48 protein-coding genes and 3 tRNA genes (2 of these 51 only partly in view) are annotated in these 57,671 nt (G+C 58.0%); 23 read left to right on the top strand and 28 right to left on the bottom strand.

Translation table 11 applies throughout. The features are described from left to right. The 6 genes from PVT68_RS17095 to PVT68_RS17070 all read right to left on the bottom strand — a co-directional run. Positions 1–1,164, bottom strand: partial view of a YhdP family protein gene (locus PVT68_RS17095; protein WP_280320222.1) — the 5' portion only. It extends 3,126 nt beyond the left edge of the window; only the first 1,164 of its 4,290 coding nucleotides appear in the window; it begins with the start codon at positions 1,162–1,164; the stop codon falls past the left edge of the window. A gap of 63 nt (positions 1,165–1,227) precedes the next feature. After that, a complete protein-coding gene (gene rng, locus PVT68_RS17090; RefSeq protein WP_280320220.1) occupies positions 1,228–2,715 on the bottom strand; it encodes a ribonuclease G in 1,488 nt (495 codons plus the stop codon). A 6-nt stretch (positions 2,716–2,721) separates the two neighbouring features. Next, on the bottom strand, positions 2,722–3,360 hold the full coding sequence (locus PVT68_RS17085) for a Maf family protein (protein WP_280320218.1): 639 nt from the start codon (positions 3,358–3,360) through the stop codon (positions 2,722–2,724). 148 nt (positions 3,361–3,508) lie between these two features. Next, positions 3,509–3,988 carry a rod shape-determining protein MreD gene (mreD, locus tag PVT68_RS17080; protein WP_280320217.1) on the bottom strand — a complete coding sequence of 160 codons (480 nt, stop codon included), beginning with the start codon at positions 3,986–3,988 and terminating at the stop codon, positions 3,509–3,511. Between the two features lie 4 nt (positions 3,989–3,992). Continuing rightward, on the bottom strand, positions 3,993–4,772 hold the full coding sequence (gene mreC / locus PVT68_RS17075; RefSeq protein WP_280320215.1) for a rod shape-determining protein MreC: 780 nt from the start codon (positions 4,770–4,772) through the stop codon (positions 3,993–3,995). Positions 4,773–4,937: 165 nt separating this feature from the next. Beyond that, the gene (locus PVT68_RS17070; RefSeq protein ID WP_043318714.1) at positions 4,938–5,972 is read right to left on the bottom strand and encodes a rod shape-determining protein; all 1,035 of its coding nucleotides are present in this window, start codon (positions 5,970–5,972) and stop codon (positions 4,938–4,940) included. Positions 5,973–6,473: 501 nt separating this feature from the next. On the opposite strand from PVT68_RS17070, the gene gatC reads away from it, so the two are divergent. From gatC to PVT68_RS17040, 6 genes are all read left to right on the top strand, one after another. After that, on the top strand, positions 6,474–6,761 hold the full coding sequence (gene gatC / locus PVT68_RS17065) for an Asp-tRNA(Asn)/Glu-tRNA(Gln) amidotransferase subunit GatC (RefSeq protein WP_280320210.1): 288 nt from the start codon (positions 6,474–6,476) through the stop codon (positions 6,759–6,761). Positions 6,762–6,827: 66 nt separating this feature from the next. Further along, complete coding sequence (gatA, locus tag PVT68_RS17060; RefSeq protein WP_280320208.1) at positions 6,828–8,294, top strand: Asp-tRNA(Asn)/Glu-tRNA(Gln) amidotransferase subunit GatA; 1,467 nt, start codon at positions 6,828–6,830, stop codon at positions 8,292–8,294. A gap of 11 nt (positions 8,295–8,305) precedes the next feature. Further along, the gene (gene gatB, locus PVT68_RS17055) at positions 8,306–9,769 is read left to right on the top strand and encodes an Asp-tRNA(Asn)/Glu-tRNA(Gln) amidotransferase subunit GatB (protein WP_280320206.1); all 1,464 of its coding nucleotides are present in this window, start codon (positions 8,306–8,308) and stop codon (positions 9,767–9,769) included. A 416-nt stretch (positions 9,770–10,185) separates the two neighbouring features. Further along, on the top strand, positions 10,186–10,482 hold the full coding sequence (locus tag PVT68_RS17050; protein WP_280320204.1) for a PA4642 family protein: 297 nt from the start codon (positions 10,186–10,188) through the stop codon (positions 10,480–10,482). A 4-nt stretch (positions 10,483–10,486) separates the two neighbouring features. Next, on the top strand, positions 10,487–11,413 hold the full coding sequence (gene cysZ / locus PVT68_RS17045; RefSeq protein WP_280320202.1) for a sulfate transporter CysZ: 927 nt from the start codon (positions 10,487–10,489) through the stop codon (positions 11,411–11,413). Between the two features lie 92 nt (positions 11,414–11,505). Further along, the gene (locus PVT68_RS17040; RefSeq protein ID WP_280320199.1) at positions 11,506–12,384 is read left to right on the top strand and encodes a PPK2 family polyphosphate kinase; all 879 of its coding nucleotides are present in this window, start codon (positions 11,506–11,508) and stop codon (positions 12,382–12,384) included. Between the two features lie 62 nt (positions 12,385–12,446). Here the strand turns inward: PVT68_RS17040 and rhlB are convergent, their stop codons facing one another. Both rhlB and PVT68_RS17030 read right to left on the bottom strand, forming a co-directional pair. Further along, a complete protein-coding gene (gene rhlB, locus PVT68_RS17035) occupies positions 12,447–13,961 on the bottom strand; it encodes an ATP-dependent RNA helicase RhlB (protein WP_280320198.1) in 1,515 nt (504 codons plus the stop codon). Between the two features lie 195 nt (positions 13,962–14,156). Beyond that, positions 14,157–14,783 carry an HvfX family Cu-binding RiPP maturation protein gene (locus PVT68_RS17030; RefSeq protein WP_280320196.1) on the bottom strand — a complete coding sequence of 209 codons (627 nt, stop codon included), beginning with the start codon at positions 14,781–14,783 and terminating at the stop codon, positions 14,157–14,159. 110 nt (positions 14,784–14,893) lie between these two features. Between PVT68_RS17030 and PVT68_RS17025 the strand changes: the two genes are divergently transcribed. Further along, positions 14,894–16,246, top strand: coding sequence for an MATE family efflux transporter (locus PVT68_RS17025; RefSeq protein ID WP_280320195.1), 1,353 nt, complete (start codon positions 14,894–14,896; stop codon positions 16,244–16,246). Between the two features lie 118 nt (positions 16,247–16,364). Then, positions 16,365–17,873, top strand: a complete 1,509-nt coding sequence (locus PVT68_RS17020; RefSeq protein ID WP_280320193.1) for a succinylglutamate desuccinylase/aspartoacylase domain-containing protein — start codon at positions 16,365–16,367, stop codon at positions 17,871–17,873. A 117-nt stretch (positions 17,874–17,990) separates the two neighbouring features. Here the strand turns inward: PVT68_RS17020 and PVT68_RS17015 are convergent, their stop codons facing one another. From PVT68_RS17015 to hemA, 4 genes are read right to left on the bottom strand one after another with little or no spacing between them, the layout of a single operon-like run. Next, positions 17,991–18,899: a cation diffusion facilitator family transporter gene (locus tag PVT68_RS17015; RefSeq protein WP_280320191.1), complete on the bottom strand. Its 909-nt coding sequence runs from the start codon at positions 18,897–18,899 to the stop codon at positions 17,991–17,993. 41 nt (positions 18,900–18,940) lie between these two features. Continuing rightward, on the bottom strand, positions 18,941–19,783 hold the full coding sequence (gene prmC, locus PVT68_RS17010; protein ID WP_280320189.1) for a peptide chain release factor N(5)-glutamine methyltransferase: 843 nt from the start codon (positions 19,781–19,783) through the stop codon (positions 18,941–18,943). A gap of 5 nt (positions 19,784–19,788) precedes the next feature. After that, complete coding sequence (gene prfA / locus PVT68_RS17005; RefSeq protein ID WP_280320187.1) at positions 19,789–20,874, bottom strand: peptide chain release factor 1; 1,086 nt, start codon at positions 20,872–20,874, stop codon at positions 19,789–19,791. After that, positions 20,874–22,178: a glutamyl-tRNA reductase gene (gene hemA, locus PVT68_RS17000; RefSeq protein ID WP_280320185.1), complete on the bottom strand. Its 1,305-nt coding sequence runs from the start codon at positions 22,176–22,178 to the stop codon at positions 20,874–20,876. Before hemA ends, prfA begins: the two co-directional genes overlap by 1 nt. A gap of 410 nt (positions 22,179–22,588) precedes the next feature. On the opposite strand from hemA, the gene PVT68_RS16995 reads away from it, so the two are divergent. From PVT68_RS16995 to PVT68_RS16945, 11 genes are all read left to right on the top strand, one after another. Further along, the gene (locus tag PVT68_RS16995; protein WP_280320183.1) at positions 22,589–24,487 is read left to right on the top strand and encodes a tetratricopeptide repeat protein; all 1,899 of its coding nucleotides are present in this window, start codon (positions 22,589–22,591) and stop codon (positions 24,485–24,487) included. After that, complete coding sequence (gene lolB / locus PVT68_RS16990) at positions 24,471–25,151, top strand: lipoprotein insertase outer membrane protein LolB (RefSeq protein ID WP_280320181.1); 681 nt, start codon at positions 24,471–24,473, stop codon at positions 25,149–25,151. Before PVT68_RS16995 ends, lolB begins: the two co-directional genes overlap by 17 nt. Before the next feature lie 93 nt (positions 25,152–25,244). Then, positions 25,245–26,135, top strand: a complete 891-nt coding sequence (gene ispE / locus PVT68_RS16985; RefSeq protein WP_280320179.1) for a 4-(cytidine 5'-diphospho)-2-C-methyl-D-erythritol kinase — start codon at positions 25,245–25,247, stop codon at positions 26,133–26,135. A 20-nt stretch (positions 26,136–26,155) separates the two neighbouring features. Continuing rightward, a tRNA-Gln gene (locus PVT68_RS16980) sits at positions 26,156–26,230 on the top strand. 220 nt (positions 26,231–26,450) lie between these two features. After that, a complete protein-coding gene (locus PVT68_RS16975) occupies positions 26,451–27,380 on the top strand; it encodes a ribose-phosphate pyrophosphokinase (RefSeq protein WP_280322550.1) in 930 nt (309 codons plus the stop codon). 241 nt (positions 27,381–27,621) lie between these two features. Next, positions 27,622–28,248 (top strand): 50S ribosomal protein L25/general stress protein Ctc, encoded by a 627-nt coding sequence (locus PVT68_RS16970; protein ID WP_280320177.1) that lies wholly within the window; start codon positions 27,622–27,624, stop codon positions 28,246–28,248. A gap of 42 nt (positions 28,249–28,290) precedes the next feature. Then, entirely contained in the window at positions 28,291–28,902 is a 612-nt protein-coding gene (pth, locus tag PVT68_RS16965) for an aminoacyl-tRNA hydrolase (RefSeq protein ID WP_280320174.1), read from the top strand. A gap of 47 nt (positions 28,903–28,949) precedes the next feature. Continuing rightward, a complete protein-coding gene (gene ychF / locus PVT68_RS16960) occupies positions 28,950–30,041 on the top strand; it encodes a redox-regulated ATPase YchF (protein ID WP_280320172.1) in 1,092 nt (363 codons plus the stop codon). A 122-nt stretch (positions 30,042–30,163) separates the two neighbouring features. After that, on the top strand, positions 30,164–31,078 hold the full coding sequence (locus tag PVT68_RS16955; RefSeq protein WP_280320170.1) for a DMT family transporter: 915 nt from the start codon (positions 30,164–30,166) through the stop codon (positions 31,076–31,078). Between the two features lie 117 nt (positions 31,079–31,195). Next, a tRNA-Met gene (locus PVT68_RS16950) sits at positions 31,196–31,272 on the top strand. A 37-nt stretch (positions 31,273–31,309) separates the two neighbouring features. Next, positions 31,310–31,384, top strand: a tRNA-Gln gene (locus tag PVT68_RS16945). A 193-nt stretch (positions 31,385–31,577) separates the two neighbouring features. On the opposite strand, the gene PVT68_RS16940 is transcribed toward PVT68_RS16945, so the two are convergent. The 10 genes from PVT68_RS16940 to edd all read right to left on the bottom strand — a co-directional run bounded on the left by PVT68_RS16940 (position 31,578) and on the right by edd (position 45,278). After that, the gene (locus PVT68_RS16940) at positions 31,578–32,498 is read right to left on the bottom strand and encodes a sulfite exporter TauE/SafE family protein (RefSeq protein ID WP_280320168.1); all 921 of its coding nucleotides are present in this window, start codon (positions 32,496–32,498) and stop codon (positions 31,578–31,580) included. Between the two features lie 204 nt (positions 32,499–32,702). Further along, complete coding sequence (locus PVT68_RS16935; protein WP_280320166.1) at positions 32,703–33,419, bottom strand: SapC family protein; 717 nt, start codon at positions 33,417–33,419, stop codon at positions 32,703–32,705. Between the two features lie 181 nt (positions 33,420–33,600). Continuing rightward, on the bottom strand, positions 33,601–34,614 hold the full coding sequence (locus tag PVT68_RS16930) for a cupin-like domain-containing protein (RefSeq protein ID WP_280320164.1): 1,014 nt from the start codon (positions 34,612–34,614) through the stop codon (positions 33,601–33,603). Between the two features lie 127 nt (positions 34,615–34,741). Further along, positions 34,742–37,342, bottom strand: a complete 2,601-nt coding sequence (locus tag PVT68_RS16925) for a TonB-dependent receptor (RefSeq protein WP_280320162.1) — start codon at positions 37,340–37,342, stop codon at positions 34,742–34,744. A gap of 406 nt (positions 37,343–37,748) precedes the next feature. Then, positions 37,749–39,185: a pyruvate kinase gene (gene pyk / locus PVT68_RS16920; protein WP_280320160.1), complete on the bottom strand. Its 1,437-nt coding sequence runs from the start codon at positions 39,183–39,185 to the stop codon at positions 37,749–37,751. Between the two features lie 158 nt (positions 39,186–39,343). After that, positions 39,344–40,357 carry a type I glyceraldehyde-3-phosphate dehydrogenase gene (gene gap, locus PVT68_RS16915; RefSeq protein WP_280320158.1) on the bottom strand — a complete coding sequence of 338 codons (1,014 nt, stop codon included), beginning with the start codon at positions 40,355–40,357 and terminating at the stop codon, positions 39,344–39,346. Positions 40,358–40,465: 108 nt separating this feature from the next. Next, entirely contained in the window at positions 40,466–41,095 is a 630-nt protein-coding gene (locus PVT68_RS16910) for a bifunctional 4-hydroxy-2-oxoglutarate aldolase/2-dehydro-3-deoxy-phosphogluconate aldolase (RefSeq protein ID WP_280320156.1), read from the bottom strand. A gap of 59 nt (positions 41,096–41,154) precedes the next feature. Further along, positions 41,155–41,865: a 6-phosphogluconolactonase gene (pgl, locus tag PVT68_RS16905; protein WP_280320154.1), complete on the bottom strand. Its 711-nt coding sequence runs from the start codon at positions 41,863–41,865 to the stop codon at positions 41,155–41,157. A 60-nt stretch (positions 41,866–41,925) separates the two neighbouring features. Then, positions 41,926–43,383 carry a glucose-6-phosphate dehydrogenase gene (gene zwf, locus PVT68_RS16900; protein WP_280320152.1) on the bottom strand — a complete coding sequence of 486 codons (1,458 nt, stop codon included), beginning with the start codon at positions 43,381–43,383 and terminating at the stop codon, positions 41,926–41,928. A 62-nt stretch (positions 43,384–43,445) separates the two neighbouring features. Next, positions 43,446–45,278 carry a phosphogluconate dehydratase gene (gene edd / locus PVT68_RS16895; RefSeq protein ID WP_280320150.1) on the bottom strand — a complete coding sequence of 611 codons (1,833 nt, stop codon included), beginning with the start codon at positions 45,276–45,278 and terminating at the stop codon, positions 43,446–43,448. Between the two features lie 862 nt (positions 45,279–46,140). Between edd and PVT68_RS16890 the strand changes: the two genes are divergently transcribed. Next, positions 46,141–47,187 carry a LacI family DNA-binding transcriptional regulator gene (locus PVT68_RS16890; RefSeq protein WP_280320148.1) on the top strand — a complete coding sequence of 349 codons (1,047 nt, stop codon included), beginning with the start codon at positions 46,141–46,143 and terminating at the stop codon, positions 47,185–47,187. A gap of 184 nt (positions 47,188–47,371) precedes the next feature. Here the strand turns inward: PVT68_RS16890 and PVT68_RS16885 are convergent, their stop codons facing one another. The 4 genes from PVT68_RS16885 to nagK form a co-directional block, all read right to left on the bottom strand. Then, positions 47,372–48,703 (bottom strand): sugar MFS transporter, encoded by a 1,332-nt coding sequence (locus PVT68_RS16885; protein ID WP_280320146.1) that lies wholly within the window; start codon positions 48,701–48,703, stop codon positions 47,372–47,374. A gap of 137 nt (positions 48,704–48,840) precedes the next feature. Further along, complete coding sequence (nagA, locus tag PVT68_RS16880; protein WP_280320144.1) at positions 48,841–49,971, bottom strand: N-acetylglucosamine-6-phosphate deacetylase; 1,131 nt, start codon at positions 49,969–49,971, stop codon at positions 48,841–48,843. A gap of 29 nt (positions 49,972–50,000) precedes the next feature. Continuing rightward, positions 50,001–51,044: a glucosamine-6-phosphate deaminase NagB-II gene (nagB-II, locus tag PVT68_RS16875; RefSeq protein ID WP_280320142.1), complete on the bottom strand. Its 1,044-nt coding sequence runs from the start codon at positions 51,042–51,044 to the stop codon at positions 50,001–50,003. A gap of 44 nt (positions 51,045–51,088) precedes the next feature. Beyond that, a complete protein-coding gene (gene nagK / locus PVT68_RS16870) occupies positions 51,089–52,039 on the bottom strand; it encodes an N-acetylglucosamine kinase (protein WP_280320140.1) in 951 nt (316 codons plus the stop codon). A gap of 478 nt (positions 52,040–52,517) precedes the next feature. Between nagK and PVT68_RS16865 the strand changes: the two genes are divergently transcribed. The 3 genes from PVT68_RS16865 to PVT68_RS16855 all read left to right on the top strand — a co-directional run bounded on the left by PVT68_RS16865 (position 52,518) and on the right by PVT68_RS16855 (position 56,246). Continuing rightward, positions 52,518–53,870: a phosphate ABC transporter substrate-binding protein gene (locus tag PVT68_RS16865; protein ID WP_280320138.1), complete on the top strand. Its 1,353-nt coding sequence runs from the start codon at positions 52,518–52,520 to the stop codon at positions 53,868–53,870. Positions 53,871–53,907: 37 nt separating this feature from the next. Then, positions 53,908–54,765, top strand: a complete 858-nt coding sequence (locus PVT68_RS16860; RefSeq protein WP_280320137.1) for a DUF6279 family lipoprotein — start codon at positions 53,908–53,910, stop codon at positions 54,763–54,765. A 206-nt stretch (positions 54,766–54,971) separates the two neighbouring features. Further along, entirely contained in the window at positions 54,972–56,246 is a 1,275-nt protein-coding gene (locus PVT68_RS16855; RefSeq protein ID WP_280320134.1) for an aminotransferase class I/II-fold pyridoxal phosphate-dependent enzyme, read from the top strand. A 160-nt stretch (positions 56,247–56,406) separates the two neighbouring features. Here PVT68_RS16855 and PVT68_RS16850 read toward each other — a convergent pair whose 3' ends face one another. Both PVT68_RS16850 and sbcB read right to left on the bottom strand, forming a co-directional pair. After that, positions 56,407–57,423, bottom strand: a complete 1,017-nt coding sequence (locus PVT68_RS16850; RefSeq protein ID WP_280320133.1) for an aspartate carbamoyltransferase — start codon at positions 57,421–57,423, stop codon at positions 56,407–56,409. Between the two features lie 173 nt (positions 57,424–57,596). Beyond that, positions 57,597–57,671, bottom strand: partial view of an exodeoxyribonuclease I gene (gene sbcB / locus PVT68_RS16845; RefSeq protein WP_280320131.1) — the end only. It continues 1,362 nt past the right edge of the window; only the last 75 of its 1,437 coding nucleotides appear in the window; its start codon lies beyond the right edge, outside the window; the stop codon is at positions 57,597–57,599.

Raw genomic sequence — 57,671 nt, 5'->3', positions numbered from 1 at the left:
CAACTCCAATACCCGCAGTACCCGGTGCCAGGCCTGCAGTTCAATCTGGTCCACTGCCAGGTGCAGGTTGCCAGCCTGGTCGCCGCTGGCCTGCACATTGATATCCGGCACTTCCAGCTGCTGCCAGTTAAGCCCCAATTCCTGCAGCACCAGCTCCCAGGATTCACCGGGACGCCAGTGCCCGGAAATATTGCTCGACAGGGCATCGAGGGTTTCCAGGGCACCATGGGTCTGGTGTGGCTCACCCTGTTGCGAATCCTGTGACTCAGTCGCCGCCCTCTGCGACAGATTCAACTGGCCCTGGAGGCTGTAGCCGGTGCGGGCATCCGAGGTGAGCCAGAGACGCCCACCCGCCAGCTTTCTCCCTGGCCAGTAGAGTTTTTCCGGCAGCGGTGACAACTGGTACAACAGAGACACGAGATCCTTGTCGATCAGCAGTTCGTTCAGCTGTACGTAGCCACGCAGGGAGAATTCATCCTTGTTGCGAGGGTCGCCATGCCCCTCCAACACCAGGCGCAGGCTTTCTTCTCCACTGTGCAAACTTTCCATGGCACCGGTGACAAATGCCCGCGCCACCAGACGGTGGAAATCACCGCCATTTTCCAGCAGGATTTCCGGTAGCTCCAGGGTGCCGGATTGGCCGTCGGTCAGAGTCAGGCCGATACGCGCATCGCGCACGATGACTTTGGGCCCCAGCTGGAAAATCCGCGCCGGGTCTACGAGACGCACTCCGCTGGTCGCCGTTTTGTCAGTGCCGGTAGCAGCGAGGGGGAATCCCCGCACCTGCCATCCCCCCGCCGCACGCTGTTCCAGCTGTGCGGAAAAACCATCGACTTCCAGGTTTTTCCAGATCAGTTCTCGATTCCAGAGACTGTTGAGCAGGTCGATGTGGAACAGGCCCCGCTGCAGCCTGAGCTGCCCGCCGGCGCCAATATTGAGGCCGTCAATCTGCAACGCTACCTCGAGCGCCTGCCAGCGCAGAGAGATATTCTCAAGGGTGACCGGCGCGCCCAGGCGCTCCGAAAGCAGGTCGCTGATCTGCGGACTGTACTTGCCCACCTGGGGTGACAGGATGCGCCCGGTCTGCACCAGGATCGCCAGTGAAATCACCACCACGACCACCAGCAACCAGAACTTGCGCGCACACCAGCGCAACCACGACATCAGGATGGCCTCCCGTTGACGGTATCGCGCAGACTCGGACGGCAGCGGAGTCTGTTGATGGGGTCACACCAGTACAATGTCGTACTGCTCCTGGTTGTAGATGGGCTCCACCTGAAACTGGATGGGGCGACCGATAAATTCTTCCAGGTCCGCCACATTGGCAGACTCTTCGTCCAGCAGCAGGTCTATTACCACCTGGCTGGCCAGTACCATGATTTTGTCGCTGTCGTAGGAGCGCGCCTCGCGGATGATCTCACGGAAAATTTCGTAGCACACGGTTTCCGGAGTTTTCAGGGTGCCGCGTCCGGCACACACCGGGCAGGGTTCACACAGCATCTGACCGAGAGACTCGCGCGTCCGCTTGCGGGTCATTTCCACCAGCCCCAGCTCAGAAACACCGGTAATACTGTTTTTGGCGTGATCGCGCTCCAGGGATTTTTCCAGGGTGCGCAGCACCTGGCGCTGGTGCTCAGGATCCAGCATATCGATAAAGTCGATGATGATGATGCCGCCGAGATTGCGCAGGCGCAGCTGGCGGGCAATAGCAGTGGCGGCTTCCAGATTGGTTTTGAAGATGGTCTCTTCCAGATTGCGATGGCCCACAAACGCACCGGTATTGACGTCGATGGTACTCATGGCTTCGGTCTGCTCGACAATCAGGTAGCCGCCGGACTTCAGGGTCACCTTGTTCTGCAGGGCCTTGCGAATCTCTTCCTCGACCCCGTACAGGTCGAACAGCGGGCGCTCACCCGGGTAGTGTTCGATACGCGGGGCGATCTCCGGGGCATACTTGCCCGCAAAATTGGCCGCGCGGGCATGGGCCTCGCGGGAATCGATACGGATCTTTTCCGTGTGCGGGCGCGCCAGATCCCGCAGGGCGCGCATGAACAGCGGCAGGTCTTCGTAGATGATGGCCGGCTCTTTCTCCGACTTGATGCGCTGCTCCAGCTCGCTCCACAATTTGTACAGGAACGGGATATCCCGCAGCAGTTCCTCTTCGCTCACGCCCTCTGCCACGGTGCGCAGAATGAAGCCGCCATCGCCACTGTGCCCCTCTTCCGCCAGCTTCGCCGACGCCAGGTCCACCAGTGACCGCAGTCGCTCGCGCTCACCTTCGTCCTCGATGCGGTTGGAGATGCCAATATGCCGGGTCTGGGGCATATACACCAGATAGCGCGCGGAAACCGACAGGTGTGTGGTCAGGCGCGCCCCTTTACTGGAAATGGGGTCTTTCACGACCTGTACCACCAGTGACTGGCCCTCGCGTACCAGGGCGCGAATATCCGCCACTTCCCCCTCGCGGGATTCCATGCCGTCTTCGTCCAGTGGCGCGATATCCGAGGCGTGAATAAACCCGGCTCGCTCGAGGCCGATATCCACGAATGCCGCTTGCATCCCGGGCAGTACCCGCACCACCTTACCCTTGTAGATATTGCCAACAATACCCCGACGCGCACTGCGCTCCAGGTAGACTTCCTGCAGTACACCGTTTTCCACCAGCGCGACGCGGGTCTCCATGGGCGCCACATTGATGAGTAATTCTTCGCTCACGGACTGCTAACTCCTGATTCTTCCCTGGGCCTTGGGGTTGCCGGACTGCCAATATTCAATGCCCGCCCGCTCGAAAAAACCCGCGAGGGTTTCCAGCGGCAGGCCCACTACGTTGCTGTAGCTGCCATGTATGGACTCTACCAGCATTGCCCCCATCCCCTGAATACCATATCCGCCGGCCTTGTCCGCGGGCTCCCCGGTCTCCCAGTATCCTTCGATCAGGCGCCGGTCCAACTCGCGGAAGCGGACCCGGGTTTCCACCACATCCGAGAACGCCGCTCCCTTACCGGTTAGACAGAGAGCACTCAATACCGAGTGTTCGCGACCGGACATCAGACGCATCATGCGTACAAAATCGGTGAAGTCGCGGGGCTTTTCGAGGATTTCGCCATCCACAACGCCCAGGGTATCGGCCCCAAGCGACCAGATATTATCGCCAGTGGCGCCCCCGGCGACAGCGAGTGCCAGGCCGGCGCGAGATTTCTCCTGCGCCAGGCGCAAGACGTAATCCCCGGGAGGTTCATCAACCCGGCGAATTTCTTCAACATCGGTGGCGGCAGTAGAAAAGGACACGCCAATCTGCCGAAGCAGCTCTGCCCGCCGCGGTGAGGCGGAGGCCAGAATAAGGCGTTGTTGCGGGCTCACTTGAGCTTCGGAGTGTGGCACAGGCACTGCTTATGATTATGTATCAGTTGTAGGTGGTCGACTGAAGGGCTGATTATAGCCGCATAGATCGAAAAATAACCGCACCCCTTGTGCGCTTAACACTCTTTTGCATTCACTCTGCCAGGCGCTAACGCACCCGCAAGCGGGAAGCGGTGTGATTCATCCAGGGGGTGACCAGTGGCCACAACAGAGCCGTCGTCAGCGCGGGCCACAGGAAAGTGAGCCCAGACACCGGTTTGCCGGCGAGACCGTGCACCCAATTCCCCAACAGCTGATTGATTCCCACCAGTACAAACACCCACATCAGTTGCTGGGCAGGATTGAAAGCCCGGGTGCGCTGGTAAGTCAGCAGGCTGAAATAGGCCAGCACCGCCAGCGCCAGTGCATGGGCACCGAGGGCAGCTCCAGTCACCAGGTCTGCCGCGAATCCCACCATCCAGGCGAACCCCACACCCAGCTCCTGGGGCATACGGGTGGTCCAGAAGATGACCACCAGGGCGCAGAATGCAGGGCGGAACCACATCCAGTTGGTAGGCAGGGGCATCACCGACAGCAGCAGCGCCACTACGACTGTCAGTAGAATAAACCAGCGATTGTGGGCATCCATGGTATCAATCCTGCGCTGGGGCTTCCTGATCGCCAATCGCCGCCAGCACAAACCGACTGCGGTTCATCAGCCCCCGAGGCTGAACATCCACATCGGCGAAAGCGCGTCCAGGATCCCGTTTGACGGCGATCACCTCCCCCACCGGATAACCCGCGGGAAAGCGGCCACCCAGTCCTGAACTGAGCAACAGGTCGCCCTCGCGAATATCACTGGTATTCGCGAGATGGCGAAGCTTGAGGCGATACAAGTCACCAGTGCCCTCCGCCACCGCTCGCAGGCTGTTGCGCAATACCTGCACCGGCAGCGCGTGGTTGGCATCGGTAATCAGCAGTACCCGGCTGGAAATATCCCCGGCTTCAATCACCTGCCCCAACAAACCGCTGGCATCCATGATCGCGGCGCCCTGGCGGATGCCATCGCGGCGCCCTTTATCGATAATCAGCACTTGCTCCAGGGGATCTGGAGACACGCCGATCACCTGGGCAACCAGCACCCGCTGGTCCACGTTTTCGGCGGAGTTCATCAGTTCCTTGAGCTGGGTGTTTTCCGCTCGCACCGCTGCCAGCAACTGGGTCTGCTGTTCCAGCAACATCACCTGATGCTTCAGGCGGCTGTTCTCTTCTACCAGTTCCTCCCGGGTGCGCAGCTGATCTCCCGCCCAATCCCCCACACGGGATGGCGTACCGGTAATCCAGTAGAAAGGCGCGGCGAGACTGGACAGGCGCTCACGCACCGGGTCCAACCAGTCGGTATAGAGATTCACGACAATCAAGATCGCAGCCACCAGCCCCAGCACAACAATGCGGGATTCCGGCGATGGACCTCGGGTAAATAGCGGTTTAATGGGCAGGCCCCCATTAACAGGTCAAAGACGATGTTTTTATTGGTGGTACACGCAGTCCTTGCGCAACGGAGATGGCGGCACCGACCCTGGCGCCACCGGATGGTATCAGTTGGAAACCAGATAAAGACGGCTCTTGTCCATCATATCCAGTGCCTGGCCGCCGCCACGGGCAACACAGGTAAGCGGATCATCGGCCACGATCACCGGCAGGCCGGATTCCTCCATCAACAGACGGTCGAGATCCCGCAGCAGCGCGCCACCGCCGGTCAGTACCATACCGCGCTCGGCGATATCCGAGGCCAATTCAGGGGGAGACTGCTCCAGTGCACTCTTCACCGCCTGCACGATGCCGGTGAGCGGCTCCTGCAGCGCTTCCAGGATTTCGTCGCTGTTCAGGGTAAAGCTGCGCGGCACCCCTTCCGCCAGGTTGCGGCCGCGCACATCGATCTCGCGCACTTCGCTGCCGGCGTAGGCACAGCCGATCTCTTCCTTGATTCGCTCCGCGGTCGCGTCGCCAATTACGCTGCCGTAGTTGCGGCGCACATAATTGACAATGGCCTCGTCGAAGCGGTCACCGCCGATGCGAACGGAATCGGAATACACCACGCCATTCAGGGAGATGATGGCGATTTCGGTGGTCCCACCGCCGATATCCACCACCATGGAACCGCTGGCTTCCTCCACCTTCAGGCCGGCGCCGATAGCCGCGGCCATGGGTTCTTCGATCAGCCAGACCTCGCGGGCGCCGGCGCCCAGGGCAGATTCGCGGATTGCGCGGCGTTCCACCTCGGTCGACTGGCAGGGTACACACACCAGAACCCGTGGGCTCGGGCGCATCCAGCTGTTCTCATGCACTTTCTTGATAAAGTGCTGCAGCATCTTTTCGGTCACCTGGAAATCGGCGATCACGCCGTCTTTCAGCGGGCGGATGGCAGTGATGTTACCGGGGGTACGACCGAGCATACGCTTGGCTTCCACACCCACGGCTTCCACAATCTTGGTGCCGTTATAGTGGCGGATGGCGACCACGGAGGGCTCATCCAGGACTACACCGCGGTCGCGGACGTAGATCAGCGTGTTGGCGGTACCCAGGTCGATGGAGAGATCACTGGAGAACATGCCCCGCAAACGTTTAAACATGGAATTCAGTTACCTTAATCTGAAATACAACACCTGAAGCGATATCAGGTTCAGGTGCCGCGTAGCGCAAACACCACTCCCTGCAGCGCTTCCGGCGGGGAAAGCGTTACAGGGTAGTTAGTCCGCGCAAATAATTCTGTGTTCCGGGCGGCGTTTTCGCCCGTCATTCAATAAATCAGCCAACTTTTCACGAGGGATGGCCAGAATCGGCAAACTCTAACAATGGCGCGGGTTCAGAGCAAGGCTGAATCAGGCCCAATCCGATATTGCCAGATTCGGCACACCCAGCATTCCGCGCTGCGCCGCCGGGTAAGCCCAGAGCAATGGGCCGAAAATACTTCCGAGCTTGGGAGATTCCCCGGCAAATATGCTAAATTTGCGCTCCTTTAATTTTGGTGGGCCGCCAGTTTCGGTGGAGTTGCCACTGAAATTCCCACAGGCACCCCGGGTATCCGGACGTGACCGCAAATTAGCCTACGAGAAGCTGGAGTCTCTACCCCCATGGCCGTGGACGCGCAAACCGTAGAAAAGCTGGCCGAACTGGCCCGCATTGCCATTTCAGAAGAAACCATCGACGAAGTCAGCCGCAGCCTGGGCGACGTGCTGCAGCTGGTAGACCAGCTGCAGGCGGTCAATACCGAAGGGGTCGAGCCCATGGCACACCCCCTGGACGAAGTTCAGGTGCTGCGCAAAGACGAAGTGACCGAGCCCAATCAACGCGAAGCGTTTCTCGCCCTGGCTCCCCAGTCCGAGGCTGGACTTTACCTGGTACCAAAAGTCATCGATTAACGGGTCATCGACTGAACCGCAATCGTCGAATGCGACTTTAAAAATAGAGAAGAAACCGGATTTCCCATGCATCAGTTGACCATCGCCGAGATCATTCGCGGCCTGCGCGACAGGCAGTTCTCCAGCGTCGAGATCACCAGCCACCTGCTGGAGCGGATCCAACAGCTGGATAGCCACTACAACAGTTTTATTACCGTTACCGGTGAGCAGGCCCTGCAACAGGCGGCCGCCGCCGATGCCCGACTGGCCCAGGGCGACGCCCCGGCCCTGTGCGGCGTACCCATCGCGCACAAGGACATTTTCTGTACCACCGGTGTGCGCACCAGCTGCGGCTCGAAAATGCTCGACAATTTCGTGCCGCCCTACGACGCCACCGTGGTGGACAACTTCCTGCACGCGGGCGCTGTGAGCCTTGGCAAAACCAATATGGACGAGTTCGCCATGGGCTCTTCCAATGAATCCAGTTTTTACGGCGCAGTGAAAAACCCCTGGGATCCTGAGCGGATTCCCGGTGGCTCTTCCGGCGGCTCAGCGGCCGCCGTGGCCGCACAGCTGGTGCCCGGTACCACCGCCTCCGACACCGGCGGCTCCATCCGCCAGCCCGCCGCCATGACTGGCACCACCGGCCTCAAACCCACCTACGGCCGCGTGTCACGCTGGGGCATGATCGCGTTCGCGTCCAGTCTCGACCAGGGCGGCCCCATCGCTCGCAGCGCGGAAGACGCGGCGCTGATGCTGTCGGTGATGGCGGGCCCAGACAAGAAGGACTCCACCTGCCTGGACCGTCCAACCCAGGATTACAGCGCGCACCTGAACGACTCCATCGCCGGCCTCAAGATTGGTGTTCCCGCCGAGTACTTCGGTAAAGGTCTCGATCCAGAGGTGGGCGCGCGGGTACAGGAGGCCCTGAAAGCCTACCAAAAACTCGGAGCCGAACTGGTTGAAATCAGCCTGCCCCACAGCAAACTGGCAGTACCCGCCTACTACGTAATCGCCCCCGCGGAGGCCTCCGCCAACCTGTCCCGCTTTGACGGTGTGCGCTATGGCTACCGCTGCGAAAACCCGGCGGATCTACGCGACCTCTATATGCGCTCCCGCGGTGAAGGCTTCGGCGAGGAAGTGAAACGCCGTATTCTGGTGGGCAGCTACGCCCTGTCTGCCGGTTACTACGATGCCTATTACAACAAGGCGCAACAGGTACGCCGCCTGATCAAGCAGGATTTTGTCGACGCCTTCCAGAAAGTCGATGTGATCATGGGGCCCACCGCACCGAATCCGGCGTTCAAACTTGGCGAGAAAAATGCCGATCCGGTGGCTATGTATCTGGAAGATATCTATACCATCGCCACCAACCTGGCCGGCCTGCCCGGCATGTCCCTGCCCTGCGGTTTCGCGCACGGGCTGCCGGTGGGCCTGCAGATTATTGGTAACTACCTGGATGAAGCGCGCATGCTGAACGTCGCCCACCAGTACCAGCTGGCTACCGACTGGCACCAGCAAACGGCCCCAGTAACAACCCCGGCAGCACAATAAGGAGACGCGACGTGGAATGGGAAGTAGTCATCGGGCTGGAAGTACACGTACAACTCTCCACCCAATCAAAAATTTTCTCCGGCGCGAGCACCGCCTTTGGCGCCGAACCCAATACTCAGGCCTGCGCAATCGACCTGGCCATGCCAGGCACCTTGCCGGTCCCCAATGAAGAGGCCTTCCGCTATGCGGTCATGTTCGGTCTCGCCATGAATGCGGAAATCGGCAAGCGCTCGGTGTTTGAACGCAAAAACTATTTCTACCCGGACCTGCCCAAAGGTTACCAGACCACGCAGCTGGAAAAGCCCATTGTAGGCGCTGGTGAAATCGAGATTCACCTGGAAGATGGCAGCAGCAAGACCGTGCGCCTGCACCACGCACACCTGGAAGAAGACGCAGGCAAGTCCCTGCATGAAGCTATTTTTGAATCTGGCCACGGGATGTCCGGCATCGACCTGAACCGCGCTGGCACCCCGCTGATTGAAATCGTCTCCGAACCGGATATGCGCAGTGCTGCAGAAGCGGTGGCTTACCTGAAGAAGATCCACGGTATCGTTACCTGCCTGGGTATTTCCGACGGCGACATGTCCCAGGGCTCCCTGCGGTGTGATGCCAACGTCTCCGTGCGCCTCAAGGGAGAGGAAACACTGGGCACCCGTACAGAGATCAAGAACCTCAACTCCTTCCGCTTTATCGAAAAAGCGATCAAGGTAGAGGCCCAACGCCAGATCGACCTGATTGAAGACGGCGGCAAGGTGGTACAGGAAACCCGCCTGTACGATTCCGATAAAAACGAAACACGCTCCATGCGCAGCAAGGAAGTGGCGAATGATTACCGCTACTTCCCCTGCCCCGATCTGCTGCCGGTGGTTATTTCCGATGAATATATCGAGCAGATCCGAAGCGAGTTACCGGAGCTGCCGGACGCCAAGTGTGCCCGCTTCGAAAAGGACTATGGCCTATCTGCCTACGACGCAGACCAGCTGTCTCAGGATCGCGGCACTGCGGAATACTTTGAACAGGTAGCGGCCAAATCCGGCGAGGCCAAGCTGGCCGCCAACTGGATGATGGGTGAGCTGGCGGCGCTGCTGAACCGCGATGACAAGTCCATTGGCAATTCGCCGGTGTCTGCGGAGCAACTGGCAGGCCTGATCGAACGCATTAAAGACAACACCATTTCCAGCAAAATCGCCAAGCAGGTATTTGAGGCGATGGCCAATGGTGAAGGCGATGCGGATACCGTGATTGAAGCCAAGGGCCTGAAGCAGGTTTCCGACACCGGTGCCATCGAGAAGCTGGTGGACGAGGTAATCGCTGCTGCCGGGGCCCAAGTGGAAAATTACCGCAATGCGGATCCTGACAAACGCCCCAAAATGATGGGATTCTTTGTTGGTCAGATCATGAAGGCTTCCAAAGGGCAGGCGAATCCGCAGATGATCAATCAGATTCTGAAGCAGAAATTGGACGCGCTTTTGTAAGTGCTTCAGCGCTTCAAGCTACCGGGCCCACTTCAAGCAGGCCCGGTGGCGGCCAAGTACCGGGTGAGGCTTTTCGAAACCGAACTAGGCGTCCCCTTGGGAATACATCCCTGTTTGCGACGCTTTCGAAAAGCTTCACCCGGCACCCGGCCTTCACTTCACGTAACGCACTTCGCACAAGTACGTAAAACAAACACGCTGAACCCTGGAGCGAAGGCGCTGTTGCCGGGATTTGTTTGCGAAACCTTCACCGCCATGGATGGCGGTGCAGAGCCCCCAGGGATGGGTTGAGGGGGGGCGCCTAGCTCGTGTCTCGCAAACAAATACCGGCAGCAGCGCCGCCACCAAATACACCAAGCTCGGTCGGACGTGGCACCGGCACCAAAGCAAGAACAGACTACAGAAGGAATAAACAAGTGAGCCTGAAAAAAGACAAACAAAAAGTCCTCGGCGAAGTATTTGACGACGCACGTATCGCTGAATTCCTGGTAGGTGAGGCGCCGGAAGGATTCAATCGCGATTTCTACCTGCTGGAGCGGGCGTACCGCGGTATGAAAGCAGAAAATTTTGCAACCTTCGTGCGTCTGTTCAAGGAACAGGGACTGGACCTGAACAGCCAGAGCCCGGAGGGCCAGACATTACTGGCGCGCATCGGGGAACATACACAGGGTACCGAGTACGCAGATATCCTGCGCGCAGCAGGAGCGGAATAACACCATGACCTCCAACCCGGCACACGGCGTACACGCACTGATCCGGGGGGCGCAGCTGCTTACCCGGAAAGAGCTGCGCCCATTCATCATTTTCCCCCTGCTCATCAACCTGGTGCTGTTTGTCGCACTGGGCATAATGATGGTCAGCCAATTCGACGATCTCGGCCGCTATATCGGCAGCCTCCTTTCCGACACCCCGGTCGACACCTCCAACATGTCCTGGTGGCGGGCGATCCTCGCCAAGGGGGCAGACTGGGCGGCAAGCATGTTCCAGTGGCTTGCCTGGCTTATCGCCATCGCCGTAGTCGTGCTTTTTTTTATGGTGTACGGCTACCTGTTCGGCATCATCACCAACATCATCGCCGCGCCGTTCAATGGGTTGCTCGCCGAGAAAGTCGAAGAGCTGCTTACCGGCCACCCACCGCCCCCGGAAGCCCTGCACAGTATGGTATTTCGGACCCTCGGGCGCGAACTGCGCAAATTGTTGTACTTTATTGGCTGGGGCATCGTAATTTTTATCATCGCCCTGCTCACCAGCTGGACCGTATTCATCCCCGCCATACTCACCGCCCTGTGGGGTGCCTGGTGCATGGCGGTGCAGTATGTGGATTATCCGCTCGATAACCACCAGCGCTCCTTCAGTGAACTGAAACGCGTACTGATGCGCAAGAAATTCACCACTCTCGGATTCGGTGGCAGCGTGATGCTGGCAAAGATGGTGCCCGTCCTGAATATCTTCGTCATGCCAGCAGCGGTGGCCGGCGGAACCGCATTGTGGGTTGAGAGAATCTGGGCGGAAGGCGATCCGGGGAAAGGGCCGAATAGCGGACAATCGAGCGAACTCGATGGCGCACCACCTGCACCCGAGAGCCTGCCAAGCCCCCCCGCAAAAAAATGGCCGAAAGGGATCAGCGGCCCCGACAAAAAATAACGTGGTATTCCATTGTTACCACAACCTCAAGGTCTCGCCGTGATTGTCTAGTCTTAACCACAGACGAGTCTTCCGGCGAGGCAGTGAGGTATATGAAAATTGACTGGAGTGAAATCCGATTCGAGGGCAATAAGACCTATCGCAAGGGAGTGTATCCCACACGGATTGCTCCCCTGTATTCGGACAAAAAGGACTACAACAACAAAATCCGCAAACTGCGCCACGCTATCGATAAGCGACAGCGGATGATGTATGCCTACGACCGCTACAGCCTACTTACCATTTTTCAGGCACTGGATGCCGCAGGCAAAGACGGCACCATTCGCGCCGTCTTCAACGGCGTCAATCCTCACGGTGTCGAAATTACCTCCTTCAAGCATCCCAGCGAGACCGAGCTGGAGCACAATTTCCTCTGGCGCACCGCCGTCGCCATGCCCCGCCGCGGCAATATCGGGGTATTTAATCGCTCGTACTACGAAGAAGTCCTGGTGTGCCGGGTGCACCCTGAGCTGGTGACGGAATACCAGAAAATTCCCGGCGAACAGACCCGCGACCTGGACGCCTTATTCGCCGGGCGCTTCGAGGCTATCCGAGCCGCCGAACGCTATACGGTGGACAACGGCACACTGCTGCTGAAGTTTTTTCTGAATCTGTCCCGCGACGAGCAACGCAAACGCTTTCTTGCACGTATTGATGAAACGGACAAGAACTGGAAGTTTTCAGAAGCGGACGTGAAAGAGCGGACGTTCTGGGATGACTATCAGCGCGTGTTTGAAGACATGATCAACGAGACCGCAGCGCCCCATGCACCCTGGCTCGTGGTACCGGCTGACGACAAGAAGAATATGCGCCTGATCGTCGCCTGTGCGGTGCTGGAGGCGCTGGAAGGGATGGATATGTGCTACCCGAAAGTCTCAAAAGCGCGACACAAGGAACTGCTCAAGTACCGCAAATTGCTCCTGAATGACTAGCGCAAGTTGCGCAGGTCGCAGAAAGAAAAACGGCCCCCGGAGTCTCCGGAGGCCGTAAGAAGTTACCGGCGCGGGCGACCACCGCCTCGACGACCACCACCGCGATTTCCACCGCGATCACGATCCCCTCGATCACCGCTGCTGTACTTCACTTCCACTTTTGGCGGCGCTACCAGCAGCGTTTCAGGCGGTACTTCACACTTCAGTTTGTTGCCCAGCAAGGCCTCAATGGGCTCCAGACGCATCGCGTCATCTTCACAGGCAAAACTGATGGAGGTACCGCTCTTGCCCGCTCGGCCGGTACGGCCAATGCGGTGCACGTAATCTTCCGGCTCTTCCGGCAGGGTGTAATTCACCACATGGCTGATGCCGTCGATATGAATACCGCGACCCGCCACATCGGTGGCAACCAACACTTTCGATTTGCCGGTCTTGAAATCTTCCAGGGTGCGCACGCGCTTGTTCTGCGCGACCTCACCGGACAGTAGTCCGGCATTAATGCCATGGGCCAGCAGGTGCTCGTGCAGGCGGCGACACTGGTCGCGGCGGTTGGCGAACACAATCAGGCTTTCCACATCGTCCTGTTGCACGATGTTGTACAACAGCGGGTATTTTTCCTCGCCCGAAACCAGATAAACATGCTGAGTGACGGTGTCAGTGGCAACGCGCTCCGGCTCGATTTCCACGATGACCGGCTCTGCGGTCCACTGCTCCACCAGATCGTCTACTTCCGGGGTAAAGGTGGCGGAGAAAAACATCGTCTGGCGGTGGGTCTTGCGCGGCGTCTGGCGCACGATACGGCGCACCTGAGGGATAAAGCCCATATCCAGCATGCGATCGGCCTCGTCAATCACCAGGAATTCCACCTGATCCAGGAAACAGTCGCGGTTGCTGACGAAGTCCAGCAGACGACCCGGTGTGGCGACAAGAATGTCCACCAGACGCTCGTTCAGGGCTTTCTGCTGTTTCTGGTAATCCATACCGCCGACCAGGGTGTGAATCTCCAGATCGGTGTATTTGCACAGGTTTTTGGCGTCGTCGGCGATCTGCATCACCAGCTCGCGGGTGGGCGCGATGATCAGGGCGCGGGCCTCACCGGCGTACCGCTCGCCGTCAAACGGGTGCTTGAGCAGGTCGTCGATCACGGTAATCAGGAAGGCGGCCGTCTTGCCAGTACCGGTCTGGGCCTTGCCCACCAGATCGTGGCCGTTGAGTGTGTGCGGGAGCGATTGACCCTGGATGGGCGACGCGTACTGGAAACCCAGGTCGGCAATAGCGTGCATCAGTGGCAGGGGCAGGTCCAGATCGTGGAAGCGCACCTTGCCTTCCTGCTCCGGCACCGCAAATTCATCCAGAGACCACGGCGTCTGTGCCTGCGGCTTGCGAACACTGTTATCGCTTCTTCCGCTATCCCCCTTGCCACTACGGCGCCGGTTGCGCTGGCGACCGCTGCCGGATTTTGCCTCGTTACCGCTGTGGGGCGCTGCGGCCTTGTCGGCGCCGGAGCTGGTGGCTTTATGCCCTTCCGGGGCACTTTGTGGCTTGTCAGTCGAACGACGGAAAAACTTACCTATCAACGGATTGCTCGCTAAAGTGTTCGCAGACTCGCCGGGAGCGAACCTGGACGCCGCCACGCCCTTTGCGGGGCTTGCCGTGGCCGGCATGGGTTAAATAATCGGCGAGTATATCATCTATACGCCAACAGAGAGGTATAGGCATTTTCCGCCGTCCAACCCAAGTATATTCCGCCCCAGCCCTCGCTCAGCCCTCGCTCAGCCCTCGCTCAGCCCGCGTTTGCGCGCGATCCAGTAGTCCAGGCTCACATAGCGGCCGCCGCCGCAAAACAGCAATACCAGTAACATCACGAAGTAAGTGGCCGCAAACTCAATACCGTTTTTCAACACAGTAAAGCTGCCAGCCTCCGTCAGCCATGCGTAATCGCCATGTGCCTTCAACAGTTCCACCGCCTTATCCCTGCGCACTATGGCTTCGGCAATCAGGTCCTTGCGCCACTCCCAGGGCATAGTGAGCGTTTGCTCCGGCAGCGCATGCCAGCCGTACTGCCAGTGGGCAGTGACAGCGGCTACCGCCATTACAACCATCAGAGGAATCGCTGCTACCCTCACCCCCAGCCCGATTACCAGGGCGATGCCGCCGAGAAACTCGGTAAGTGCTGTCAGCCACGCCATCAGTACCGGCGCCGGCAATCCGAGCCCCCAGTCCGGATTGCCAAACCAGGCAGCCACATCGTCGATGTGGCCGAGCTTATTCCAACCGGCAAGGATGAAAATGGGGCCGACAAAAAGACGCAATGCCAGCGGACCGAGACCATCCAGGGGCCGCAGCAGATTGAGAAAACTCCGGTAAATACGATTGAACCCGCTGTTTGTGCCATCCATAATTCGCCCCGCTTAATGCCGCCGTATTTACTGGTCGAGTTTGCCGCCGGATTCTTACAGTCCATCCCGCCGGGCTCCGCCCGAGTTTAGCCACCCGTGTAGTCACCCCCATGCCAACATTCTACAAACGCGCAACTGCCACCGAGCTGCGACACCTGGCCAGCCTTGGCGGGCCACTGGTTGTCAGCAATCTCGCGGTGGTAAGCATGGGGGTTACCGATACCATCGTGGCCGGGCAGTCCGGGGAGATTGATCTTGCGGGTCTGGCCCTCGGCTCCAGTATCTGGGCCGTATGCGCGGTTACCCTGATCGGCATGCTGGCTGCAGTATCACCGGTGGTGGCAAACCTGCGTGGCGCCCGCGATGAACAGGGTTGCGCCCGGCAGATGAGCCAGTCGGTTTGGATTGCGCTGATCGGAGGCCTGCTGGTCGCCGCGGCGCTGCTGGCGTCGCCACTGTGGAGCCAGTGGATCCAGGCCGAAGAACCGGTGCGCAAAGTGATGGTGCAGTATCTACTGGCACTGTCCACTGGCACCCTGCCGTTCGCTTTTGGCAGCGCCCTGCGCGGTTATTGTGAAGGCATGGCACGGGTGCGGCCGGTGATGCGTATTTACCTGGCGGCAGCAGCGCTCAATATCCCGCTGGATATCCTGTTTGTCTTCGGCTGGGGACCCATTCCCGCCATGGGTGGCGCTGGCTGTGGCTGGGCCACCAGCCTGGTGTGCTGGACGATCGCCATCGCCCTCTACTGGCATGCGCGCCACGACCACACCTACCGCGCACTCCAGCTGAAACTGATGCCACCTCGCCCCCACTGGCCAACCCTGCGTCACCTGCTTGCGGTGGGCATGCCCATCTGTATCGGCGCCGCCAGCGAGGTTACTTTTTTTGCCGCCCTGACCCTGCTACTGGCGTCTTACGGCGCCACCATCGTCGCCGCCCACCAGATCGGCCTCAGTATCGGCTCCATTTTCTATCTGGTGGCGTTGGCGCTGGCGCAGGCGGTGAGTATCCGCACCGCACAGGTACTCGGGCAGGGACGGCCGAAGCGCGCGCGCTTTGCCAGTGTCGTCGGCGTCAGCAGCGGTCTGGTGTATGCCCTGTGTACCGGTCTGGTGCTGATCAGCCTGCGCAATGTGTTGGTACTTGCTTACACCAGCAATCCCGACATCATTGCCGTCGCCAGCAACCTGCTGCTGCTCGCCGCCGCTTTTCAGCTGGTGGACGTCACCCAGGCCATGGCGGCGGGCGCACTGCGGGGCTACCGCGACACCCGCGTGCCCATGTTCCTGCAACTGTTTTCCTACTGGGTCGTCGGGCTCGCCTGCGCCTGGTGGATAGGAGAAAATTTCTGGGGTGTCTACGGCTATTGGGTCGGAATCTGTATCGGCCTCGGCACCGCGTCAGTATTGCTGCTGCTGCGACTGCGGCACACCAGTCGCAAACGGGTCCCGCGCGCCTGACACTTTTCCCCGGTTACGGATTCGCCAAGTATCGCGCATTTGTCGGGGAACCTATTGGCTATACTCGCGCTCTCAGCAAGCCTGACGTCGTATTTATTTCCGCATTACGGAGCTTTTCATGCACTGTCGCGCTTTGAGCCTGTCGTTACTCATTGCCTTTGCCGCCCACGCTGCCACCCTGTCCGCAGAGGAGTCTGACGAGCAGGGCGAACCGGTAGAACTTTCTGCGGCACCGCAAACCGAAGCCCCCCAAAGCGATGCCCCCCAGCAGGCGCAACGACAGGAGAGTAGCACCCCGCCCGACAGTGCAGAAAAACCGGCCATACCCCAGGCCAAGAGCATCGAACTGGACAAACCGGTCAGCGAAGAGGAACTCGCCGCACCTCCCAAATCCGAGGTACCCAGATCCGAAGTAGCAGGGGACACCGGCAAGGACACCAGTGCGGCGCCCACTGCCGCTACGCAAGCTAACCCGGAAGCAGAGCCACAAGCCCCGGAAGGTCGACCGCTGCAGTTGCTCGGTGCAGAAGTACCGCCGGCGACCGCAACACGACTTCCCTGGTCCCCGAGCCAGCACTTTGAGGGCGTCTACAGCACCACACCGGTGCTGGTGGTAAACGGCGCAGAGCCGGGCCCTACCCTGTGTCTTACCGCCGCCATTCACGGAGACGAGCTGAACGGCATCGAGTCCGTGCGCCGGGTGATGTACAACCTCGATCCGAAATCCCTCAAAGGGGCGGTGATCGGCGTACCTATTGTCAATCTGCAGGGGTTCCACCGCGGCTCCCGCTATCTGACCGACCGCCGCGATCTCAACCGGCACTTCCCCGGGGACAAGCACGGCTCCTCCGCCTCCCGCATCGCGCGCTCGTTTTTTGACGAAGTGGTGATGCACTGCAATGCCATCGTCGACCTGCACACCGGCTCTTTCTACCGCACCAACCTGCCGCAGCTGCGGGGCGACCTCAAGGACCCGAAAGTGGTGAAACTCACCAAAGGTTTCGGCTCCACCGTGGTACTGCACAGTGAAGGCGCCAAGGGCACCCTGCGCCATGCCGCGGTCAAGGCCGGTATTCCGACCGTGACACTGGAAGCCGGCGCGCCCATGGTGCTGGACGAATTGTCCGTGAGCCACAGCGTGAAAGGCATCCGCACGCTGCTCAACCAGCTGGGCATGGTGAACAAATTCCGCCTGTGGGGCGACCCCGAGCCGGTGTACTACAACTCCACCTGGCAGCGCGCCACCACCGGCGGGATTATTTTCAGCAAGGTAACCCTCGGCCAGACCGTGAGCAAAGGCGAGCTGCTGGGCACGGTGACCAACCCCATCACCAACGTGCGCAAGGAGATCCGCTCCCAGTACAACGGCCGTATCCTGGGTATGGCGATGAACCAGGTCGTACAACCGGGATTCGCGGCCTATCACATAGGTATTCAGGCACCGGAAGAACAGATCAGCCCTCCGGAAGAAGTCACCGCGGAACCGGCGTCTGAAGAAACCGCACCGGTTGCGGAAAAGAGCGCGGCAACCAAAGCCGTCGCAGAGCCAGAAACCGGTACACCGGATGCGTCCGCTGAGGAATCAAAAACGACGGTGGACCCCGATGAAGAAAGTGAAGAGGACTGATACACAGCACAGCAGGAAAGGTCGCTGAGCCCAGAGTTTTTCGAAGAGGTACTGCCCCCGATAGCGGCACCCCAACCGGCTCGGCTTAAGGGTTCAGTTCATAAGGGGTACGCCCGGCTACAGCGTCCCGCCACTCACCCGGTCAATTATCGGCGTGGAATCAAAATGCAATGGCTCCGGCTGCAAGGTGATGTGGTCGATACCAAACCGCCGCACCAACAACTGCCGCAAGCGCTCCAGCACCTTCGGCCAGGCCGCGAGATCGTCCACGACTATATGGGCGGACAGCAAAATGGTGCTGCTATCCTGGCGCCAGATATGCAGATCATGCACGGAGCGCACACCACTCTCCTCAGCCATGGCCTCCCCCACCGATGGCAGACTCAGTTCCCGCGGTACCCGGGCCATCAGCACATCCACCGCATCCCGCAACAATGTCAGACTGGAAAACAGAATCAGCAGGCAAATCAGCAGTGACAACAGCGGATCAATGGGTGTCCAGCCGGTGAAATAAATCACTGCACCCGCTGTCAGTGCGGCAACCGACCCCAACAGGTCTCCGATCACATGCAACAGGGCGCCGCGAATATTCAGGGTCTGCTCACCGCGATGCAGCACCCAGGCTACCGCGATATTGACCAACATGCCGATGGCAGCGATCACCATCACCACACCGCCCTGCACCGGCTGCGGGTCCCGCAGGCGCCCAACCGCGGCAACCGCAATGCCGATTACGATCAACAGCATAAAGACTGCGTTTACGGTCGCGGCGAGCACTTCCGCACGCCCCCAGCCAAACGACATCTCGCGACTGGCCGGCCTCTTCGCCACCAGCGCCGCCACCGCACCGAGACCAAGGGAAAAGGAATCCGTCACCATATGCCCGGCATCCCCGAGCAGCGCCAGGGAGCCGGAAAGCCAGCCGCCGATGGCCTCCACCACCGCAAATGCGAGGGTGATGACGAGGCCCCAGACCAGAGGCTTGAGGTGGTTGTCACCGTGATGGTGGTGGGTGTGATCGTGCATGGGTTCCCTCCCGCAATAAACACGCGTCCGCAGACAAGCTCCTACAAGGAAGCGCTGGCATATCGCCCCAGGGTAATACGCTCCCGCCCGGCGTAATCGAGGCGAGTTTCCACGTCACTATAACCGCAACCGGTGAAGATCCGGCGCACGGCCGCGCCCTGGTCCCAGCCGTGCTCCACCGCCAGTAGCCCCCCGGCAACAAGATGCTCGCCGGCTATTTCGGCAATCCGGCGGATATCCGCCAATCCCGCGTCCTCCGCTACCAGTGCCGACAGCGGTTCGAAGCGCACATCGCCTTCCTGCAGATGGGGGTCCCGGGGGTCGATATAGGGCGGGTTGCTGATAATGACATCGAAGGTGCGTCCGGTTAGCGCATCGAACCAGTCACTCTCCAGCACCTCTACATGGGAAAAACCCAGCAGCTGGCGATTTTCCTCTGCCAGTGCCACCGCTGCAGGCATTTTATCTACCGCGACAATCTGCCAGCGTGGCTTTTCACTGGCAAGCGCCAGGGCAATGGCACCGGTGCCTGTGCCGAGATCCAGAACACGAAGCTGCTGCTGCGGGCAGAGTGCCAGTACCGTCTCCACCAATACTTCCGTGTCCGGGCGCGGGATCAAGGTGGACGGGTTTACTTTGAGGGGGAGCGACCAGAACTCGCGGCTGCCAGTGAGGTGGGCAACCGGTTCGCCGGCGATGCGACGCTGAATCAGCGTGTCCAGCTGTTCCTGCTGCGCACTGTCCAGCTCGTATTCCGGCCAGGTGTAAAGCCAGGCACGGCTTTTACCCAGCAGGTGGCAAAGCAGCACTTCCAAATCCAGCCGCGGGCTGTCGCTGTGTTCCAGCTGCACCGCCCGCCGCAGATTTTCCTTCACCGTGGCCATGGCGGTCAGCTTTGCCCCAGTGCGGCCAACTGGTCTGCCTGATACTCGGTGCGCAACGGGTCGATCACTTCGTCCAGAGCCCCGTGCATCACCTCGTCCAGCTTGTAGAGCGTAAGCCCGATACGGTGATCGGTTACGCGCCCCTGGGGAAAGTTGTAGGTGCGGATGCGCTCGGAACGATCACCGCTGCCCACCAGATTTCTACGCGCATCGGAAATCTCCTGCGCAGCGGCGGATTCCTGGGCGCTGTTCAGCTTGGCCTGCAACAGCGCCATGGCCTTGGCGCGGTTCTTGTGCTGGGAGCGCTCATCCTGGCACTCAACCACGATACCCGTAGGGATGTGCGTCAGCCGCACCGCAGAATCGGTCTTGTTGACGTGCTGGCCACCGGCACCGGATGCGCGATAAGTATCAACGCGCAGATCGGCCTTGCTGATCTCGATCGCATCCCGCTCGTCCGGCTCCGGCATCACCGCCACGGTACAGGCAGAGGTGTGAATACGTCCCTGGGATTCCGTTTCCGGCACCCGCTGTACCCGGTGAGCACCGGACTCGAATTTGAGTTTTGCATAGACATCTTCACCGGCCACGCGGGTGATGATCTCCTTGTAACCGCCGTGTTCACCGGGGTTCTCACTGATCACCTCGATGCGCCATCCCTGCTTCTCGCCATAGCGGGAATACATGCGAAACAGGTCGCCAGAAAAAATAGCGGCTTCGTCACCCCCGGTACCCGCGCGGATTTCCAGATACACATTCTTGCGATCGTTCGGATCCCGGGGCAACAGCAGGGTCTGCAGCTCGGCTTCCAGCGGTTCCAACTGGGTTTCGGCCTCGCGCAGCTCCTCCTGAGCCATCTCGCGCATGTCCGCGTCACTCTCATTGAGCATTTCGCGTGCGGTAGCCATGTCGTCCTGCAGGGTTTTGTAGCGGCCGTAACATTTGACCACTTCTTCCAGTTCGGAATACTCCCGCGACAGGTCGCGGAACTTGTCCTGATCGCTGATGATCTCCGCATCACCTAACAGCGCGGAGACCTCCTCGTGGCGCTCTACCAGATTGTCGAGTTTCTGCTGTACCGAAGCTTTCATTACTTGAGTTTCTTTTTCTCCGGCGCGCCGGCCGTTACGTCGGTGTCGGGGCCGGCATCTTCCGCTGCCAGGCCAATAATTTCCCGCGCGATGCGTAGCCGCTCCAGATCGCCATCGGCGGTAGCCTGGCGCAATGCCACGGTGGGCGCGTGGATCAGTTTGTTGGTCAGGGAACGTGCCATCTGCTCCAGTAACTGCTCTGGATCACCCCCCGAACGCAGCTGGATCAGGGCTTTTTCCAGCTCATCCTTGCTGATTGACTGTGCCTGCTGGCGGTAACTGCGAATGGAGTCAACCGACTGCAGGCTGCGCTGCTCGCGCATAAAACCCTGCGCGGCACGATCGACAATTTCATCCGCGGCTTCCGCGGCTTTTTCCCGCAGGCGTTTACCTTCATCAATCACGCCGCGGAGATCGTCGACGGTATACAAGTAGACGTCATCAAGCTTGCCCACCTGCGCTTCGATATCCCGCGGCACGGCAATATCCACCATGAACATGGGGCGGTGTCGGCGCTGTTTGAGCGCAGTTTCCACCGCACCCTTGCCGAGAATCGGCAGCTGACTGGCGGTGGAGCTGATCACGATATCCGCCCGCGACAGGTATTCGGGAATGTCCGCGAGCAGGATAGGCTCGGCATTGAAGTTTTCCGCCAGAGACTGGGCCCGCTGCAGAGTGCGGTTGGCAACAATCAACTGCTTAACCCCCTTGTCCAGCAAATGGCGGGCCACCAGCTCGATGGTTTCACCGGCGCCAATCAGCAACGCGGTCTGTTGACCAAGATCGGTAAAGATCCGCGACGCCAGGGACACCGCGGCAAACGCCACCGATACCGGATTCTCGCCAATGGCGGTCTCGGTACGCACCTTCTTTGCCACCGAAAACACCTGCTGGAATACATTGTGCAGCGTAGAACCCACACTGCCAGACTCCCGCGCCACCGCATAGGCAGACTTCATCTGCCCGAGGATCTGGGGCTCGCCAAGGACCAGCGAGTCCAGCCCGCAGGCCACCCGCATCATGTGGCGCACCGCGGTTTCATCGGTGTATTGATAGTGGCAACCGGCCAGCTGCTCCAACGGAACGCTGTGGTATTCAGACACCCAGCGAAGGACCGATTCTGCGGTGGAATCGGCGTAGATTTCGGTTCGGTTACAGGTAGAAAGAATGGCCAATTCCTGGCACCCGAGTGCCTCCCTGGCTTCCGCCAGGGCACTGGGCATCACTTCCGGGGCAAACGCCACCCGCTCGCGCACGGCGACCGGTGCGCTGTCGTGATTGATTCCCAGAGCGAGGATTGGCATAGATTCCCGTCGTCTTGTCAGGGCGCCACACTGCACCCCCGGTGAAAAGGCCGCACATTGTCCGGGGCAGCCGCGCGCCATGCAAGAGGCAGAGCACTATCCAATTGATAGCCAGAAACTCTTACAGGGAAAGCGCCAATACAAACCCGCAATAGATTTGATACCCAATGGGTCTCTCGGCAATTTAAGCGCAGCGGTTTAAATAAATGCTGACTTTGCCGCTGAAACTTGTACGCAGGCAACGAGGGAGGATTTCAGAACTAGAATTATATGGCGATAACCCGGAAAAATACGCCATCTCGCGCCTTTCCACCGGGGACCACGGAAGCTCCGAAAGCCCGCGCGGCACGACTGCTGCAGGCCACCGGATTCCACTCCCACAACTGGCGCGCACGTACGGACACGTTTCTATGCTGCTTTTCTTTGCACCCATCATCTCACTCGCACTCACCTCCCGCGTGACCCGCAAGGCCAGCAAACCGCGACCAGTGCGTCACGGCAAGCGACCCGAGCGCCTACTGGCCGCGGCGATTTCCGCAGCCGTCCTCTGCGCCTGCAGCCAGCAGCCGCGCCTGGGAGTAGACCAGTCCGAACTGGAAGTTGCCCAGACGACCTATCAAGGGCAAGCGGCAGGTCAGGAGCAAGCTGCAAGCGAAGAGGACGCGAAATTACAACCGGATACCGCAAAAGAGAAAGCCCGACCATTCCCTATTGATACCTTCTATACCCTGCTGGTGGCGGAAGTCGCCGGAAACCGGGAACAGTACGATCTGGCGCTGGCCAACTACTATTTTCAGGCGGAGCAAACCAAAGATGCCGGCGTCGCAGCCCGCGCCACCCGTATCGCCCGCTTTCTGAATGCCCGCCGCGCAGCCCTGCGCTCGGCGCAACTATGGGTGGAACTGGAGCCGGACAACCCGGATGCTCAGCTCGCCGCCACCGCGGAACTGACCCTGGCCGGAGAACTGGACAAGGCTCTGAAGCACGCCGAACTGGCCCTGGACATGGGCGCCGATGCCCCCCTGCAGTCCGTTGCTGCTACCGCCGTCGATAGCGAAGAACTGGCAACAAAGGTGCTGCCGGAATTCCGTCGCCTGTCACAAAAACACCCGCATAATCCGGAAGTGACCCTGGCGCTGGCCATGGTTCTGCGCGCCAACAACAATCACGAGGAGGCGCTGCGGCTGACCAAACAGGTCCAGGAGCAGGATCCGAGCCTGCTGGATGCCCCTCTGCTGCAGTCCCACATATTGATCGATATGGGACGGGAACAGGAAGCGCGCCAGCTGCTGGAAAACCTGGTCGCCCTCTACCCGAAAGAGAGCCGCCTGCGCCTGCAGTACGCGCGCCTGTTGATTCGCGACGACCTGGAGCTGGCTCAGCAACAGTTCAAGGAACTGGTAAAACAGAACCCGAGCGATGGCAATCTGATGCTGTCCCTCGCACTGATCCAGTACGAAACCAAACAATTTGACGACGCCAAGAGGTTACTGGAAGCCCTGCTGGAAAAGGAGGAGCACGAGTCTGCCGCGCACTTTTACCTCGCCGGGATTGCCGAGCAGAGCGGCGACCTGCAGCAGGCGGTCACCCATTACCGCATGGTGCGACCGGGCAGCGACTACGTCCCGGCCATCACCCGCGGCACCACCTTACTGGTTGCCAACGGCGACCTGGAAGAGGCGCAGAGCTGGTTTGACGAACTGCGCCAGCGCCATCCGGGCCAGAAGGAACAGTTCTACCTGCTGCAATCCGAACTGCTCACCAAATACGAGTCCCCGCAGGAAGCCCAGCGCCTGCTGTCCGATGCCGTGAAAGCCAACGAGGACAGCAACCGACTGATTTACGCCTACGCAATGATCAGTGAACAACTGGGCGATATAGAAAATTTTGAACTGTGTTTACGCAAGCTGTTGTCTCGTGATCCGGATAATGCGAACCTGCTTAATACCCTGGGTTACAAGCTGCTGTCCTATGACGACCGCCTCGACGAGGCACTGGTACTCATCACCAAGGCGCTGGAGCAAAGCCCGGACGATCCGGCAATCATCGACAGTATGGGTTGGGCCCAACACCGCTTGGGCAACCACAGCGTGGCAGTGGAATACCTGCAAAAAGCGATGAGCATGCTCAAGGACCACGAGATTGCTGCCCACCTTGGGGAAGCCCTGTGGGCACTGGGGGATCGCCAGCAGGCCATGCAGGTTTGGGAACAGGGGCTGCAAATAAACCCGGAAAGCAAATTGATTCCTGAAGCCATGCAACGGCTGCAGGACCAAAAAAGACTGGAACAGCATGTTACGGAAAGCTAAAGCTGATATTTTCACCCCTTTGATCTCTGCAACTTTTTTCGCAACCTGTCGCACCCAGCTGCGGCGCGCGCCGCAATTACTGCTGGCAATACTTTTGCTGGCAATCGCCGCGTGTAGCTCGCAAAAACCACAACCAACGCCACCAACCACACAGAACAGCGGAGCCCAATCAGCAGCATCCCTGCAACGCTGGGAAGCAATGGGCAAGCTGGGTGTGCGCTCTCCCAAGGAAAATGGCAGCGCCAATCTCACCTGGCAACAGGCCAACAGCAATTACCGTATTCATCTGAGCGGCCCTCTCGGTGCCGGCGCAACCATAATCAGTGGCTCGCCCGGCGGTGTCAGCTTGCAGCGTGGCAGCGAACCGGCGGTATTCGCCTCCAATCCTGCACAACTCACCGAACAGATCATGGGCTGGCCGCTGCCGGTAACAGAAATGTTTTACTGGGTGCGGGGCCTCGCAGCACCCGGCGCCGTCAGTGGCCAGCAGAAAAATACCCAGGGGCAACTGCAAAGCCTGCAGCAATCTGGCTGGCAACTTAATTTCAGTGGTTATCAAGCGGTGGGGCCCTATCAACTGCCCACAAAAATCAAAGCCGCCACCAATCAGGCGGCAGGTCCGGTCAGTGTCACCGTAGTTATAAAGGAGTGGCTGCCCAGGTAAGACGGAATCAGCAATTATCGCCACTGACTGTATGAGCGCACCGGCGGCTGCTAACATGGCCGCCAACGCACTACCGCCCCAACACCTCCGCACATGAACACCCAGCCCCTGATACTCACCGCGCCCGCCAAATTGAATTTGATGCTGCGTATCCTCGGCCGCCGCGCAGATGGTTACCACGAGCTGCAAACCATTTTTCAACTATTGGATTACGGCGACACACTGACTTTCCGCGCAAACACCAGCGGTGAAATCCAGCTGGACTGTCCCGGTGTCGACCTACCCGCACAAGACAACCTCATTTTTCGCGCAGCCTGCCTGTTGCGACAGCAAGCGGGAAAACCGGCACTGGGCGCAACAATCTCGGTAAGCAAGGTCCTCCCCGCCGGCGGTGGCATCGGCGGCGGCAGCAGCGATGCCGCTACGACCCTGCTCGGCCTGAACCATCTATGGCAGTGTGATTTTGACCTGGACACGCTGGCGGAGCTGGGACGACAACTGGGTGCGGATGTGCCGGTGTTTGTACGCGGGCACTCGGCCTTTGCCGAAGGCGTGGGAGAAAAACTGACCCCGATTCCGACGCCACCACGCTGGTACCTGGTGGTAAAACCGGACTGCCACATAAGTACCGCAGCACTATTTTCCGATTCCCGTTTGACAAGAGATTCTGCCGCAATTACATTAGCGGCCCTTCGCGACAGGCGGCTGGATACACACTGGCCAGGCGAATACGCCGGCAACGATTTCCAGCCCCTGGTAGAAAACCTCTACCCTGAAGTACGCAAGGCCAGAGAGTGGCTTTCGCAGTTCGGGACGGCACAACTGACAGGAACCGGCGCATGTGTTTTTGCCGGCTTCGAGCCTGAAGCCAGCGCACGAAACGCACTGGAACAGTTGCCGGAAAATCTGGCAGGTTTTGTTGCTAAAGGAGTCAATGAATCTCCTGCACACAAGCAACTCGCGAAATTTGCAGCAACAGTCTAGTTAGACGAGCTGCACATTGCTGGGGTGTAGCCAAGCGGTAAGGCAGCGGGTTTTGATCCCGTCATGCGAAGGTTCGAATCCTTCCACCCCAGCCATTCCTATTTCTTAGTTACAGCCCAACTCACCCGGACTGTAAGCGGAGTCCCGTCTATACGGGGATTTGGCAACTACCACCACCAACCAGCACTTGCACTAATGGTCGCCCAATGAAACGGCATCACACTATCCTGCAAGCAGTTCCCGCTCCGCAAACCTCTTCAATTTCACTACTATCATCTACTCCCAACGAAAAAGGTACTCGCAGTGGCTGACTTAATGGTCTTTACCGGCAACGCTAACCCGGAACTGGCACAAAAAATCGTGGACCATATGGCGATACCCCTGGGGGAAGCAGTAGTAAAACGCTTTTCGGACGGCGAGATCGCGGTGGAAATCACCGACAACGTGCGCGGCCGCGATGTATTCGTAGTGCAGTCCACCTGCCAGCCCACCAACCGCAACCTGATGGAACTGATACTGCTGGTTGACGCCCTGCGCCGCGCTTCAGCGGGCCGCATTACCGCGGTGGTGCCCTACTTCGGCTACGCGCGCCAGGATCGCCGGGTTCGCTCCCAGCGGGTGCCGATTTCCGCCAAAGTCGTGGCCGACATGATGGTGAGCGTGGGGATTGACCGGGTTCTGACCGTTGACCTGCACGCCGAGCAGATCCAGGGCTTCTTCGATGTCCCGGTAGACAACGTGTACGGCTCTTCCGTGCTGCTGGACGATATCGAGCGCCAGAATTACCAGGACCTGGTAGTAGTGTCACCGGATATCGGCGGTGTCGTACGTGCACGGGCCGTTGCCAAGAGCCTGGATTGCGACCTGGCAATCATCGACAAACGTCGCCCTGCAGCCAACGTCGCCGAAGTGATGAACATCATCGGCGAGATCAACGGCCGCACCTGCCTACTCGTCGACGACATGGTGGACACCGCCGGCACCTTGTGTAACGCCGCCAACGCACTGAAAGAGCACGGCGCCAAAAAAGTGGTGGCCTACTGCACCCACCCGGTACTTTCCGGCAAAGCCATCGAAAACCTGAACAACTCGGTTCTGGATGAACTCGTGGTCACCGACTCCATCCCCCTGGGTGACAAAATGGAAAAGACCCCCAAGATCCGTCAGCTGACCCTTTCCGCCATGCTGGCCGAATCTGTGCGCCGCATCAGTAACGAGGAATCCCTGTCGGCAATGTTCCGATAAGAGCCCCCTCTCCGTACGAGCCTGCCAGCAGGCTCGCACAATTCGCGACTGCCGGCTTCCAAGCACAAATACGCTGGCAATCCCGCCCACTTCCCCTTAGAATACGCGCCCGCCCGGCACTGCCGGGCGTTTACTATTGGGCGTATGTATTCGATAGAATCCCAAAAATCGCCCTATTTTTAGCAATCCCAGAGGGTTCCGGTCGCAGGTCCTTCTGGACAGACAACCCGAGGTTTACCCCATGTCTGAATTCAAACTGAATGCCAGCGTCCGCAGCGACGAAGGGAAAGGTGCGAGCCGCCGCCTGCGTCGCCTGGAAGCAAAAGTTCCGGCCATCATCTACGGTGGCGAAGCTGAGCCGCAAGCGATCTCCCTGCTGCAGAAAGATATGTTCAAGGCCCTGGAGAACGAAGCAGTTTACTCCTCCGTTCTGACCCTGAGCGTAGACGGCAAAGAAGAATCTGTGATCCTGCGCGATCTGCAGCGTCATCCGGCCAAGGCCATCCTGCTGCACGCTGACTTCCAGCGCGTTTCTGCCGACACCAAAGTACACGTGAAAGTACCGCTGCACTTCCTGAACGAAGACAAGTGCAAAGGCGTTAAAGCTGGCGGCATCGTTTCTCACACCCTGACCGAGCTGGACATCAACGCACCGGCTTCCAAACTGCCTGAGTTCATCGAAGTTGATCTGGCAGATCTGGAACTGGACGGCAACATCCACATTTCCGACATCAAACTGCCGGCGGGTGTTGAATCTGTAGCTCTGTCCCACGGCGAAGACCACGACCTGCTTGTTGCGTCTGTACACAAGCCGCGCGGTGCTATCGAAGCTGAAACCGCTGAAGGCGAAGAGTCCGGCGAAGAGTAAGCCGGTACCCGTTCAGGTACCCTTTATAGAAGGTAAGTCACCTTGAGCAAGGCTCCGGAAACGCCCATCCAGTTGATTGTGGGCCTGGGTAACCCAGGCCCCGAATACGACCGGACGCGACACAATGCCGGGGCCGACTTTGTCTCCGAGCTGGCCCGTATACACGGCACCCAGCTTGTGCCAGACAGCAAATACCACGGTCTTTCTGGCCGTGTGCGGATCGGCGGGCAGGATATCCGCCTGCTGATCCCCACTACCTATATGAATCGCAGCGGCCAGGCAGTGGGCCCGCTGGCGAACTTCTTCAAGATTCCCGCCGAAGCCATTCTGGTCGCTCACGATGAGCTGGACCTGCCCTGCGGAACTGCGCGCCTGAAAAAAGGCGGCGGCCACGGGGGGCACAATGGCCTGCGCGACATTATTGCCGCGCTCGGCAACAATCGCGATTTCATGCGCCTGCGCCTCGGCGTCGGCCACCCGGGCAACGCCCGCGACGTGGTGAATTATGTCCTGCAGCGCGCCCCGCGTGTGGAGCAGGACCAGCTGGCCGAATCGATCGATCGCGCCATCGACGTGCTGCCCGGCGCCGCTAGCGGCGACTGGAACTCAGCCATGAAAACGCTTCACACCAACTCCAAAGCAAACGCAAAATAAGGTGAATGCAGCACAGATTCTGCAACACCAGCAACAGGATTCAGACCATGGGTTTTACTTGCGGCATCGTCGGCCTGCCCAACGTGGGCAAATCCACCCTCTTCAATGCCCTGACCAAAGCGGGCATCGACGCGGAAAACTTCCCCTTCTGCACCATTGAGCCCAACGCCGGCGTGGTACCGGTACCGGACCTCCGCCTCGACAAGCTGGCAGAAATCGTCAAGCCGCAGAAAGTCATCCCAACCACCATGGAATTTACCGATATCGCCGGCCTGGTCGCCGGTGCCTCCAAAGGTGAAGGCCTGGGTAACAAATTTCTCGCCAACATTCGCGAGACCGACGCCATCGCTCATGTTGTGCGCTGCTTTGAAGATGACAATGTCATCCACGTCGCCAACAAGGTACACCCGGTAGCGGACATTGAAGTAATCAATACCGAACTGGCACTGGCGGACCTGGACACCGTAGAAAAAGCACTGCAGCGCTACAGCCGCGCCGCCAAGGGCCAGGACAAGCACGCGATCAAAATGAAGGCCCTGCTGGAAAAGATCCAGCCGCACCTGGACGAAGCCAAGCCGCTGCGATCCTTCGGCCTGAATGATGAAGAACTGGCCAGCCTGAAAGAGCTGAGCCTGCTCACCATCAAGCCCACCATGTACATCGCCAACGTGGACGAAGATGGCTTCGAGAACAACCCGCACCTGGACGCCGTAGCCGCCATTGCGGCGGAAGAAAATGCCGTACTGGTCCCCATCTGCAACAAGCTGGAAGCGGAAATCGCCGAACTCGACGACGATGAAAAGCAGGAATTCCTGGAAGGACTGGGCATGGAAGAGCCGGGCCTGAACCGGGTAATCCGCGCCGGTTACCAGTTGCTGGGCCTGCACACCTACTTCACCGCCGGCGTCAAAGAAGTTCGCGCTTGGACCATCCCCCTCGGCGCTACTGCGCCGCAGGCAGCGGGCAAGATCCACACGGATTTCGAAAAAGGCTTTATCCGTGCAGAAGTGGTCGGCTACAACGATTTTGTCGCTCACAAGGGCGAGGCTGGCGCCAAGGAAGCGGGCAAATGGCGCCTGGAAGGGAAGGAATACGTGGTCGCTGATGGCGACGTGGTGCATTTCCGCTTCAACGTCTAACCCCTCCCTTCTACGGTAGCAATCCCTGCCCCCTCCTCCGGTTCTCCACCACGAGCACCGGAGGAACACTCCCCGAAGCCACCTGCCGTGGCGATCGCAACCGCAACAATGCGTGAAAGACCATGTATCAATCCAACTGGAGAGTCGGCCTGCCCCTGGCCCTGACCACGGCGTTTTTGTGGGCCCTGCTGCCTATCGCCATGAAGGGCCTGATTGCTGACCTGGACTCCACCACCGTCACCTGGTATCGATTTTTCGGCGCCGCCCTGTGCGCCGGCACTTATTACGGCTGGCGGCGACAGCTCGAGCTTGGCAAGCTACTGAGCGGCAAACTGCTGCCCTTTACCGTGATCGCCGTTGTTGGCCTGCTGGGAAACTATATTGCCTACGCCACCGCGCTCAATCACATTACTGCGGGGGCACTACAGGTACTGATCCAGCTGGCGCCACTCCTCCTGCTGATCTTCAGCGTGCTCTGGCTGGGAGAAAGTTTTTCTGCCCGCCAGTGGATGGGGGTCGCGCTGGTGTGTATCGGCCTGCCGCTGTTTTTCAACCTGCGCCTGCAGGAATTGCTGAAAGGGGCCGACAAAGCCTACCTGTACGGTGTCGGGCTGGCGGTGGTCGCCGCAGTGACCTGGGCAATATATGGCGTCTTCCAGAAAAAGATTGTGGCCGTGTCGCGCCCGCAAAACCTTCTGGTAATGATCTACCTGGGGGGAACCCTGTGTTTTCTCCCGGTCGCGCGACCTGCTGCGGCCCTGGAGCTGGATGCTCTGGGCTGGGCACTACTGGTATTTCTGACCGCCAACACGCTGATCGCCTATAGCGCCTTTGCCAAGGCCATGGCCGCCTGGGAAGCCTCCAGAGTAAGCGCCACCCTGGCGCTTGTTCCCCTGATGACCCTGGCGCTGAGCGCACTCATAGGCGCCCTCTGGCCAGAATATATCGAAGTGGAGCCGCTGAACTGGATCAGCTGGCTTGGCGCGATAACCGTCGCCCTGGGTTCTTTGCTGGCGGCGATCGGCCGCGGGCGCTGAGCCCCACTCCAATTTCAGATAGCGCGCTAAGCTACTGATTAATTTAGTAAAAAGGGTGTTGACACGCCCATCCCATACCCCTATTATTCGCGCCCTCGGTTAGCCGAGTTTGTTTGTGGCAAGGTAGCTCAGCTGGTTAGAGCGCAGCACTCATAATGCTGAGGTCGGGAGTTCAAGTCTCCCCCTTGCTACCACTTTCCCTCTACGAGAAAGCTCTCGTAGCACTTTTACTGGGGTGTAGCCAAGCGGTAAGGCAGCGGGTTTTGATCCCGTCATGCGAAGGTTCGAATCCTTCCACCCCAGCCATATTTTCAGATTGGCAGTGAGTTTGACGAAGGCAATGCACACTGACGGGTTCGAGCCGAAGCTGGCGTAGCCAGCAGAGACCAGCGAGCCGCAGGCGAAGCTAATCCTTCCACCCCAGCCATATTTAAAAGGGCGATTCCTTGCGGGATCGCCCTTTTTACTTTCACACCTGACGCTTTCGAATTATCGAGAACTAAGAACCCGAAGCGAGCTGATTTGCGGCATAGCGCCCCGAAGCCATTTCCGCGTTACCACGCGCCCTGCGCAACCCCAGTAGCCTCAGTGCCTCGAACCCGCCCAAACAGAGAACTACCGCCAGCATTGCCAAGGCACTGCCGTAAACCCCCAGGGTTTCCCGCTCGGATACACAGGTCCACACAAACTGCACCACGCAAAGTAGCGCCACCACTACAAGTGTCGGCTTTCGCCCGATCAACGACACCACAAATACCCCCAGTGGTGCCCCCAAAGCCACTACCGGCGCAGCAGCAAGCCAGTTCGCCAGCACCCCGGGCTGCCAGTCACCTGCGAGACTTTTTACAGCTACACCCACCACAGACGAGAACGCCATAATGACCACAGAAGTGGGAATCGCCACCTTAAGATCCACCCTACTGAGGAGGACCAGGGCCGCATAAATCACCATATCGATGCCGACACCGGTGACCGAAACTGCGAGAAAGCCGGACACCGCGCCAAGCAGTAATCCGATTCGGAAATCCCTGGGGCAGCGGGGGTCACCGGCATGATCGTGGCCGGTAATTTCCTGCAGACGGTAAAGATGCAATATGCCGAAACTACCCCAGATCACCGCGAAGGCCAGCTTGACCCAAAGCTCCGGCACCAGAGGCGCGAAAAACAAGATGCCCAGAGGTGTCGCTAACAGGCTGCCGAGCAACGCCCCGCGCAGCATCGACCATGCCAGCGTTTGGCGTCGACAAAGAATAAAGAGGCTGGCACTGACCATACCAATGGACTGCACCGCAAAACTGAAGTCCCGTCCGAGACTGGCAGGCATATCGAAAAGCAACACCAATACAGGGAAACCCACAGTGCCGCCGCCCATAGGCGTAGACCCTGCCGCATAACTCCCGATGGCCATGGAAAGCGCCATGGGCCAATGCTGAACGACTACAGGCCAGAGATCCTGCGCAATTACCCACAACGCCCACAGGGTATAAAACAACCCCAGAAAAACAAACCAGGCCGAGTAACGCTTAAGGAACATAATGAGAGGGATAGTTAAGAGGGGGGACTAACGGGGCCCCTAAAACAAGGCCCCGAGAGCACCGGCTTGAAATTGCCGGTCAGGCAAGAATCAGACGCCAGCGGCCATTTTCGCCAGACGGGAGAACTGGTGCATGGAACCCAGCTGCGCGTACAGCGGCGGCAGGAAGCCACGCTTGCGGAAATCCGCAAAATCTTCTTCGCTCAGCTCGCCCAGCTTCTTCTCATCCACCATATAGATACCGGTCAGATTGATCTTCTCACCACCGGCATTGACGGCAACATTTTGCGTGGTCAGCAGATCTTTCTCGGCCAGGATGGTGATAAACGCCTTGGTCATCTGGTCACTTTCCAGGTAGCCGACCAGAGATTCTTTCTTGGCCTTCAGGTATTCAGATTCTTCACCGGCTTCGGTAAACAGAGGGTTACCCTCTTCTTCGCCGACTACCGGGCTATTCTCGATCAGGCCAACCATCAGGCGGTCCTTGTTCTCGCCCGCGGGGGCCAGAACGAAAGGATGGTTGCGAACGGCGCCAGGAACAAAAACGCCGTTCCATTTTTCGCCATCGACGAACAGGTTTTCGCCTACTTTCAAGCTCAACAGAGCAACAGACTGAAACTGATCGGTTTCTGAGTTCTTGACGAAAACAATTGGGTATTCAGCACCCAGACGGGCGAATTCGTGAGCAGTCACCGGCACCATGTGTGCATTTTTTACGTGCTCAAAGGTCCCCAATTCACGAACCTTCAACTTGCCGTGAACGTCACTGCGCAGAGGGACGATTTTCGGGGCTTCTACAGTGGCCATACAACACCTTATTGATTTGAAGTTATTCTAAAAAACCCGCTTAGTATATTTTTCATACTTGAAAAGGGAAGCAGAACGTTACACCACTGGGCAATAAGATTCCACAAATTCATGGGCTACAGCAGCGCTAACCCGCTGAAGCCACCGGAGCTTTATTCTACCGCTTCACACATCCCGCGCGTTACTCACCAGCTTCCGACAACTGTCGAACCAACCAGCGCCTAAGCTTCATTGCCATATCCGGATCCATACCACCCAACATCCCCTTGAGCTCTTCGGGTAGATGGGCACTCGGGTCGCCAAATGTATCGAAGACGTAATAATCAAAAAAGCTCTTCCAGGCCGCCTTGATGGACGGAGGTTGATCCTGGATCGTCAGCAGCGCGAGAAGTAACGCATCTGCCGGGCGCGGTCCCGACGCAGCACCACCACTGCTTCGCCAGAAGTTAACCAGTATATTGATCCCCTCCAATGCCTCAACGTGGTGAAACCAAAGCGTGGGGATATAAATAACATCCCCCGGCTCAAGCTCCGCGACCAAGGCATGCTTTAGCGCCTCCTCAAAGCGGGGGTAGCGATCAAAGTCCGGGGACAACAGGGAAACCATACTCACCGGCGAACCGCCGATGGTCTTATCCAGAGGTCCCAGATACAAATTGCTTATCTGGTGTGGTGGAAACAGGGTAAAACGTCGCCTTCCCGCCGCCACGCACGCGATATTTTCAGAGTGGTCATAATGGGTTGCCACGACACTGCGGTTACCAATCCAGATTCGCGGCCGAATATCAGATGAAAAAACAGGAATACTGTGACTTTCCCGAACATCGTAGAAATGTTCATCCACAAAAGCACTCTGCATCGAAAGCGCAGGTGCATGCTGATCGTCAACCCAGTTTTTCAGCCGCTGCGAGAAGTGCTGGAACGTGGTGATCTTGCGCTCAAAATTAAAGCCACATCCATCTGCGGAATAAAAAAATCGCCCGCCGGAATCTCGTGGAGCTTCTATAGTCCAGATTTTCCCGGGTGTCGCCCGCGCCTCCAAAAACGCCATCAGGTCCACTGAGGACTTGCGAGCCTGCTGCACCAAAGGCCAGTGAGAGACAGCATCTTTGAAAATTACAGGGCGGTACGCAGGCACCACTTCCGACTCAAAAAAATCCCGCTGAAATCGATCTACGATTTCTATAGATTGCATAACCCCACCAACATTCTGTCGCTGTTAGCACATGATAAAACGTTCAAGTAAACATAAAAAAACCTCGCAACGCCAGGCATTGCGAGGTTTTACTAACCAATCAGTTCAATCTGATTAGTCGAGCCACTTAGAACTTGTAGCGAGCTCCAACAACAAAGCGGCGACCGTTTTCATACAAAGAAGTCAAACGGTACTCTTCACCAGAGTATTGCTCGACGGCTTCGTCGTTCAGGTTCACTGCTTCCAGCGTGATTTGCGCATTGTCGGTTACATTGAACGCAATGCTGGCATCCAGCTGACCAAACGCTTTGGTGTATACAGGAGAGTTGAAGTTGTTCAGGCCTTCAAAGTAGTCATCGCGGTAGTTGTACATCATGCGAGCGGACACCAATCCGTTTTCATAGTAACCCTGCAGGTTTGCCATGTTTTCAGAAATGCCAACTGCGCCTTCCACGTTAGACACGTCGGTGTAGGTGTAGTTAGCGGACACACCAAAACCATTGTCAAACGCGTGATCAATCGCAAGCTCGATACCAGTGACATTACCACCTTCACCATTTACCGGCACTGCGAAATCTACATCCACCCAGGTGTCATCATTTTCATAATAACGGGCTTCAGTATAGGTATCCTGAGCGATGTAGCTATCGATATCCTTGAAGAACACGGTGGCCGCGAAAGCAGATGCCTCACCGTAATACCATTCATATCCGAAGTCCAACTGATTGGCGATCGTCGGCTTCAGATTCGGGTTGCCTGCGGTACCTTTCGGGTCAGCAATATTCAGTGAACCGAAAGTGCTGTAACCAGAGAGGCGGTCCCAGTTCTGGCGAGCCATCACGCGCGCAGCAGATGCACGCATTACCATCTCGTCATTCAGGTCAAATGCCAGGTTCAGGCTCGGAAGGAACTCACTGTAGTCATTCTTACTGGTAACCCACATCGCACTCGGAGTATCAAATGCGCTGCCATTGATGGTGATCAATCCGGACTCTGAACCGTCGTATGAATAGCCAGACGACGCCTGGTCAGTAGTCACGTAGCGCATGCCGACGTTACCGCGCAGACTGCCGGACTCGAAATCACCCTGCACATAGAATGCGGTGATATCTTCAGACACTCCCCAGATTTCTGGCAACAGAAGGCTCTCAGAATAATCGTTTTCGAAGCCATTCAGTCCGTTAAAGGCGACGCCTTCCATAAAGTCGCGATTGTGCTCAATTACCTGATTGAAGCTTGCAGAAATGGGGGAATCAAGACCTACGGTAGCGCCGTTCAGGCCACATGAAGCCAGTGTCGGACACTGATCCATGATGTAACCGAGGTAGTTATTCCAGCCTACACCATAGTCCACATCGCGAGTGGGGGCGTGCCAGGAGTATGCGGTGCGCCCTTGCGTTCGCTCAGCTTCACGGTATTTCAGTCCAGTCTTGATCGCGGTGAAAGCACCCATCTCTACTGGAATATCCAGGTCCAACTGCAGATAGGTTTCTTCGTCGGTAGTCGGCTTGCTGCCGCCCCAGATCCAGTCGAGAGCAAAGAGATCTGCATCCTCGACAGGGGAAACACCCATATTCATGGACTGATCAATCAGATCATAGGAGTAGCTGGAAGCAGCAATGTATTCCCAGGAAGTTTCACGGTAGGTACCACCTTCCGCCTTGGTTTGCCCAACGACACCGGTCACGCTAAATGCGTCGGTTTCATACTCACCAGTCAAGGTAAAGGACTGGGTTTGAGTGCTGGATTGACGGTTAATGAAGTCAACGATGGCAACGTCATTTCCGCTCATCGCGGTCGCAGTGTCACCGGTGATGGTAGCCGAACCGATCTGAGCAGCCGCATCATTTGTGCGAATCATCCAGTTGGCATTCATGTTGTCCGCATCAACGGTAGAGTCCATCGCGTCAAGAGTGAACGTCATTTCGTCGGTCGGACGGAATTGGGCAGATACAAAATAGGTATCACGTTCGCGTGACTGCTGGAAGATAGGAGTACCCATCAATGTCGGGTAAACCGTTCCATCTATTTCACTCCAGCCCAGCACCTCAAAACCGTTACGTTGCTGGTCACGCTTCAGGTAGCTCGCAGCTACCAGTACACCAATAGTTTCGTCGGCATTTTTCCACGAGTACTGACCGGAGACGGTAGGATCGTTACTTTCGGAAGCTTCAGTGTAGGTGTTTTCAACCGCAACAGACGCTTCGTTTGCATCGAGGTCCAGAGGGCGGTGGGTACGCAGAACTACGGTACCACCAAGAGAACCTTCATCTTGGGAAGCAGTGGGACTTTTGTGCACTTCCAGGGTTTTGATCAGAGTGGAAGGCAGCAGGGTGTAGTTAAAGCTACGAGCAGGATTGTCCAGAATAAACCAGTCTGCGCTGGCAACGGTTTGCCCGTTAAGGGTGGTGCGGTTGTAGTCCGCTCCGGCACCGCGAATGGTTACCTTCTCACCCTGTCCCCAGTCACGGGTAACGCCAACACCGGTCAGGCGAGACAGTGATTCGGCCACGTTTTTATCCGGGAACTTACCAACGTCTTCTGCAGAAATAGCATCAACGATAGAAACAGCATTACGTTTTACAGACTGAGCATCCTGCAGAGAGGCACGAATACCGGTAACGGTAACCTCTTCCACAGCATCCTGAGCAACTGCCAGCGGAGCCACCAGGCTACCACCAAGTACAGCCGCACTGATTGAGAGAGCGAGTTTGTTGCGCTTAAGCATCGATTTCCCCTTCCTTTTTTATAGATATAAGGTTTGGTTAGAAATTTTTTGTTCACCTTGTACCGCCAAATGATAGCGCTGTCATTCGTTTTTATGATAGCGCTGTCATTCTCGCAGTCGACAATACACACAACGAAAATAAAAAGCTACTGCCCAAGGGAGAAAATGTCCGGGGATTTCACAATTTTCAAGCATCTATGCCTGTCATTCATGACAACAAAAGTAAGACAGCGTGATGTTTTATAACCGACCCGATCGAAATTTGAACACCCTACCGAGGTCCAGGTAGCTCGTGCGTTGAGACGCTGCAGATACCACCGTGCCGGAACAGGAAAAAGGAAACAGAAAAGAAGATTCAGCACCCCCGGGGAATTATCCGGGAGTGCTGGTCACTACAGCGGGAAGATTATTCGATCTCTTTAATACGCATGGAGCTGGTGCCGCCACCCATATTCAGGCGTTCGCCCTGGGTAATCAGGATACGCTGCCCTTTTTGCAGATCGATACGGGACCCGAGAACTTCGATAATGGCATCGGTCAGGTGACCCAGCGGCACTGAGGCCGGATCAAATTCGATCGGCTCTACCCCGCGCAACAATACCAATTGGCGGGCCACCTGCGGATGACGGGTAAGCGCGTAAATCGGCAGGTGGGTGGTGGCGCGGGACATGAGGCGCGGAGTACGGCCGGATTCGGTCAGCGCTGCTACCGCACACAGGTTTTCAACCCGTGCTGCGGACTCAATGGCCGCCTGCGCGATAACCGTGTCGATGCTCTCGGAACCGGAGCGGGTTGTCGCCGGACGACTGGTGGAACCAAGATAGCGTTCGGCACCTACCACAACGTCCGCCATGGACTCTACTGCAGCAATCGGAAAGTCGCCGGCAGCAGTTTCCGCGGAAAGCATTACCGCGTCGGTACCATCCAGTACAGCGTTGGCCACGTCCATCACTTCCGCGCGGGTCGGTGTCGGGCTGGTGATCATGGACTCCATCATCTGCGTCGCAGTGATCACTCCACGATTCAGGGCGTTAGCGCGGTTGATCAGCTTTTTCTGCACTCCCACCAGTGCCGCATCACCAATTTCCACACCCAGGTCACCGCGGGCAACCATGATGACATCGGAGGCAAGGATAATCTCATCCATCTGCGCATCGTCACCGACCGCCTCGGCGCGCTCGACCTTGGCTACGATGGCCGCATTACTGCCGGCTTCGCGCATCGCCTTGCGTGCAATCTCCAGATCTTCGCCGCTGCGCGGAAAGCTTACCGCCAGGAAATCCACATCCAGTTCGGCCGCGAGCTTGATGTCTTGGTAGTCTTTCTCCGTCAACGCCGGCGCTGAAAGTCCTCCTCCCAACAGGTTGATGCCTTTGTTGTTCGAGAGTTTACCTCCCTGTAGTACGCGGCAGAAAAGTTTGCTGCTGGTGCCACCGGTCACTTCCAGACGAATCTTGCCATCGTCCAGCAGAAGGATGTTACCCGGTTTACAGTCGGCAATCAGGGACGGGTAATCAACCCCCACGCGCTGCTGGTTGCCCCCCTCTTTCGGACAATCCGCGTCCAGAGTGAATTCAGCATTGTTCTCCAGGAAAATGCTGCCTTGCGCAAAGCGGGCAATACGGATTTTGGGCCCCTGCAAGTCGCCGAGGATTGCCACCAGCCTGTTTTGTTCGGCGGAAGCGCGGCGCACTTCTTCTACACGCTTGCGGTGGTCATCGGCACTGCCGTGGGAAAAATTCAGGCGCACGACGTTGACGCCGGCACGGATAATCTCGTCAATAACGCGCGGCTTGTCAGTACCCGGACCGAGCGTGGCAACAATTTTTGTATGGCGAATCATAATAGTTGGCGGTAATCGTATTTTTAGATTGGAAATAAGACGGAAAGTATTTTTACAGTCGTCGCTGACTGCTCCAGCGGAACGCTTAACAGAAGCTCCCGGAGCGGGTATTGCACCCACTCCGGGTGGATAACACGGGGGTTATCCGGCACCTGTACTTACAGTTCCAGCGCCTTCGCCATGGCCAGGCTGGTGTCGAGCATACGGTGAGAGAAGCCCCACTCGTTGTCATACCATGCCATCACTTTCACCAGGTTGCCGTTTACACGGGTGTGATTGGCATCGAAGTGACTGGACGCGGTGGTGTGGTTGAAATCCACCGATACCAGCGGCTGCTCGCAGAATGACAGCACACCGCCCTTGATGGTGCCGGAAGCATCACGCAGGATTGCATTGATTTCGTCGGCGGTGGTTTCACGGCTGGCGATAAACTGGCAATCCACCAGGGAAACGTTGTTTACCGGGACCCGTACCGCCATACCGTCGAGCTTGCCCTGCAGTTCTGGCAGCACCAGACCAACGGCTGCGGCAGCGCCGGTTTTGGTGGGAATCATGTTATCGGCAGCGGCACGCGCACGATAGATATCCTTGTGCACGGCGTCCTGGGTATTCTGGTCATTGGTATAGGCGTGAACGGTGGTCATAAAGCCGCGCTCGATGCCGATCGCTTCGTTCAGGACCTTGGCCACCGGTGCCAGGCAGTTGGTGGTACAGGATGCGTTGGAAACCACCTTGTGCTCGGCGGTGAGTTTGTCGTCGTTCACGCCGTAAACTACGGTCAGGTCGGCATCTTTCGAGGGCGCGGAAATCAGTACCGCTTTAGCGCCGGCTTCCATATGTGCAGAGGCCGCGGCCTTGTCAGTGAACAGGCCGGTACATTCCAGCACCAGATCAACGTTGAGCTCACCCCAGGGCAGATTGGCCGGGTTGCGCTCCTGGCAAACCTTGACGGTATCACCACCGATCACCAGGTTTTCACCCTCCACCTTTACTTCCGTGTTGAAGCGACCGTGTACTGTATCAAAACGGGTGAGGTGGGCATTGGCTTCCACCGGAGCCAGGTCGTTGATGGCAACCAGCTGAATTTGATCATTGTAGCCGGACTCGTAAATCGCGCGGGTTACGTTGCGGCCGATACGTCCATATCCGTTGATAGCAATTCTGAGTTTCATATCGCTACACCCTCTGTGTCTTATAGATTATGAAATTATTATTGCAGCGCCGGGCATACCCCCCCAACGCTCCAAGGTTCCTACTACTTGAATTTGTTCAGTCGGGCATCAGCCCTTCAGCAGAGAAGCTTCTTTCGCCAGGCGAGTGATCTCGGCCCAATTCTTCTCAGCCACCAGGTTCGGCGCTGCCATCCAGGAACCGCCAACGCAGATCACATTGGACAGGCTCAGATAATCCCTGGCATTTTTCGGGCTGATACCACCGGTAGGGCAGAACTTCACCTGTGCCAGAGGACCGCCGATAGATTTCAGCATGGGGATACCGCCGGCAGCTTCCGCCGGGAAAAACTTCTGGTAGCGGTAGCCGCGCTCGAGCAGGCGCATTACTTCAGACGGGTTGGACGCGCCGGGCAACAAAGGAATGGTGACACCATCAACCGCATCCAGCAGGGATTCGGTGACACCCGGGCTGACCATAAAGGTAGCACCGGCATCCACAGAGCGACGCACATCGTCGCCATTCAGTACAGTACCGGTGCCTACGTGGGCATCTGGCAGATGCTTGGCAATTTCTTCTACCGCGGCCAGTGCGGCTTCGGTACGCAGAGTGACTTCCAGCACGTTCAGACCGCCTTCTACCAGCGCTTCCGCCAGTGGCAGCGCTTCGCTGACGTTATCGATAACCAGTACCGGAACTACGCCGGCTTGCTCCAATACAGGTACAAGATTCTGTTGCATCTTTATTTCCTAAGATTCGATCAAAACCAAAATTTTATATGGATCTCGCGAAGATCCGACTATGGGGCCCAGTAAACAGTGACTGGTTTCAATCCCTGCTTGAGAATACTGCGCACCGGCATTTCTCGCTCGTCATCACCCAGTAGTGCCTGGCGATACACTTTGAGCTTTTCCTCGCCGGTAATCAGCAGCTTGATTTCCTTCGCCTGCAAAATGGCGGCGAGCGTGAGCGTCATACGCTCAGTGTGCACACCTGTAACTGCGCTCTGTTTTGCAGTGATGGCTTTGCACAGCTTTTCCGACTTGGGTTCTAGCGCCTCATCCAGACCTTCCGCGTAGGGAAAAAAGGAAGCGGTGTGGCCGTCGTTACCCATGCCGAGCACACAAACGTCATAGGGCTGCGGCAACTCCTGATAGGCGCGCTCGCACTCTGCCTCACCCGCTGCAGGCGATGCAGCCGAATTTTTCATCCCCAGACACGGCGCCTTGGCAGCTTCGTTTTGCAGCAGACTATTGCCAATAAATGCCAGGTTGCTGCCGGCTTCATCCCTGTCAACCCAACGCTCATCCACCAGTGCCACGTTGACCAGCTCCCAGGGCAGCGGGCGTCGGGAAAGCTCGCGGTATACAGGCTCCGGAGAGCTGCCACCACTGACCAGAAAGGTTGCCTGTCCTTTGGTTTTGATACCTGCGTGCAAGGCTGCGGCGCATTCATTGGCCAGCGCCAGTGTGAGTCTTTCCCTGTCAGCAAAAAATTTTTCTTCGACCATGTCCTGAGACCGCTCTTGAAACCAAGTAGTTAGTTGAATCCGCCTGCCACTGATTCTGGATCAGGGGTTAAACCAGTGGTGACCGTTTTCCGCCAGCAGCTGGTTGGAAGCCTGCGGCCCCCAGGTACCGGAGCGGTACAGTTGCGGCAAGTTGTTGGTATCCCGCCAGTGGTCGATGATCGGATCGACCCAGGCCCAGGCTGCCGCAACTTCATCCCGGTGGATAAACAGTGCTGAGTTATTGTCTGCGGCATCCAGCATCAGACGTTTGTAAGCATCGCTCTTGAAGCTGTCGTAGGTGTCGGACAACGTCAGGTTCAATTCCACCGGCTGCAATTCCATGGTGAGACTGTCCATTTTCTTCGCCATCAACACCAGCTTGATGCTCTCTTCCGGCTGCAGTCGAATCACCAGGCGATTAGGCAGCACCTTGCCGGCCTCTGGCTGGTAAACACTGTGCGAAACCTTTTTGTATTGGATTACAATTTCCGCGCAGCGCTTTTCCATACGCTTGCCGGTACGCAGGTAGAAAGGCACACCGGTCCAGCGCCAGTTATCGATATGCGCGCGAATGGCGACAAAGGTTTCCGTTGTGCTGTTCGGTGCTTTCAGCTCTTCCAGATAACCGGGCACCAGTTCCTTGCCGAGACCACCGGCGACGTACTGGCCGCGCACGATATTCTTGTCGACATTACTACCGGTCAGCGGGCGCAGGGCCTCCAGCACCTTGATTTTTTCCGAGCGGATATTGCGCGCAGACATGCTGTTGGGCGATTCCATCGCGATCAGGCACAGCAATTGCAAAAGATGGTTTTGCACCATATCGCGCATTGCGCCAGTATCGTCGTAAAAACCCGCGCGACCTTCGAGGCCTACGGTTTCGGAAATGCTGATCTGGATATGATCAATGGTCTTGGCATCCCACAGATGCTCGAATAGAACATTACTGAAACGCAGCGCCAGCAGGTTCTGGACCGTTTCTTTACCCAGGTAGTGGTCAATACGGAAAATGCTCTCTTCCGGGAAATACTCCGCAATCTTGCTGTTGATTTCATCGGAAGTGCGGGCGTTATAGCCCAGCGGCTTTTCTACCACCACACGAGAGCTTTCGTGGATCAGACCTTTCAGGGACAGGTTTTCGCAGCAGGGGCCAAACACCGCGGGAGGAATCGCCAGATAAAACAGTCGGGTGCGTTCCGGATCATTGCCGAGCACGTCAACCAGCAGGTCCCACTGTTCATCCGGTTTGGAGATATCCAGCGCTACTGCTCGCAACAGGACGCTGAAACCCTTCCAGTTTTTATCGCTGTACTCACCGTCGCGCAGGTGAGTTTTCAGAGCCTGCTGGGCGGTTTTGAGGTAAGCGTCGGCGTCTTCCTGTCGACGACAAACCGGCAGGATTCGCGTTCCTTCGGCAAGACCGCCCTCGATGTAGGCGCGGTACAGGGCCGGAATCAGTTTGCGCAGTGACAGGTCGCCGCCACCACCAAAAAGTACCATGTCAAATGAGTTAGCCATTTGTGTCTGCTCTCAAACAGTAGCGCGGACTCCACATTGGTCAGGGACCGCGCAGAATTCAGTTAAAAAAGAATGCTAGCGCCCGTTTCTGCACCACTCGCAAGTTTGCGCATATTGGTGAACAGGTCGCGGCCCATGCCTGTGGCATTACCGGACAGGTCGCATTCCGCTGACGGTCGCGCCGCCAGTTCTTCATCACTTACATGTACTTTGAGAACGCCGGCTTCCGCATCCAGCTCAACAATATCGCCGTCCTGAATCCTGGCGATCACACCACCTTCCAGCGCTTCCGGAGACAGGTGGATTGCCGCCGGCACCTTGCCAGAAGCACCGGACATGCGGCCGTCGGTCACCAGGGCCACCTTGAATCCGCGGTCCTGCAAAACCCCGAGCGACGGCGTCAGCTTATGCAGCTCCGGCATACCGTTAGCCTGGGGGCCCTGGAATCGCACCACTGCCACAAAATCTTTCTCCAGCTCGCCAGCCTTGAATGCATCCAGCATGGCATCCTGGCTATTGAACACCACGGCGGGGGCAGTCACTTTCAGTTGCGGGGTTTTCAGCGCCGACACCTTGATCACACTGTTGCCGATATTGCCCTTCAGCAGCTGCAGGCCGCCGTGTTTTGAAAAGGGATCACTGGCGGGGCGGATGACATCCGGGTTGCCGGACTCCTCCGCCGTGGGGCGCCAAACCAGGCCGTCCTTGTCGTCATTCAGGAACGGATCATAGGTGTAGGGCTCCATACCGGAATCGCCCAGCACGGTACTTACGTCGTTGTGCAATAGACCGGCACCCAGTAATTCGCGGATCAGGTACTGCATACCACCCGCCGCCGCGAAGTGGTTGATGTCTGCCGTACCGTTCGGATATACGTGGCACAGCAGCGGCACCACTTCGGACAATTCGGCCATGTCCTGCCAGGTAATCTGGATGCCCGCAGCGCGCGCCATGGCAATCAGGTGCATGGTGTGATTGGTGGAACCGCCGGTTGCGTGCAGTCCCACAATACCGTTTACGAAAGCTTTCTCGGTGAGAATTTTGGCAATGGGTGTGTAATTGCTCGGCTCAGTGATATGCACCAGTTGCTTTACTGCAGCAGTATTCAGCGCGTTGCGCAGTTCGGTGCCCGGGTTTACGAACGAACTGCCCGGCAACTGCAGCCCCATGATTTCCACCAGCATCTGGTTGCTGTTGGCAGTGCCATAGAAGGTGCAGGTACCCGCGCTGTGGTAGGAGGCACTCTCGGCCTCCAGCAATTCTTTGCGGCCCACCTTGCCCTCGGCATACAGCTGACGCACACGGACTTTTTCCGCATTGGCGAGACCGGTGGGCATGGGGCCCGCAGGGATAAACAGTGCCGGCAGGTGGCCAAACGACAGCGCACCCATCACCAGGCCGGGCACAATCTTGTCGCAGATACCGAGATACATACCGCCGTCGAACATATCGTGAGACAGGGAGATGGCGGTGGCCATGGCGATGACATCGCGGGAAAACAGTGATAGCTCCATTCCCGGCTGCCCTTGGGTCACACCGTCGCACATGGCGGGCACGCCGCCGGCGACCTGGGCGGTGGCGCCGTTACGCAGGGCTTCTGCTTTGAGTATTTCCGGGTAGGTACCGTAAGGCTGGTGGGCCGACAGCATGTCATTGTAGGAATTGATGATGGCCAGATTTGGACCCTGACCGGAGGCGATGAGATTCTTGTCCTGGGCACTGGATGCCGCCATCGCGTGGGCGAGATTCCCGCAGGAAAGCTTGTGTCGCGCACGCCCTTTACCCTGTGCGCGCTCGACCTGAGCCAGATAGCTGGCCCTGGTCTCTTCACTGCGGCGGACAATCCTGTCTGTTACCGCCTGCACCTGGCTGTTTACCACTGATTTGTTTGCCATTTGTCTAACTCTTTCGTTTTTTTATCAGCTCGTCGCGCTCTGTTCTCCGGCAGAGTCCGCCATCTTCAACCCCTGATGACGACCGCAACGTAACCGCGCCGGCTTTGACCCGGCGATCGTATTCAAACAGTACTTCTGTTACCCGGGGTCCAACTCCTTCAAGAGTATTGTGTTACCGGGCTTTCCACCCCTGAGCCCTGGTCCCGCTGATGTAATGGTTTTGCGCGAGACAGTGGCACTTATAAAGGGCGGTTCGGCATCCTGGCCGACCAGCGCATCCGTGAGCTGGGTTCCATCCGATGGAAACAAAATACGCTGTGACATCGTCCATCCCGTGGACACACAGCGCCTGCTGGCGGTTTTCGGGTATCGATTTAACCGATACCGTCAACGCCGCGACTGACCACTTCGGCGATCCATATGCCCCGCAGCCAATCAGGCGGATATTATGTAGTAAAACTACAAACTCTTTCAAGCGCCGTTACGCTGTCCGCGCATACCTTTCCGCTAAATTACCCCCGTCTCACGCGTCCAGTGGCCCACCAACAGATGTGCTCAGCGCGTAGAAATCGCCGACTTTCCGCAGTATTTGACGAATATTTAGCAGACCAATCGGTCAAATCCGAATTTTTAGTGCCAATCGCAAGACCCGTAATAAATTTACAAAAACCTGTTGGTCAGGTGTCCTTTCACATAGAGCGAAGCGCTTCGTACAGCTCAAACTTTCCTGATACAGGTATTAAGTACGCCGCGAGTCGCCGCAACGCGCCCTCCTGTCCCCCCAATGACCATCAAGCCATCGTCGCCCAGCCGTTAACCGGGTAAACTGCCGGGCTGGGTAAAACAAGGAATAACGCCGACCATGAAGAGCACCATCAATGACGTGGCCGCCAGAGCCGGGGTGTCGATCAAGACCGTTTCACGGGTTATCAACAGCGAACCCTCCGTGCGCCCCACAACCCGCAAGAAAGTCATGGACGCGGTGGCCGAACTCCACTACCAGCCCAACCTTGCCGCCCGCAACCTGGCCGGCAGTCGCAGCTACACCATTGCCCTGATCTACGACAACCCCAACGCCTACTATGTGATCGACATGCAAAACGGCATCCTCGAGACCTGCAAGGCGCGGGGATATGAACTGCTGATTCACCCCAGCAACGCCAAGTCCGATACCGTCAACGATGAACTGCGTGCACTCGTTGAGCACTCCAAGGTCGCCGGCGTGGTACTGACCCCGCCCTTCTCGGAAACCCAGTCAGTCATCGACGAAGTAAAAAGACTCGGTCTCGACTACGTGCGCATTGTGTCCAGCGGTGCCGCTGCGGGGGATGAAGACAACTGCATCCAGGTGGATGACAACGCCGCGGCCTACGACATCACCAGGCATCTGATCGAGCATGGTCACAAGCGGATCGGTTTTCTGTGCGGTGGCGAAGAACACGTGTCCACCCACGGACGTCTTGATGGCTACAAGGACGCCCTGCAACAGGCAGGGATCAGCATCGACCCCGCGCTGATTATTCCGGGGGAATACTCATTCGATTCCGGTGTCGAAGGCGCCAAACGGCTTCTGGCAATGGAAAACCCTCCAACGGCAATCTTCGCCAGCAACGACGAAATGGCGGCCGGTGCGCTGTTTGCCGCGCGCCTGATGCATATTGAAATTCCGAAGCAACTTTCCATCGTCGGCTTCGAGGACAGCCCCTTCTCCCGCCAGACCTGGCCCAAGCTGACCACGGCCCACCAGCCGAACAACGAAATTGCGAGGTGCGCTGCCGCACTGGTGCTGAACAAGGCCCGCAGCAAAGGCGCAGCAGAGTCCGCCTCCGCCAATAAGGATGCTGGCATTACCAAGAAGTTCGTACCCGAACTGCTGGTGCGCGACTCCACCGGCCACTCGCCGGCCTGAGACGATCAAATCGTTCCGACGTTTTCTACAGACAAAAAAAAGCCCTCACTAGGAGGGCGAATGATGACGAGAACCAAAGAGAAGCATCAAAGAAATCCTTTTCAATAAATCTCCAGCAACAGGAAAACGGACTGGCTGAAAAGCGCACCGGGAATATTCCCGGTCGCCTTCAGGTAATAACTTGTTACTTCCAACTGCGCATCTTGTGCCCTTTCAGGGCGTAAAACAGGATGAACAGGTAGGCGGGAATCGCCAGAACGTAGGCCAACTGACCGTCACCAGTATCTGCAAAGTGGCCGTACAGCGGTGGCAAAATCGCACCTCCGGAAATACCCATGATCAGCAGTGCCGCGCCTTTGGAGGTAAATTTACCCAGGCCTTCCAGCGCCAGCGGCCAGATCGCCGGCCAGCACATGGCATTGGCGAAGCCGAGCAGTGCTACAAAGTAAACCGCATTCGGAATCTCGGGCAGCCCGAAGTGCGCCAAGGTCGCCGCGGACATGACAGTGCTTTCCAGCGAGCCACTCATGACCGCAAAGGTGAACACAATACCCAGGACCGCAGAAATTAGCAGCGCAGTCTGCTGAGTGATAAAGCGCGGAATGGCGATGGTGCCGTAGATGTAACCCAGAACCATGAACACCATGGTGTACGAGGTCAGAACAGAGGCAACCGCAGTATCCAGGCCCGCCTGCTTACCCAGCAATCCTATGGCGTCACCGGCGATCACTTCCACACCCACGTAGAAAAACAAGGCAATGGCTCCGAGAATCAACTGCGGGAATTTTTTCAGCCCCATCAGGGTAACCGCCGCTTCTTCCTGCCCCTCCACTGCTTCGTCTTCAATGTTGGGCAACGGCGCAAACATCATGGCGACGGCCAACACAAATCCGAGAATAGCCATACCGATGTAGGGGGTCACCAACTGACCAGCCAACTCGGAAAGCTTGATATCTTTCGCTGCTGAGTCCAGAGCAGCGAGCTCCGCATTGGATACACCGCTGATCCCGGACATTACCAAAGCGGCAAACACCAGAGGTGCAACAATACCCGCGCCCTTATTGAGCAGACCCATAATGCAGATACGCACCGCAGCCGTGTCTGCCGAACCCAGTTTGACCACATAAGGGTTGGACGCGGTCTGCAGGATAGTGAGACCGGAGCCCACCACAAACTGCGCCAGCAGGAAGATACCGAACATACGGCTGTAAGCCGCCGGGATAAATACCAGCGCGCCCACCGCAACCAGCACCAGCCCCAAGGCCATCCCGACTTTGTAGCCGGTGCGCTCAATGATGGCTGCCATGGGCAACGCCATCACGGTGTAGGCAATATAAAACGCAGAAGCCACCAGCATCGCCTGAAAGGCACTCAGCTCACAGATGGTCTGCAGGAATGGGATCAGGGCCCCGTTCAGCCAGGTCACAAAGCCGAAGATAAAAAACAGAAGGCCGATGATCACCATTGGCAAAACGCTGCTGCGCGTTTCGCTCTGAGCAATGACTGCTGTATTCATAAATTCACCTTTAATTATCGTTATCGCGTGTTAATCAAAATCGTCATCAGGTTTTATTGCTTTGTAGGAGCCTGCCTGCAGGCGAACAGCTCAGAGCATTGACCGGTTCGCCTGCAGGCAGGCTCCCGCACGAAGCTCTATTCACTTGCTGAAAAAACTTCCCGTCCACCGATCCAGGTTTTCTGCACCTGAAGCTGGTCATCAATCAAAATCATGTCCGCCGGTGCGCCGGCGACAAGGCGCCCGGCGTCGGTCCCCAGATATTCCGCCGGATACAGTCCAGCCATACGCAATGCTTCGGTCAGTTCCACCCCGCACCAGTCGCGTATATTGCGCACCGCGCCGATCATATCCAGATGCGATCCGGCCAGTTCACCGGTTGTAGAGGTCAGCTTGTCGCCGTGCCGGGTCACAACCCGATCAAACAGCGGGAAGCTCATTTCATCACTACCTACCAGTGACATGGCATCGGTTACCAACATGACCTTGCCACGGGGCTTGGCCTTCAGCGCCAGAGTCATGGCCGCTGGGCTCACATGATGACCGTCGGCAATCAAGCCACACCAGCAGCCGTCGCTGATCAGCGCCATCCCCACCATTCCCGGATCCCGGGAGTGCAGTGGTGACATGGCGTTATACAAATGGGTGAAACCTGTGGCTCCGGCGGCAATAGCAGCGGCCACCGTATCTCCGTCCGCGTTGGAATGCCCGAGGCATACCTTTACCCCCAGCGCCACCAGCGTTGCAATGTCCTGCGGTGCCACGTTTTCCGGCGCCAGGGTAACCATCTTCAGGCCCAGGTCATCGCGAGCAAAAACTGCCAGCTCAGCGTCACTCAATGGACGAATAAATTTTTCTTCGTGGGTGCCCTTTTTCGGCACACTCAGGTGCGGCCCTTCGAAGTGCACCCCCAAAACGCCCGGCACCCCTTCCTTGATTGCCGCACTGACAGCGTCGGCGGCCTTCTGCATCACGCCTACCTCATCGGTAATCAGCGTGGGCATGAAGCCCGTAGTGCCATAGCGGGCGTGAGCGGCAGACATCTTACCGAGGGCATTGACGGTGGTGTCGTTATTGAACAGGGCACCGCCGCCACCATTGACCTGCACGTCGATCAGCCCCGGAGCAAGCAGCCCCCGCAGTGATACGGCCCCCGCGGCGGGTTCACCACCAACCGCGACCACCCTGCCCTGATCAATGGTGAGCGCCACGTTGCGGTGAATTACCTCACCATCAAACAGTTGCTCTGCGATATACGTCTGCGCCACTTGCCCGCTCCAGGATTCCGTTGTCGACCTTACACAGTCTGGGTGACTTTTTTCAGGCCGGCCGGTTCATCCGGATTGATGCCGCGACTCACCGCCACATGGGCAACATCGAGATAAAAACGCTGCAGCAGCGCCAGAGGTGCGATACGCGGATGCACACTTTTGCTGGGCACATGCAGATTGATCAGGGTACCGCCGCGGCGAATGATGTCAGCGATTTGCTCGCTGTGTGCCTGGAAGGATTCGTCTTCGATCGGCACGTTTACCACGGTCAGCTTCTGTTCCACCAGCGTCACCGGACCGTGCAGGAATTCCGCACTGGAGAAGGACTCCGCGTGGATGTTGCACACTTCCTTCAACTTCAGCGCCAGCTCACGGGTAATGCCGTAGCCGGGACCGCGCCCCAGCACCACCAGATTCTTCACCTCCGCCAGATCTTCCGGGCGCAGCTGCACACCGGACTCGACCGCTTCGCTCAGCACCTCAGGCAGCCTGTCGACACCAGCTTTCAGCGCTTCATCCTGAGTCCAGTTAGCCACCAGTTGGAGTACCGCAGCCAGGGTGGCGAGATAACTCTTGGTAGCGGCAACTGCCAGCTCAGGACCCGCCTTCAGCGGCACCACCTGATCGACGATATCTTTGATCGGCGCGCTTTCATCGTTTACCAAGGCAATGGTGTAAGCACCAGCGTCTTTGGCCATTTGCGCCTGCGCAAGAATGTCGGGACTGCGGCCAGACTGGGAAATCACGACAACCAGTGCATCTTCCAGCTTGAGTTTTTTACCGTACACACTGGAAACCGACGGCGCAGCGGCGAAGGTCGGCGTGCCGGTTTCGATTTCGATCAGGTACTTGGCGAACACACCGGCGTGGTCGGATGAGCCACGGCCGACGATCATCACAAAGCGCGGCGGCTTGTTGCGCAGGCGCTCGCCCAGCTCCGCCATGATGGGGGCATTGCTCTGCAGTTGTTCGGCAATCCGGCTCGGGGCTTCGCGGGCCTCGCGCTCCATTACGGTCATCGTCATAGATGCATCCACCTTGTTGCCCTCAACGGGAGTCGCTGCACTCATATATCTATCCGTTTAACTTTGTTGTTCTAATCAGAAACGCGTACTTATCCAAAGAGCGCTTTGCTATCGGACTCTTCCGCCACCTTGGCATCCCCATCTGCCAATGCCGCCAGTGATTGCTGGGCAAAGTACACACAGCCCAGTTCCGGGGGGTCCAGCGGATCTGACATCTTCTCCGCCACATGGGGTTTCAGCCAGGGTTTCAGGCGCGGTGCCAGACCGCCAATCATGGCCAGACGCGGGGGCCTGCTCTCCATCAACTTATCTGCAAGATCGCTGATATAGTCCGCACCATCGCGCATGATCGAAGCTGCGACTGGACAGTTTGCCTCTGCGCACTCGACCACCGGCACCGCCAGCCTGGCGTATTGACTGGACGGCTTACCCGCCATCATTTCAATCACGTCGTAGGGATCGTCGGTACCCAATGCCTTCTGCACTTCACGGCTGAGCATCGAATTTTCCGCCAGTCCGTCCATAACCATCAGTACATACTTGATAGCTTCCATACCCAGCCAGGCACCGCTGCCCTTGTCCCCATGGGGAAAGCCGTGACCACCGACAATGACTTTGCGACCGCCTGTCCAGGCGTAGCCTACAGAACCGGTACCAGCGATGATGACCGCCCCATCGCCGCCACGGTGAGCACCGAGACAGGCGGAGTGCTGATCAGTAGTGAGGAACATCTGTTTGAATGGGTGAGCCCAGGCCAGCATTTCGTTATACAGGCGCGGCATATTGACGCCCGCAAGGCCAACGCCGGCCACCAGCTCCCCCAGGGTTTCTGCCGGCAGACCAGCTTCTGCCACGGCCAGGGCGGCGGAGCGCACGATGGAATCAATCGTTTGAGCGTAACCGTGAAGTGGGTTGGCGGGTCCGGAAACACCGGTGCCCAGCAGGCGATTGTCGGCGTCAAAGATGGAAGCGCGACATTTGCTGCCACCACCATCTACACCAACATAAAGGATGTCCCTGCTTTTTCTCGAAGCAACCATCTGAACTGGCCCCTAGCTTTTCTATTGTTATCAGTCCTTACCGGACTCTCCACTGCAATTCATGCACCCCGGGAAAGACCGGCCTGGCGCATACGGCGCCTGTGCCAATATGTGGGAGATACTACAAGACAAATGACAGCGTTGTCATGCCATTTTCCAAAAAAAACTGAGATTTCTTCCAGCGCGGGCAGATTTTCACCACCGTCAATGCAAGCATATCCCCCACCCCACCCTCCAGAAGCCCCACGATACCGCCAGTTGACCAGCAGCACTCGTCAAAATTTGACCAAAAATTCGGAACTTGATTTGAGAACGAAGAAAGCAACGAGCTCAGCCCGGTTGCAATAACTTCGTCACAGTTTTCTGCGATAAAGCGCGCGCCTGCGGATCACTCTGTTCGCAATCCACACCGCGAAAGCAACATGCATGCACCGCGCAGGCAACCAGTCAACGCCATCAGGAAGCCCAGGGGGAAACAATGGAAGGCAGCCGCAGAATCAGAAGCAGTCGCGGAAAAACCATTCTTTCAATGCTGTCGGCACTGCTCCTGCTGCTTGCCGGCACAGTGCTCGCCACCGAAAGCGGCCCCAGAACCCTGTTCCGACTGACCGGCTCCAACACCATTGGCGCCGACCTGGCCCCGGCCCTGGTAAAAGAATACCTGCAGTCCCTCGGCGCCGCCGATATCAGCCAGCGCAGCGACGGCGAAAAACACTGGATCAGCGCGCAGCTCAACGGCGAGCCAGTTATCGTTCCCATCATTGCCCAGGGATCCAGCACCGGCTTCAAGGCGCTGGATGAAGACAGTGCCGATATCGCCATGGCCTCGCGCAAAATCAACACCAAAGAAATCGACCTGCTGGCCCGCTTCGGTGACTTTGCCGGCCCCCAGGCAGAACACGTGATTGGCCTGGATGCACTGGTGATCACGGTGCACAAAGATAACCCCATCACCCAGCTGAGCATGGCGCAACTGGCCCAGATTTACCGTGGTGAAATTCGCAACTGGGCGCAGCTGGGCGGAGCGGATCTGGTCATTCGCCCGCTGCACCGGGACATGGATTCCGGCACCCGTGCGACCTTCGATGAGGAGGTATTCGGCGGCAGTCGCACTGCCAACCCGTTTACCTACGAAGTCTCCGGCAACCACGAGACCCGCTCCCTGGTATCCCGTGATCGCGGCGCTATCGGCTACCTGCCATTTGCCGATGCAGACGGCATGCACAAAGTGGCAGTCAAGGCCGGAGAACTGGCGGCAGTGGTGCCCGACCGCGGGATCATTGCCACCGAGGACTTTCCTCTTACCCGCCGCCTTTATCTTTACCGCAACCCGATTCGCTACAATCCGCAGATTGGAGCCTTCCTGCATTTTGTCGAATCACACGTTGGCCAACGCGTGGTCGCCGGCATCGGCTTTATCAACCTCACCCCGGTGGCACTGCAAATTGCACCTTACGCCAACGCCCCACAAAACTACCACACGCTGATGCAGACCGGCTCCCGCCTGAGCATCTCCTTCCGCTTTGCCGATGGCAGCAGCGAACTGGACAACCGCGCCCTGCGCGACCTGCACCGCCTGCAGGACTTCATGGCAGCGGCCGAAAACCGCAACCTCTCCCTGACACTGGTGGGCTTCTCCGACCATAAGGCCAACAGCAATATCTCCAACCTGATTTCCCGTTTCCGCGCTCTCAAGGTACAGGGAGCCCTGCTGCGCGAACACCAGCTGGGCGACAGCCAGATTATGTCTGTCGGCGCCTTTGCTCCCCTTACCGCCGACAGCGAACAGGGACCAGTCAAAAACAGTCGCGTGGAAGTCTGGATTAACTAATAGCAAGCCTTGACGGTAACCAACTATATTTACCGTCATGACTACCGCGATACTTCACCAGCCCGCCCTGCGCACCGCCAGTATTCTGCTGTCGCTCATTTTATTGCTCGGCGGCTGCTCCAGCGTACGCCTGGTGTACGACCACCTCGACTGGTGGATGGACCGAACCCTCAACAAATATCTCGACCTGAAAGGCGCGCAGAAAGACCTGCTGTCCCAGCGGGTCGATGAATTCCATCGCTGGCACCGCCAGACCCAGCTGCCGCGCTACGCAGACCAGTTCGAGCAACTGGCCGCGCAGGTAGACAACCCGGACAACAGCCCGGAACACTTGAAAGAAGTAGAGCAGCAAGTTAATGGCTTCGTGCAAGCATCTCTGGGAATGCTGGTGGACCTGCTACTGCCGATACTGATACAGCTCGACGACAAGCAGATTGACCAGCTGGCAGAAAATGCCCGCGAAGAGCGCGAGGAGTCGCTGGAGAAATGGGAAAAATCCCAACGCAAGCGGGAAAAGGAAATCCGTAAACAGGCAGAACGCTGGCTCGGCGACCTTACCCCGGCTCAGGATGCGATGATCGACCATCAGGTGGCCACCACCGCTTTCGATCCCAAGCGCCGTGACGCCCAGCGCACCCTGTGGACCGATGCGTTCATCCAGACCTTGCGCAACAAACCTGCGGGCTATGAAAAACAGCTGCGGGAAATGTTGACCAACCCGCAGACCCTGTGGCCCGACGACTACCGCCAAATGCAGGAGCAGCTGCGCGACCAGGCCAGAACCCTCGCCGGTGAGATACTTGAAAGCTCAACGCCCGCACAGCGAGAGCACCTTAAGACCACCCTGCGGGAATACGCGGCGGACTTCCGTATCTTGGCGGCAGAGCCCCACTGATCCCTGCACCGACCTCCCGGGATATCTCATCCAGCGAATCACGGCACAGTCAGTTTCAACTGCAACAAATTTTCCGCCAAAACCCCTATTTTTCGTGGGATTTTTGCCAAAAAAGCCACAGAAAACATGACGCACCCCACGGCTGCTGATAAGCTCCCGTCCCCGAGTTCAACCGCCATTTACCCGTCAACCGATGAGGAGTTTCCGTGCGTATCGAAACCGCCCAACGCGACCAGCTGCAACAGTGGGAAAAGGAACTGGAACAGCAATACCAGCGCATTTGCCAGCACAACCTGAGCCTGGACCTGACCCGCGGTAAGCCGTCTGCGGACCAGCTGGCCCTCTCCGATGAACTGGACGGAATTCTCAACGGCGACTACCGCGCCCCGGACGGCACCGACACCCGTAACTACGGTGGCCTCGAAGGCATCCTCGCCGCGCGCGAACTGGGCGCCGATATTCTGCAGGTACCGCACGACGAAGTACTCGCCGGCGGCAGCAGCTCCCTGACCCTGATGTACCACGCGGTGCTCACCGGCTACCTGTTCGGCTTTGCCGGCAACCAGCCATGGAAAGACATGAGCGCACCGAAGTTCCTGTGTCCGGTGCCCGGCTACGACCGCCACTTCTCCATCTGCGAACAGCTCGGTATCGCCATGGAGACAGTGCCGATGACCGCCACCGGTCCGGACATGGACGTGCTGGAACAGAAAATCCGCGAAGACGACCAGATCATCGGTCTCTGGTGCGTCCCCAAATTCTCCAACCCCACCGGCGTCACCTACGATGCCGATACCGTCGACCGCCTCGCGCAGCTGGCCAAAATCGCCAATCCCGGCTTCCGCATTTTCTGGGACAACGCCTACGCCATCCACGATCTGGACCACCAGGTAAAACTGCCGAACATCCGTGAAGCGGCGCTGGGTAACGACACCGCAGATTCCGTATTGCAGTTCGCTTCCACTTCCAAGGTGACCCACGCCGGTGCCGGTGTTGCTTTCGTCAGTGCCAGCCCCGCCAACCTGGCGTCCCTGAAAAAACAGATGTCCGCCATGACCATCGGCCCGGACAAGGTCAATCAGCTGCGTCATGTGCGTCTGTTCCCGGAGCTTTCCCAGCTGAAGGAGCATATGGAAAAACACGCGGAAATCCTGCGTCCGAAATTTGCCTGTGTACTGGAGCATCTGGACAAGAACTTTGTGGATTCCGACCTGGGCGAATGGGAAACCCCGAAGGGCGGCTACTTTGTCTCCTTCAACACCCGCCCCGATTGTGCCCAGGAAGTGATTCGCCTGTCGGCGGAAGCCGGCGTAAAGCTCACCCCTGCCGGCGCCACCTTCCCCTATGGCAAGGACCCGGAAAACACCAACATCCGCATCGCCCCCAGCTTCCCGCCGCTGGAAGAGCTGGACACTGCGATGTCGATTTTTGTGTTGTGTGTGAAACTGGCCAGTGTGCGCAAGGCACTGGAAGCGGCCTGATTTTTCGCTGCTCCAGAAACGAAAAAAAGAAACGAAAAAAACCGGCAATTTGCCGGTTTTTTTATCGCCCGAATAACCCACCTTTGTAGGAGCCGGCCTGCCGGCGAACAGTCCGGAGCCTTGAATGGTTCGCTTGCAGGCAGGCTCCTACAGGAGAGTTTCAGATTTCGTTGCGCCGCGTTTGCCAGGTAATCGGCCGCGCGTACTGGTCCACCCGCTCATCCACTCCCAGCAGCATGGCAAACAAGGCCATCCTCACCAGAAGTCCGTTGTCCGTCTGGCGGAAAATCGCCAGGCTCGGATGCTCATTCAGATCCGAGTCCAGTTCGTTCGCCTCCGCACGGGAGTCCCGGGGCAGGGGGTGCATGATCACCGTATTGGGTTCCGCGTGGCGGGTGAAAATATCCCGGTTGAGGCGGAAGCGGCCGCGGTAACGGTCGGCGTCCGCCTGGGATTCAAAACGCTCTTCCTGGATACGCGTGGAATAGACGATATCCACATGTTTGATCGACGGCTCCAGTTGATCGGTAATCGTCACCTGGTGCCCCGCCTCTCGCAGCTTCTCCACCACCATCTCCGGCATGGCCAGCTCCCCCGGCGATACCAGGACCAATTGCACGTTTTTGAATAAACACAGTAACTTGCACAGGGAGTGCACGGTGCGGCCATGCTTAAGGTCACCGATCATGGCGATGCGGAAATTGTCGAGCGAACCGCCCTTGCCTTCCAGCTCCTTACGGATGGTGTAAAGGTCGAGCAACGCCTGGGTCGGGTGCTCGTTGGCGCCGTCACCACCATTCACTACCGGCACCCGGCTCGCCTCCGCAAACTCCGCCACGGAACCGGCTTGAGGGTGACGCATGCAGATCACATCGGAGTATCCGGAAAGTACACGTGCGGTGTCATACAGGGATTCGCCCTTGGCCAGCGAGCTGGCAGATACGCCAACCGTCTCGCGCACTGTGCCGCCGAGCAGGTTGAAGGCACAACCAAAGCTCACCCGGGTGCGGGTGCTTGGTTCGAAAAACATATTGCCGAGGATTGCGCCCTCGAGAACCCGGGTAACTTTTTCCCGGCGGGCGTAGGGAACCATGGTGTCTGCAACGGAAAAGATGCGGTCGATGTCGCCGCGTTCGAATTGGCTTACGGAAAGAATATTGGCGCCGATAAAGTCCATTGTTTCTCCACTATCTGGGCCGGGATCACCGGCTGCTTTACCGGGCGCGTATTCTACGCGCGAGCCCGCCTCCGGAACAGAGACACTTTGCGGGGGGATCGGCTTTGCTGGGTAAAAACACCGCGCACCCAGCAAAGCCTGACTCGCACACGCACCGCGAACGCTTCTGCGGCTCACGCCATCAACGCGTCCCCCCAGGCCTCCAGCTGATCCAGCAGGTCGCCGCGCTCCGGGAACGCCTCACGCAA

The organism is Microbulbifer bruguierae, from assembly GCF_029869925.1.
GTDB classification, from domain to species: domain Bacteria; phylum Pseudomonadota; class Gammaproteobacteria; order Pseudomonadales; family Cellvibrionaceae; genus Microbulbifer; species Microbulbifer bruguierae.
This window is presented reverse-complemented; position numbering and strand designations above follow the sequence as displayed.

Coding starts and splice junctions, on each gene's coding strand:
- mreD (WP_280320217.1), bottom strand. CDS start 3,988: ATGGATGCCCACAATCGCTGGTTTATTCTACTGACAGTCGTAGTGGCG.
- PVT68_RS17070 (WP_043318714.1), bottom strand. CDS start 5,972: ATGTTTAAACGTTTGCGGGGCATGTTCTCCAGTGATCTCTCCATCGAC.
- gatC (WP_280320210.1), top strand. CDS start 6,474: ATGGCCGTGGACGCGCAAACCGTAGAAAAGCTGGCCGAACTGGCCCGC.
- gatA (WP_280320208.1), top strand. CDS start 6,828: ATGCATCAGTTGACCATCGCCGAGATCATTCGCGGCCTGCGCGACAGG.
- cysZ (WP_280320202.1), top strand. CDS start 10,487: ATGACCTCCAACCCGGCACACGGCGTACACGCACTGATCCGGGGGGCG.
- PVT68_RS17040 (WP_280320199.1), top strand. CDS start 11,506: ATGAAAATTGACTGGAGTGAAATCCGATTCGAGGGCAATAAGACCTAT.
- PVT68_RS17030 (WP_280320196.1), bottom strand. CDS start 14,783: ATGGATGGCACAAACAGCGGGTTCAATCGTATTTACCGGAGTTTTCTC.
- PVT68_RS17025 (WP_280320195.1), top strand. CDS start 14,894: ATGCCAACATTCTACAAACGCGCAACTGCCACCGAGCTGCGACACCTG.
- PVT68_RS17020 (WP_280320193.1), top strand. CDS start 16,365: ATGCACTGTCGCGCTTTGAGCCTGTCGTTACTCATTGCCTTTGCCGCC.
- PVT68_RS17015 (WP_280320191.1), bottom strand. CDS start 18,899: ATGCACGATCACACCCACCACCATCACGGTGACAACCACCTCAAGCCT.
- prmC (WP_280320189.1), bottom strand. CDS start 19,783: ATGGCCACGGTGAAGGAAAATCTGCGGCGGGCGGTGCAGCTGGAACAC.
- prfA (WP_280320187.1), bottom strand. CDS start 20,874: ATGAAAGCTTCGGTACAGCAGAAACTCGACAATCTGGTAGAGCGCCAC.
- hemA (WP_280320185.1), bottom strand. CDS start 22,178: ATGCCAATCCTCGCTCTGGGAATCAATCACGACAGCGCACCGGTCGCC.
- PVT68_RS16995 (WP_280320183.1), top strand. CDS start 22,589: ATGCTGCTTTTCTTTGCACCCATCATCTCACTCGCACTCACCTCCCGC.
- lolB (WP_280320181.1), top strand. CDS start 24,471: ATGTTACGGAAAGCTAAAGCTGATATTTTCACCCCTTTGATCTCTGCA.
- ispE (WP_280320179.1), top strand. CDS start 25,245: ATGAACACCCAGCCCCTGATACTCACCGCGCCCGCCAAATTGAATTTG.
- PVT68_RS16975 (WP_280322550.1), top strand. CDS start 26,451: ATGGTCTTTACCGGCAACGCTAACCCGGAACTGGCACAAAAAATCGTG.
- PVT68_RS16970 (WP_280320177.1), top strand. CDS start 27,622: ATGTCTGAATTCAAACTGAATGCCAGCGTCCGCAGCGACGAAGGGAAA.
- ychF (WP_280320172.1), top strand. CDS start 28,950: ATGGGTTTTACTTGCGGCATCGTCGGCCTGCCCAACGTGGGCAAATCC.
- PVT68_RS16955 (WP_280320170.1), top strand. CDS start 30,164: ATGTATCAATCCAACTGGAGAGTCGGCCTGCCCCTGGCCCTGACCACG.
- PVT68_RS16940 (WP_280320168.1), bottom strand. CDS start 32,498: ATGGCGCTTTCCATGGCCATCGGGAGTTATGCGGCAGGGTCTACGCCT.
- PVT68_RS16935 (WP_280320166.1), bottom strand. CDS start 33,419: ATGGCCACTGTAGAAGCCCCGAAAATCGTCCCTCTGCGCAGTGACGTT.
- PVT68_RS16930 (WP_280320164.1), bottom strand. CDS start 34,614: ATGCAATCTATAGAAATCGTAGATCGATTTCAGCGGGATTTTTTTGAG.
- PVT68_RS16925 (WP_280320162.1), bottom strand. CDS start 37,342: ATGCTTAAGCGCAACAAACTCGCTCTCTCAATCAGTGCGGCTGTACTT.
- pyk (WP_280320160.1), bottom strand. CDS start 39,185: ATGATTCGCCATACAAAAATTGTTGCCACGCTCGGTCCGGGTACTGAC.
- gap (WP_280320158.1), bottom strand. CDS start 40,357: ATGAAACTCAGAATTGCTATCAACGGATATGGACGTATCGGCCGCAAC.
- PVT68_RS16910 (WP_280320156.1), bottom strand. CDS start 41,095: ATGCAACAGAATCTTGTACCTGTATTGGAGCAAGCCGGCGTAGTTCCG.
- pgl (WP_280320154.1), bottom strand. CDS start 41,865: ATGGTCGAAGAAAAATTTTTTGCTGACAGGGAAAGACTCACACTGGCG.
- zwf (WP_280320152.1), bottom strand. CDS start 43,383: ATGGCTAACTCATTTGACATGGTACTTTTTGGTGGTGGCGGCGACCTG.
- edd (WP_280320150.1), bottom strand. CDS start 45,278: ATGGCAAACAAATCAGTGGTAAACAGCCAGGTGCAGGCGGTAACAGAC.
- PVT68_RS16890 (WP_280320148.1), top strand. CDS start 46,141: ATGAAGAGCACCATCAATGACGTGGCCGCCAGAGCCGGGGTGTCGATC.
- PVT68_RS16885 (WP_280320146.1), bottom strand. CDS start 48,703: ATGAATACAGCAGTCATTGCTCAGAGCGAAACGCGCAGCAGCGTTTTG.
- nagB-II (WP_280320142.1), bottom strand. CDS start 51,044: ATGAGTGCAGCGACTCCCGTTGAGGGCAACAAGGTGGATGCATCTATG.
- nagK (WP_280320140.1), bottom strand. CDS start 52,039: ATGGTTGCTTCGAGAAAAAGCAGGGACATCCTTTATGTTGGTGTAGAT.
- PVT68_RS16865 (WP_280320138.1), top strand. CDS start 52,518: ATGGAAGGCAGCCGCAGAATCAGAAGCAGTCGCGGAAAAACCATTCTT.
- PVT68_RS16860 (WP_280320137.1), top strand. CDS start 53,908: ATGACTACCGCGATACTTCACCAGCCCGCCCTGCGCACCGCCAGTATT.
- PVT68_RS16850 (WP_280320133.1), bottom strand. CDS start 57,423: ATGGACTTTATCGGCGCCAATATTCTTTCCGTAAGCCAATTCGAACGC.